Annotated in this window: 42 protein-coding genes (2 of these 42 cut by a window edge); 23 read left to right on the plus strand and 19 right to left on the minus strand. The window is 70.4% G+C overall.

Annotation, left to right across the window (positions count from 1 at the left end):
- Nucleotides 1-628 carry the 5' portion of an NAD(P)H-dependent flavin oxidoreductase gene (locus IU449_RS05225; RefSeq protein WP_195002330.1) on the minus strand. The gene continues 338 nt to the left of window position 1, outside the view, so 628 of the gene's 966 nt are visible here — the first part of the coding sequence; its start codon is at nucleotides 626-628; the stop codon falls past the left edge of the window.
- A gap of 285 nt (nucleotides 629-913) precedes the next feature.
- Here IU449_RS05225 and IU449_RS05230 point away from each other — a divergent pair, with 285 nt between their 5' ends.
- Nucleotides 914-2,446, plus strand: a complete 1,533-nt coding sequence (locus IU449_RS05230; protein WP_195000790.1) for an acyl-CoA synthetase — start codon at nucleotides 914-916, stop codon at nucleotides 2,444-2,446.
- Between the two features lie 122 nt (nucleotides 2,447-2,568).
- Here IU449_RS05230 and IU449_RS05235 read toward each other — a convergent pair whose 3' ends face one another.
- Nucleotides 2,569-3,171, minus strand: a complete 603-nt coding sequence (locus IU449_RS05235; protein ID WP_195000791.1) for an HdeD family acid-resistance protein — start codon at nucleotides 3,169-3,171, stop codon at nucleotides 2,569-2,571.
- Nucleotides 3,172-3,238: 67 nt separating this feature from the next.
- Nucleotides 3,239-3,652 (minus strand): VOC family protein, encoded by a 414-nt coding sequence (locus tag IU449_RS05240; protein ID WP_195000792.1) that lies wholly within the window; start codon nucleotides 3,650-3,652, stop codon nucleotides 3,239-3,241.
- Nucleotides 3,653-3,902: 250 nt separating this feature from the next.
- Between IU449_RS05240 and IU449_RS05245 the strand changes: the two genes are divergently transcribed.
- Nucleotides 3,903-4,892, plus strand: coding sequence for a glycosyltransferase family 9 protein (locus tag IU449_RS05245; RefSeq protein ID WP_195000793.1), 990 nt, complete (start codon nucleotides 3,903-3,905; stop codon nucleotides 4,890-4,892).
- Nucleotides 4,893-4,907: 15 nt separating this feature from the next.
- On the opposite strand, the gene IU449_RS05250 is transcribed toward IU449_RS05245, so the two are convergent.
- Nucleotides 4,908-5,234 carry a metalloregulator ArsR/SmtB family transcription factor gene (locus tag IU449_RS05250; RefSeq protein ID WP_324188100.1) on the minus strand — a complete coding sequence of 109 codons (327 nt, stop codon included), beginning with the start codon at nucleotides 5,232-5,234 and terminating at the stop codon, nucleotides 4,908-4,910.
- 184 nt (nucleotides 5,235-5,418) lie between these two features.
- Here IU449_RS05250 and IU449_RS05255 point away from each other — a divergent pair, with 184 nt between their 5' ends.
- Entirely contained in the window at nucleotides 5,419-6,177 is a 759-nt protein-coding gene (locus IU449_RS05255) for a M23 family metallopeptidase (protein ID WP_195000795.1), read from the plus strand.
- A gap of 25 nt (nucleotides 6,178-6,202) precedes the next feature.
- On the opposite strand, the gene IU449_RS05260 is transcribed toward IU449_RS05255, so the two are convergent.
- A complete protein-coding gene (locus IU449_RS05260; RefSeq protein ID WP_195000796.1) occupies nucleotides 6,203-6,526 on the minus strand; it encodes a hypothetical protein in 324 nt (107 codons plus the stop codon).
- Between the two features lie 245 nt (nucleotides 6,527-6,771).
- Between IU449_RS05260 and IU449_RS05265 the strand changes: the two genes are divergently transcribed.
- Complete coding sequence (locus IU449_RS05265; RefSeq protein WP_195000797.1) at nucleotides 6,772-7,107, plus strand: RNA polymerase-binding protein RbpA; 336 nt, start codon at nucleotides 6,772-6,774, stop codon at nucleotides 7,105-7,107.
- Nucleotides 7,108-7,192: 85 nt separating this feature from the next.
- Here the strand turns inward: IU449_RS05265 and IU449_RS05270 are convergent, their stop codons facing one another.
- From IU449_RS05270 to IU449_RS05300, 6 genes are all read right to left on the minus strand, one after another.
- Nucleotides 7,193-8,008 carry an ABC transporter permease gene (locus tag IU449_RS05270; protein ID WP_416382152.1) on the minus strand — a complete coding sequence of 272 codons (816 nt, stop codon included), beginning with the start codon at nucleotides 8,006-8,008 and terminating at the stop codon, nucleotides 7,193-7,195.
- Between the two features lie 56 nt (nucleotides 8,009-8,064).
- Nucleotides 8,065-9,054: an ATP-binding cassette domain-containing protein gene (locus tag IU449_RS05275; RefSeq protein WP_195000798.1), complete on the minus strand. Its 990-nt coding sequence runs from the start codon at nucleotides 9,052-9,054 to the stop codon at nucleotides 8,065-8,067.
- An 82-nt stretch (nucleotides 9,055-9,136) separates the two neighbouring features.
- Nucleotides 9,137-22,999 carry an amino acid adenylation domain-containing protein gene (locus tag IU449_RS28855; protein WP_228803714.1) on the minus strand — a complete coding sequence of 4,621 codons (13,863 nt, stop codon included), beginning with the start codon at nucleotides 22,997-22,999 and terminating at the stop codon, nucleotides 9,137-9,139.
- Between the two features lie 373 nt (nucleotides 23,000-23,372).
- Nucleotides 23,373-24,971 carry an apolipoprotein N-acyltransferase gene (gene lnt / locus IU449_RS05290; protein WP_195002332.1) on the minus strand — a complete coding sequence of 533 codons (1,599 nt, stop codon included), beginning with the start codon at nucleotides 24,969-24,971 and terminating at the stop codon, nucleotides 23,373-23,375.
- Nucleotides 24,972-25,369: 398 nt separating this feature from the next.
- The gene (locus IU449_RS05295) at nucleotides 25,370-26,962 is read right to left on the minus strand and encodes an amidohydrolase (protein WP_195000799.1); all 1,593 of its coding nucleotides are present in this window, start codon (nucleotides 26,960-26,962) and stop codon (nucleotides 25,370-25,372) included.
- 60 nt (nucleotides 26,963-27,022) lie between these two features.
- The gene (locus tag IU449_RS05300; protein WP_195000800.1) at nucleotides 27,023-27,508 is read right to left on the minus strand and encodes an FxsA family protein; all 486 of its coding nucleotides are present in this window, start codon (nucleotides 27,506-27,508) and stop codon (nucleotides 27,023-27,025) included.
- Between the two features lie 208 nt (nucleotides 27,509-27,716).
- Between IU449_RS05300 and IU449_RS05305 the strand changes: the two genes are divergently transcribed.
- From IU449_RS05305 to IU449_RS05340, 8 genes are all read left to right on the plus strand, one after another.
- Nucleotides 27,717-29,030 (plus strand): lipase family protein, encoded by a 1,314-nt coding sequence (locus IU449_RS05305; RefSeq protein ID WP_195000801.1) that lies wholly within the window; start codon nucleotides 27,717-27,719, stop codon nucleotides 29,028-29,030.
- Between the two features lie 210 nt (nucleotides 29,031-29,240).
- Complete coding sequence (locus tag IU449_RS05310) at nucleotides 29,241-30,764, plus strand: ABC transporter substrate-binding protein (RefSeq protein WP_228803716.1); 1,524 nt, start codon at nucleotides 29,241-29,243, stop codon at nucleotides 30,762-30,764.
- Nucleotides 30,761-31,690, plus strand: coding sequence for an ABC transporter permease (locus IU449_RS05315; protein WP_195000803.1), 930 nt, complete (start codon nucleotides 30,761-30,763; stop codon nucleotides 31,688-31,690). Before IU449_RS05310 ends, IU449_RS05315 begins: the two co-directional genes overlap by 4 nt.
- The gene (locus IU449_RS05320) at nucleotides 31,687-32,511 is read left to right on the plus strand and encodes an ABC transporter permease subunit (RefSeq protein ID WP_195000804.1); all 825 of its coding nucleotides are present in this window, start codon (nucleotides 31,687-31,689) and stop codon (nucleotides 32,509-32,511) included. The genes IU449_RS05315 and IU449_RS05320 overlap by 4 nt, the downstream gene beginning before the upstream one ends.
- Nucleotides 32,508-33,941 carry an ABC transporter ATP-binding protein gene (locus IU449_RS05325; protein ID WP_195000805.1) on the plus strand — a complete coding sequence of 478 codons (1,434 nt, stop codon included), beginning with the start codon at nucleotides 32,508-32,510 and terminating at the stop codon, nucleotides 33,939-33,941. The genes IU449_RS05320 and IU449_RS05325 overlap by 4 nt, the downstream gene beginning before the upstream one ends.
- A 216-nt stretch (nucleotides 33,942-34,157) precedes the next feature.
- A complete protein-coding gene (locus tag IU449_RS05330) occupies nucleotides 34,158-35,834 on the plus strand; it encodes an NAD(P)-binding protein (protein ID WP_195000806.1) in 1,677 nt (558 codons plus the stop codon).
- The gene (gene nifJ / locus IU449_RS05335; protein WP_195000807.1) at nucleotides 35,831-39,403 is read left to right on the plus strand and encodes a pyruvate:ferredoxin (flavodoxin) oxidoreductase; all 3,573 of its coding nucleotides are present in this window, start codon (nucleotides 35,831-35,833) and stop codon (nucleotides 39,401-39,403) included. Before IU449_RS05330 ends, nifJ begins: the two co-directional genes overlap by 4 nt.
- Entirely contained in the window at nucleotides 39,403-40,413 is a 1,011-nt protein-coding gene (locus IU449_RS05340; protein WP_228803718.1) for a dihydroorotate dehydrogenase-like protein, read from the plus strand. The genes nifJ and IU449_RS05340 overlap by 1 nt, the downstream gene beginning before the upstream one ends.
- Before the next feature lie 75 nt (nucleotides 40,414-40,488).
- Here the strand turns inward: IU449_RS05340 and IU449_RS05345 are convergent, their stop codons facing one another.
- Nucleotides 40,489-41,148, minus strand: coding sequence for a response regulator (locus tag IU449_RS05345; protein WP_195000808.1), 660 nt, complete (start codon nucleotides 41,146-41,148; stop codon nucleotides 40,489-40,491).
- Nucleotides 41,149-41,263: 115 nt separating this feature from the next.
- Between IU449_RS05345 and IU449_RS05350 the strand changes: the two genes are divergently transcribed.
- On the plus strand, nucleotides 41,264-41,767 hold the full coding sequence (locus tag IU449_RS05350; RefSeq protein WP_195000809.1) for a hypothetical protein: 504 nt from the start codon (nucleotides 41,264-41,266) through the stop codon (nucleotides 41,765-41,767).
- Between the two features lie 25 nt (nucleotides 41,768-41,792).
- Here IU449_RS05350 and IU449_RS05355 read toward each other — a convergent pair whose 3' ends face one another.
- Nucleotides 41,793-43,121 (minus strand): sensor histidine kinase, encoded by a 1,329-nt coding sequence (locus tag IU449_RS05355; RefSeq protein WP_195000810.1) that lies wholly within the window; start codon nucleotides 43,119-43,121, stop codon nucleotides 41,793-41,795.
- 42 nt (nucleotides 43,122-43,163) lie between these two features.
- Between IU449_RS05355 and IU449_RS05360 the strand changes: the two genes are divergently transcribed.
- From IU449_RS05360 to IU449_RS05370, 3 genes are read left to right on the plus strand one after another with little or no spacing between them, the layout of a single operon-like run.
- Nucleotides 43,164-43,952, plus strand: coding sequence for a TSUP family transporter (locus IU449_RS05360; RefSeq protein WP_228803720.1), 789 nt, complete (start codon nucleotides 43,164-43,166; stop codon nucleotides 43,950-43,952).
- A gap of 56 nt (nucleotides 43,953-44,008) precedes the next feature.
- Nucleotides 44,009-45,553, plus strand: a complete 1,545-nt coding sequence (locus tag IU449_RS05365) for a TldD/PmbA family protein (RefSeq protein ID WP_195000811.1) — start codon at nucleotides 44,009-44,011, stop codon at nucleotides 45,551-45,553.
- Nucleotides 45,550-46,941 (plus strand): metallopeptidase TldD-related protein, encoded by a 1,392-nt coding sequence (locus tag IU449_RS05370; protein WP_195000812.1) that lies wholly within the window; start codon nucleotides 45,550-45,552, stop codon nucleotides 46,939-46,941. The genes IU449_RS05365 and IU449_RS05370 overlap by 4 nt, the downstream gene beginning before the upstream one ends.
- A gap of 18 nt (nucleotides 46,942-46,959) precedes the next feature.
- Here the strand turns inward: IU449_RS05370 and IU449_RS05375 are convergent, their stop codons facing one another.
- From IU449_RS05375 to IU449_RS05385, 3 genes are all read right to left on the minus strand, one after another.
- The gene (locus tag IU449_RS05375) at nucleotides 46,960-47,493 is read right to left on the minus strand and encodes a DUF4333 domain-containing protein (protein WP_195000813.1); all 534 of its coding nucleotides are present in this window, start codon (nucleotides 47,491-47,493) and stop codon (nucleotides 46,960-46,962) included.
- A 166-nt stretch (nucleotides 47,494-47,659) separates the two neighbouring features.
- Complete coding sequence (locus IU449_RS05380; protein WP_195000814.1) at nucleotides 47,660-48,046, minus strand: PPOX class F420-dependent oxidoreductase; 387 nt, start codon at nucleotides 48,044-48,046, stop codon at nucleotides 47,660-47,662.
- A gap of 71 nt (nucleotides 48,047-48,117) precedes the next feature.
- Entirely contained in the window at nucleotides 48,118-48,666 is a 549-nt protein-coding gene (locus tag IU449_RS05385; RefSeq protein ID WP_195000815.1) for a PadR family transcriptional regulator, read from the minus strand.
- A gap of 106 nt (nucleotides 48,667-48,772) precedes the next feature.
- Between IU449_RS05385 and IU449_RS05390 the strand changes: the two genes are divergently transcribed.
- Together IU449_RS05390 and IU449_RS05395 are read left to right on the plus strand one after the other, a co-directional pair.
- Nucleotides 48,773-49,516 (plus strand): glyoxalase, encoded by a 744-nt coding sequence (locus tag IU449_RS05390; RefSeq protein WP_195000816.1) that lies wholly within the window; start codon nucleotides 48,773-48,775, stop codon nucleotides 49,514-49,516.
- 170 nt (nucleotides 49,517-49,686) lie between these two features.
- On the plus strand, nucleotides 49,687-50,403 hold the full coding sequence (locus tag IU449_RS05395) for a class I SAM-dependent methyltransferase (RefSeq protein ID WP_195000817.1): 717 nt from the start codon (nucleotides 49,687-49,689) through the stop codon (nucleotides 50,401-50,403).
- Nucleotides 50,404-50,406: 3 nt separating this feature from the next.
- On the opposite strand, the gene IU449_RS05400 is transcribed toward IU449_RS05395, so the two are convergent.
- Both IU449_RS05400 and map read right to left on the minus strand, forming a co-directional pair.
- The gene (locus IU449_RS05400; RefSeq protein ID WP_195000818.1) at nucleotides 50,407-50,703 is read right to left on the minus strand and encodes a DUF6191 domain-containing protein; all 297 of its coding nucleotides are present in this window, start codon (nucleotides 50,701-50,703) and stop codon (nucleotides 50,407-50,409) included.
- Between the two features lie 53 nt (nucleotides 50,704-50,756).
- Entirely contained in the window at nucleotides 50,757-51,527 is a 771-nt protein-coding gene (gene map, locus IU449_RS05405) for a type I methionyl aminopeptidase (RefSeq protein WP_195000819.1), read from the minus strand.
- Nucleotides 51,528-51,633: 106 nt separating this feature from the next.
- Here map and IU449_RS05410 point away from each other — a divergent pair, with 106 nt between their 5' ends.
- From IU449_RS05410 to IU449_RS05430, 5 genes are all read left to right on the plus strand, one after another.
- Nucleotides 51,634-51,897, plus strand: a complete 264-nt coding sequence (locus IU449_RS05410; RefSeq protein WP_195000820.1) for a helix-turn-helix domain-containing protein — start codon at nucleotides 51,634-51,636, stop codon at nucleotides 51,895-51,897.
- An 89-nt stretch (nucleotides 51,898-51,986) separates the two neighbouring features.
- Complete coding sequence (locus IU449_RS05415) at nucleotides 51,987-52,805, plus strand: thioesterase family protein (RefSeq protein ID WP_195000821.1); 819 nt, start codon at nucleotides 51,987-51,989, stop codon at nucleotides 52,803-52,805.
- Between the two features lie 81 nt (nucleotides 52,806-52,886).
- Complete coding sequence (locus IU449_RS05420) at nucleotides 52,887-53,375, plus strand: FBP domain-containing protein (protein WP_195000822.1); 489 nt, start codon at nucleotides 52,887-52,889, stop codon at nucleotides 53,373-53,375.
- A 90-nt stretch (nucleotides 53,376-53,465) separates the two neighbouring features.
- A complete protein-coding gene (locus IU449_RS05425) occupies nucleotides 53,466-54,107 on the plus strand; it encodes a pentapeptide repeat-containing protein (protein ID WP_195000823.1) in 642 nt (213 codons plus the stop codon).
- A gap of 118 nt (nucleotides 54,108-54,225) precedes the next feature.
- Nucleotides 54,226-56,046, plus strand: coding sequence for a lipase family protein (locus tag IU449_RS05430; protein ID WP_195000824.1), 1,821 nt, complete (start codon nucleotides 54,226-54,228; stop codon nucleotides 56,044-56,046).
- Between the two features lie 57 nt (nucleotides 56,047-56,103).
- Here IU449_RS05430 and cobN read toward each other — a convergent pair whose 3' ends face one another.
- Nucleotides 56,104-57,671, minus strand: the end of a protein-coding gene (gene cobN / locus IU449_RS05435) for a cobaltochelatase subunit CobN (protein WP_195000825.1). Its footprint extends 2,065 nt past the window's final position; only the last 1,568 of its 3,633 coding nucleotides appear in the window; its start codon lies beyond the right edge, outside the window; it ends in the stop codon at nucleotides 56,104-56,106.

The raw sequence follows: 57,671 nt of genomic DNA on the forward strand, positions 1-57,671 counted from the left end.
GACCGGCGGCCGACAGCGAGGATTCGGCGCACGCCGCCAAGGCGGTGCCGATCCACGCGCCGCCCGCGCCCGCGGCGAGCACCGCGGCCAGGCTCGCGGCGGAACCGATCCCGCCCGCGGCCAGCACAGGGGTGTCGACGGCGGCGAGCACCGCGTCCAGCAGCGGCAGGGTGGCCATGTCGACCGCGCCGTGTCCGCCACCTTCGAGTCCACGCGCGACGAGGACGTCGACTCCGGCGTCGGCGGCACGGCGGGCGTGATCGGCGGTGAACACCTGGGTGGCGGTGCGGATGCCGTGCGACCGCACGCCCGCGACCCAGGACAGGTCCGTGCCGAAGGAGATCGCGATCAGCGCGGGGCGGGCGGCGACGGCAACCTCGAGCAACTCCGGGCGGGCGGCGACGACCCAGTCGACGAGGCCGATGCCGAACGAGGCGGTGACCGGCTCGACGTGGGCGAGTTCGCGGCGCAGGGCATCGGCTGTCGCGGCGCTGCCCATACCGATCATGCCGAGTCCACCCGCCGCGCTGACCGCCGCGGCCAGCCGGCCTCCGGCCACCCCGCCCATGGGCGCGTTCACCACCGGAACACGCAGGCCGAGGGCGCGCGACCACGGCGTGGCGAGAATGTGTTCGACGGCGGAGCCTGGCGGGAACTGCGCGGTCTCATCAGCGGGCGGCACAGCTCCATGCCAGCACAGCCGGGATCGGCCGCGGCAAGCGGGTCCCGCCGAAGCGCAGCGGCACCGCGGATCTGTGACAGAACACGAATCCTGGTTCACTTTCGGCTATTGTCCTGTACCAGAGCAACCGCTCGACGGGACATCGACGACGCCGGCCCGGCCGCGTTTCGTCATATCCCGGCCAGGCCAGGCGGTCACCGCAACGGACCGCTCGTTCCCGCGAGGAGCACCATGTACCCCGGCGCACACGTCGACCACTTCCCGGACAAGCCCGCGGTGGTCATGGCCGAATCCGGCGAGACGCTGACCTATCGGGAGCTGGAGGACAACTCGATCCGGCTCGCGCGGTACCTGCGCGAGGCCGGGCTGCGTCGCGGCGACCACATCGCGCTGGTGTCGGGCAACGATCCCAAGATCTACGAGGTCTACTGGGCCGCATTGCGATCCGGGCTTTACATCACCGCCGTCAACTGGCACCTGGCGCCCGCCGAGATCGCCTACATCGTCGACGATTGCGGAGCGAAGGCGCTGATCGTGTCGGCCGATCTGTCCGAGGCCGCGCAGGCGATCGTCGAGCAGACTCCGAAGGTGGAACTGCGCATCGCCTACGGCGGCGAGGTCCCCGGCCACGCGTCCTACGAAGACGCGCTGGCTTCCTCCTCGGCCGAGCCGATGGAAGATCAGCCGCGCGGCACCGACATGTTGTACTCCTCGGGCACCACCGGCAGGCCGAAGGGCATCAAGCAGCCGCTGCCGGAACGCCAGGTCGGCGACGCCCCCGGCGACACCTACACCGCGATCTTCGGCCCGATGTACGGGTTCGACACCGAGACCGTGTATCTGTCCCCGGCGCCGCTGTATCACGCCGCGCCGCTGCGTTTCGGCGGCGTCGTGCACGCCCTGGGCGGCACGCTGGTCGTGATGGAGAAGTTCGACGCCGAGAAGGCGCTGGCAGCCATCGAGAAGTTCTCGGTCACCCACAGCCAGTGGGTGCCGACCATGTTCGTGCGCATGCTCAAGCTCGACGAGTCGGTGCGCAACCGCTACGACGTGTCCAGCCTGAAAGTTGCCGTGCACGCCGCGGCACCGTGTCCGGTCGAGGTCAAGCGCGCGATGATCGACTGGTGGGGCCCGGTGCTGCACGAGTACTACGCCTCCACCGAGGCCAACGGCGTCACCTTCATCGACAGCGAGCAGTGGCTGCGCAAGCAGGGCTCGGTCGGCAAGGCGGGGCTGGGCGTCATCCGCATCTGCGGCGAGGACGGCGCGGAGCTGCCGACCGGCGAGATCGGCACCGTGTACTTCGAGCGCGAGGTGGCGCCGTTCGCCTACCACAACGATCCGGCCAAGACCGCCGAGGCGGCTCACCCCGAGCATCCGACGTGGACCACCACCGGCGATATCGGCTACATCGACGACGAGGGCTACCTGTTCCTCACCGATCGCAAGGCTTTCATGATCATCTCCGGCGGCGTGAACATCTACCCGCAGGAGATCGAGGACGCGCTCGCCCTGCATCCGAAGGTGCTGGACGTGGCCGTGATCGGCGTGCCCGACGAGGAGATGGGCGAGTCGGTGAAGGCGGTCGTACAGGCGGCGCCCGGGGTGCAGACCGGACCGGAGCTGGCGAGCGAACTGCGCGAGTACCTGCGCGAGCGGATCGCCCACTACAAGGTTCCCCGCAGCTTCGACTTCGCCGAGGACCTGCCCCGCACGCCCACCGGCAAGCTGGTCAAGGGCAAGCTGCGCGCCCAGTACGTCTGAGAAGTCCCGAGCCGTTCGGTCATGGCGGGCGGCTCGGAGCAGGACGCGCGGCGGACTGTTCGACGAGACGCAGGACGGTCCGGGCCCCGCGAGGGCCCGGACCGTCCCGGCAGCGACCTCGACTACACGGGATTCGGGGGCACCCGAAGCGCTTCATCGAGCCTTCTGGCATCTCGGCGGACCCCGATCGCGGTGATGATCTCCATCACGCCGAGCACGATCAGCCAGATCCCCGCCACCAAGGTGAGGGTGGCGATCGAGGTGACCGGCCAGATCACCAGGACCACACCGGCGACGACGGTCAGCACGCCGAAGAAGCCCTGCCAGCCGCGTCCGGGCAGGGCGGGCTCGGACACCACGGCCACCAGCAACGCGACGCCGCGGAACAACCAGCCGATGCCGATCCACAGCCCGAGCAGCAGGATCGAGGCCAGTTCGTCGCGGAAGCAGAACACCCCGACCACGATCGACAGCGCGCCGCTGAGAAAATACAGCACCCGCATGCCCGCGGACCTGGTCGCGCCGAATGCCGAGATCAATTGCAGCACACCGGAGACCACCAGGTAGATGCCGAACAGGATGCCTGCCACCAGCAGTGTCTTGCCGGGCCACACCAAGATCACGATGCCGAGCAATATCGAGATAACACCGGTCACGAGAATCGCCTGCCACGCCGATCTGGCGAGTGTCTGGACCGGCCCTTCCACCACGTTTTCCGTTGTCATGGGCAGATGCTATTCCGGGCGAAGGGATTTGCCCCGGATATGCCGCGGCCCGTCACCGAGTCACCGTTCACCGGCCCTCGCCAGCGATGTTCACCATCCAGGCGATGCCGAAGCGGTCGACGCACATGCCGAACTCGTCGCCCCATATCTGCTTCTCCAGCGGCACGGTCACGACACCACCGTCACCGAGTCGTTCCCACCAGCGGCGCAGCCGGTCCGCGTCCTCGCCGCTGAGGCTGATCGAGATGCTGCTGCCCTCCTGGTACTGCATGTCCGGCGGGGTGTCCGCGGCCATCAGCGTGAAACCGTCAGCGGTCTCGAGCTGCCCGTGCATCACCAGCGAGCCGAGGTCTCCTGCCGCGTCTCCGACGTCGCCGAAGGTCTGGATCGACAGGGTTCCGCCGAAGACGTCGCGGTAGAACTCGAGCGCCTGCCTGGCTTCGGTGCGGAAGCTGATGTAGGGGTTGAGCTTGCACGCCATGACCAATACTCCTCGTCGTGGGAATTCGGCTGGGAGATGCGTCCAGCTGGGAGAACACCGCCGAGGCGGCCGGGATCGACGATACTGCCCGCGGCGCGCAGTGGGATCGATTACGCCGTAGCTGATCAACGTTTATCGCCGCCACGCCAGGGGAAGTCCTCATCCAGTGACTCTCGCTGCGTGCGCCGAAGCCGGGCCTCGGGTGAGCGAGTCGGGGACCACGAACCGAAGGCTGCTAGGAGAGACGAAGGTGGCGGAACTACTCGTGCTTCAGGCACGCGGGCTGGGCGCTCTGCTCACCGCGGTCCCGGCACTCCGCGCACTGCGGAGAGCCGAGCCGGGTCACCGCATCGTGCTCGCCGCACCGCAACGGCTCAAGCCGATCGTGGACCTCATCTCCTCGGTCGACACCCTGCTGCCGACCTCCTCCCCCGACACCCTGCGCTGGGACGCCCCCGCCCCCGCACTCGCGGTGAACCTGCACGGACCGGGCCCGGAGAGCATCGCCGCCCTGAACCGGACCGGCGCCGACCGAGTGCTCACCCACCGTCATCAGGCGTATCCCGAGATCGACGGACCGCAATGGCAGCCCGAGGTGCACGACACCGAACGCTGGTGCCATCTGCTCGAATCCCGCGGCATCGTGGCCGACCGCCGCAACCTGGGCCTGGTGCCGCCGGTGGCGACGACCAGCCATCGCGACTGCGTCGTCGTCCACATCGGCGCCGGCGCTCCCGCGCGGCGCTGGCCGGCCGAACGGTTCGCCTCGGTCGTCCGCCATCTACTGGTGCTGGGCCGCGAGGTGGTGCTCACCGGCGACGAGTTCGAACGCGATATCGCCCTCACCGTCGCCGCCCGCGCGGGACTGGGCCGAGACCGGGTGCTGGCGGGCGCGCAGAACCTCATCGAACTGGCCGCGACGATCGCCGAGGCCGCCCTGGTCATCAGCGGCGACACCGGTATCGCGCATCTGGCGACCGCGTTCGGTACCCGCACCGTGCTGCTGTTCGGCCCGACCCCGCCACGCTGCGCCGGACCGCCGCCACACCTGATGGGCAGGCATGCGGTGCTGTGGACGGGACGGTACGGCGACCCCTTCGCCGACGCACCCGACCCCGGCCTGCTCGAAATCGACGTGGCCGATGTGGTAGACGCCGCCGCGCGGCAGCTCACCCGCCGCACCTGGTCGGGCACCGCCCCTGGGGACCGCCGCCCGACCGGCTTTCGCCGGGTCGGCTGACCAGCTGGGGCACACTCACGGGGGTCCACGTTCGGGATCCGCCTCCGCCAGCGCCGCCGCATAGGCCGCCAACGCACTCGGCCAGAACTGTTCGAGGTAGTCACGGGCATCACCGAGCCCCCTCGGATCCAGGCTGTACATCCGGCGATTGCCGAGCGGACGCCGCATCACCAGGCGCGCGGCCCGCAGCACCTTCAGATGCTGGGAAACCGCCGAACTGCTCACCCGGGCGATCGCGGCCAGTTCGTTCACGGAGTGCGGGCCGCGTGCCAGCGTTTCGAACAACGCCCGCCGGGTGGGGTCGGCCAGCGCTTCGAGCGCCCGCACTCCGTTAGTCACCACTTCAATAGTCTGCGCAGCTGTGCGCGATTCTTCAAGATCGCCCCTATAACGCATAAAGCCAGCTTGTCACCGCTGACACGGCATGTCTTGATCACATCGTTATCTGAATCGAGCGTTTTCCCAGGACTGTGAAGGTAGCCACAGGATTGCGGACACCACCGCGCACTGTCGTAACTTCATCGGCATGCCCGTGACCGATTCGTTACCGACTGTTCGTCCGAGCACCGCCGCATCCCGTCGCCGCCGCGCCGCTGGCCGCTCGCTCGCCCTCGCCGCCGCGGTCGGCATCAGCCTCACCACCGTCAACGCATTCGGACCTGAGGAGGCAGGTGCCGCCTCCGCCGCCGAGATCGTCCGCACCCCTCGCGTGCTCATCGACTCGACCACCGACCTGACGAAGTTCACCGCCTTCTCTTCGCGTGAAGTCACGAGCCCGGAACTCCCGCCGCTGCCCGGACTCCCCGAGATCACCGTCGAACAGACCCCGTGGGCGGAGCATCTTCTCGCCCAGCTGGCGCCGCCTCCCCCGCCCCCGCCCGCGCCCCCGCGCCCGACCACCGTCCGGCCTACCGCGGGTGTGCTCACCTCGGGCTTCGGCTACCGCTGGGGCGCCATGCACGCGGGCCTGGACTTCGGCGACCCGCTCGGCGCACCCATCGCGGCCGTCACCGACGGCGTCGTGATCGAAGCCGGGCCGGCCGGCGGATTCGGTCTGTGGGTTCGTGTCCAGCAGGACGACGGCTCCATCGGCGTCTACGGCCACATGAACGACATCCTCGTCTCCGTCGGCCAGCCTGTCCGCGCGGGCGACGTGATCGCCACCGTGGGCAGCCGCGGTTACTCCACCGGCCCGCACCTGCACTACGAGGTGCATCTGCCCGGGGTCGGCCCGATCGACCCGGCAGGTTGGCTGAGCGCGCGCGGCATCGACGTGCACCACTGAGTCGCGCCCACCCGGGGCACCGCCCTCAGCGCAGCCGTTCCGCCTCACGAGCGAGCTTCACCAGCGCGACGCTCAGATCGTGCAGTTCCTCGGCGCTCGCCCCCTCCTCGATCGCCGTCGCGATGTCCTCGGCCGCACAGCGCGCCGCGAACCAACGGTCGGCCAGATCGGCGGCCTCCTGAGCACTGAGGATCACCGAATCCTCCGGGATTCCGGTGCCTTTCACACTGTTGCGGTGCTCGTAGGCACGCTGCCTGCACGATTGACGGCAGTAGCGGCGCCGGCGCCCCGACTCGGACTCCACGATCTCCCGCCCGCACCACAGGCAGGCCAGCAAGCGCCGCGTCATGGGCCAAGAGACTAGTGCGTCACACGCGGATTCGCGCGCGGACCCCGCGACATGCGCCCGCTACCCGGCACATGCCGGCGACGGCCGCGAGCAGCACCGACCGTGCCACCGACTAGAATGGAACGGTTCGCCGATCGCCGGATCGGGAACGAAGACGCGGATTCAGGCGTTGTCCTTTACAGGCGTTGTCCTTACCGGCACTTCGGATACACAGGGACACTCGGACACACAGGGAGAGGCACACCATGGCAGATCGCGTACTCCGGGGCAGTCGGCTCGGAGCGGTGAGCTACGAGACCGACCGCGACCACGACCTCGCTCCGCGCCGCATCGCCAGGTACCGGACCGACAACGGCGAAGAGTTCGACGTTCCCTTCGCCGACGACGCGGAGATCCCGCCCACCTGGCTGTGCCGCAACGGCCAGGAAGGCATCCTGCTCGAAGGCAGCACCCAGGAAGCCAAGAAGGTCAAGCCGCCGCGTACCCACTGGGACATGCTGCTCGAGCGCCGCAGCAAGGAAGAGCTCGAAGAGCTGCTCAAGGAGCGCCTCGATCTGCTCAAGACCCGCCGCCGCGGCTGACTCGTCGCACAGCACCGACAAAGGCCGTTCCCCCACTGCGGAGGGAACGGCCTTTGTCGTGGAGCGGACAGCGGGTGAGCGCGGTCTAACGGCTGGCGACCTTGCGGTAGCGCAGCAGAGCCATCGGCATGGCGATCGCCAGGATCACCACCGAGCAGAGCACGGCGTACTCGACGCAGTGCTCGGCGGGCCAGCCGGTGGGCTGGCGAAAGAACGGCGGCGCACCGTTCTCGAAGAGCTTCCGTCCGGACGCGGCGACCGCGGTGATCGGATTCCACTCCGCGATGACCCGCAGCGGACCGGGCAGCGCGGCGGCGGAGATGAACGCCGAGGAAATGAAGGTCAGCGGGAACAGCCAGATCAGCCCCGCACTCTGGGCCACCTCCACATTGGGTGAGAGCAGACCGGTCAGCGCGCCGACCCAGGACATGGCGAAGGCGAACAGCAGGATGATGCCGAAGGCCAGCGTCGCGTCGGCGATCGAGCCGTTGATGCGCCATCCGACGATGTAGCCACAGCCGACCATGACCGCCAAGCTCAGGACACTGACCACCAGGTCCGACAGCGTGCGGCCCATCAGCACCGCCATCCGCGACATCGGCAGCGCGCGCATCCGGTCGATGATGCCCTTCTGCAGGTCGCCCGCCAGGCCGACGGTGGTGAAGGCCGCGCTGAACGCGACGGTCTGGGTGAAGATGCCCGCCAGCAGGAACTCGCGGTACTGGCTGCCGCCCAGAGAAGCGCCGAAGATGTAGGCGAACAGGAACACGAACATCAGCGGCTGGATGGTGGCGGTGACCAGCAGGGTCGGCACGCGCAGGATGGTCAGTAGATTGCGGTGCGCGACGATGGCACTGTCCCTGACGAACCGAAATCTGGGCGAATACTCCAGCGCCACAATGTTTTTCGTCGGAGGTATGGGCGCGAGTTCTTCCCGCGTCGGTTCGGTGGCGGTGGTCACGACAGGATCTCCTCGGGCACGTCGTCGGTTTCCGGTTCGGCATCGCCGGTGGCGGGGCTGCCGGTGAGGGACAGGAACACGTCGTCGAGGCTGGGCCGGTGCACATTCGCGTCGAGCACCCACACGCCCGCGTCGTCGAGTCTGCGCAGCGCCTCCACCATGGTCCTGGTTCCGTCGCCGACCACCACCGAGATCTCGTCGCCGCCGGATTCGTGCCGGGGTTCGCCCAGTCCGACCTCACCGAGCACGGTCAGCGCGGGCTTCGCATCCTGACCGGCGGCCAGGGTCACGGTGAGCCGGTCACCGCCGATGGCGGACTTGAGTTCCTCCGCGGAACCGCGGGCGATGACCCGGCCGTGGTCGATCACCACGATCCGGTCGGCCAGCATGTCGGCCTCCTCGAGATACTGGGTCGTGAGCAGGACCGTGGTCCCGTCCTCGACCAGTTCGCCGATGACTCGCCACATGTCGAGCCTGCCGCGCGGGTCCAGCCCGGTGGTCGGCTCGTCGAGCACCACCACCGGTGGCCGGGTGACCAGCGCACCCGCCAGATCGAGGCGGCGCGCCATGCCACCGGAGTAGGTGCCCGCCCTGCGATCGGCAGCCTCCTCGAGGCCCAGTTCGCTCAGCAGCGTCCTGGCACGCTGGGCGGACTCCTGCCTGCTCATGCCGTAGAGCCGGGCGACCATGCGCAGATTTTCGAAACCGGTGAGATTGGCGTCGATCGCGGCGTACTGGCCGGACAGTCCGATGCGGGGCCGGGCCGCAGCGGGGTCGCGCAGCACATCGACGCCCGCCACGCGCACCGAGCCCGCACTGGGGCGCAGCAAGGTGGTGACGATCCGGACGGTGGTGGTTTTCCCCGCGCCGTTGGGGCCGAGCAGGCCCATCACCGTGCCTGCCGGGATCTCCAGATCGATACCGTCGAGCACGCGGGTCTTGCCGTAGTTCTTGACCAGTCCGTGCACTTCCACAGCCGTGCTCATCTGCGCCCGCCTTCGTCCCGGCGCACGCCGGTGGCCTCACTCACCAGAGTTCTCCTTCGTCGGATTCACTGCTCGGTCGCCATCACTGCTCGATCGGATCCCGGCCGTCCAGATGGCCGCGCAGCAGCGGGCCGATCCGGTCGAGCACTTCGGGGGTGGTCATCGCCGCGTGCGAGCACGGCACCGCGTGCTCGTGCACCCGGCCGGCGACGAACGGCTGCCAGGCCGCCGCGCACCGATCGGGATCGGCGAGGTTGATCTCGTCGTCGGCCGCGTGGAAGAACACCAGGTCGCCGTCGAACACGCGGGGCCGGAAACCGTGCGCGAGCACCGTGCCGGTGGCGTACTCGCGGAACAGGCCACGCAACTGGTCGTCGGTCAGCGCCGCGAACGGTCCCGGCTGAGCCCGCAGCAGCCGCGCCGCCTGATCGGCGTCGAGTTCGGCGCCCGCCTGGTCGCCGAGGTCGATGCCGAACTCGGCGAGGATCTCGGCCACCGAGGGCACCGCCCGGTCCAGCCAGCGATCGGTGAGCCGGTGGCTGTCGAGCATCGCCAGGGTCGCCACCTCGTCGCCGTCCTCGCGCAGCCGCACCGCGATCTCGTGCGCGATGAGACCGCCCAGCGACCAGCCGGCCAGATGGTAGGGGCCCTGCGGCTGCGTCGCGCGGATGACGCCGACGTAGTGCTCGGCCGCCTCGTCCATCGATGGGAAACCCGCGGTCCCGGTGACGTGCGGGGATTGCAGGCCGAACACCGGCAGGTCCGAGGGCAGGTGGGCCAGCAGTCCGGCGTAACACCAGGACAATCCGACACCGGGGGGCACGCAGAACAGCGCGGGCCGCGCGCCGCCGGAACGCAACGGCAGTACCGGCGCCAGCGCCGCGGAGACCGCGGCCGTGGGATCGGCGTCGGACAGCTTGGCCGCGACCGCCGCGGGAGTGGCGTCGGCGAACATGACCTGTACCGGCATGTCGATGCCCACGGCGCGGAGTTCGGCGACGACCTTGGTGGCCAGCAACGAGTTGCCGCCGAGTTCGAAGAACCCGTCGTCCACGCCTACCCGGTCGACGCCGAGCACCGAGGCGTAGGCCGCGCACAGCGCCGCTTCCACAGCCGTGCCGGGCGCCCGGTACTCGCCCGCTCCGGTGAACACCGGCTCCGGCAGCCGCCCACGGTCCATCTTGCCGGTAGGACCGAGGGGCACCTCGTCGATGAGCATGATCGCCTGCGGGACCATGTAATTGGGCACCAGCGTGGCCGTGTGCGCGGTCAGCTCCCTGGCGGTGATCTCGCTACCCGGGTGCGGCTTCACATACGACACCAGCGCGGTGCTGCCCGCCGCGGTCCTGTGCCCGAAGGTGGTCGACATCGCCACCGCCGGATGCTTGGCCAGCGCGGCGTCGATCTCGCCGAGTTCGATGCGGAAACCGCGGATCTTGACCTGGTGGTCCACCCGACCGACGTACTCGACATCGCCGGGCGAGGCGGGCCGCCAGCGCACCAGATCGCCGGTGCGATACATCCGCTCACCGGGTTTGCCGTAGGGGTCGGCCACGAACCGCTGCGCGGTCAGGCCGGGCTGGTTCAGGTAGCCACGGGCCAGGGCATTGCCGGACAGATGCAGCTCGCCGGTCACGCCGACCGGGCAGGGATGCAATCGCCGGTCCAGGATGCTCGCACCGACACCGCGGATCGGGCCGCCGATGGTGATCGGACCGTGCGGGATCAGCGGTTGCGACATCAGCGTGACGATGGTGGTCTCCGTGGGCCCGTACACGTTGTAGAGGTTGCGACCCACCGACCACCGGTTGGCCATGTCCGGCGGCAGCGCCTCACCACCGACGAGCACGTGTCGCAGGTCGGTGATCTGCTCCGGGTCCACGGTGCCGAGCGCGGAGGTGGTGATGAACGCGTGGGTGATCTCCTCCTCGACGAGGGTGCGGGTCAGCTCCGCCCCACCGACCACACCGGTGGGCGCGATCACCAGGGTGGCCGCGCCACCGAGGGCGAACAGCAGGTCCAGCATCACCGCGTCGAAGCTGGGGGTCGCGAAGTTGAGCACCCGGTCGGCGGGGCGCACGTCGTACCGCTGCGCGCATTCGGCCGCGAAATTGGACAGACCACCGTGGGAGACGACCACGCCCTTGGGCTTGCCGGTCGAACCGGAGGTGTAGATGACGTAGGCCGGGTTGTCCAGGCGCAGCGGAGCGCGCCGGTCGCGCTGGGTGATCGGAGCGGGTGAGGCGGCCAGCACCGCGGCACGGAACTCTGCGTCGTCCAACAGGATCCATCCCCGATCGGCGGGCAGAGCGGCGCTGTTCTCGGCGAGCGTGAGACCGAGCGCGGCGCCCGAGTCGGCCAGCATGTGCGTGATCCGGTCGGGCGGGTACAGCGGGTCGACCGGGACGAACGCCGCACCCGCCTTGGCCACCGCCAGCATCGCCGCGATCGCCTCCACCGATCGGGTGAACCCCAGCGCCACCAGAGTTTCCGGTCCGGCGCCCGCCTCGATCAGCACTCGCGCCAATCGGTTGGTCCACCGATCCAGCGCCTCGTAGGTGACCTCGGTGCCGTCGCTGCACAACGCCACCGCGAGCGGGTCGTGCGCGGCCGCCGCGGCGAACACCTCGGGGAAGGTGATCGGCCGGTCGGCCGCCGCGCCGCGCACCTCCGCCAGGCCCGACCATTCGACCGGGTCGAGCAGTTGCAGATCGCCGACGTGGGTGGCCGGGCCGGTGGCGACGCCCGCGATGAGCCTGCGCAGGCGCTTGCCGAGCGCACGGGCCGTCGACTCGTCGAACAGATCGCCCGCGTAGGTCACCGCGAGGGTGATGCCGTCGGGTTCGCGCAGCGGGGTGTGCGACTCGGTGAGGGTGAACTGCAGGTCGAACTTGGCGACTCCGGTGTCGATGTCCTCGGCCTCGATGCGCAGACCGGGCAGTTCCAGCACCCGCACGGGATGGTCGCGCACCGACAGCATCACCTGGAACAGCGGGTGGTGCGATTGCGAGCGCGCCGGGTTGAGCACCTCCACCAGCCGCTCGAACGGCAGGTCGGCGTGGGCGAAGGCGTCGAGGTCGATCTCGCGGACCTCGCGCAGCAGGTCGGTGAAGCGCGCGTCGGGATCGATCCGGGTGCGCAGTACTAGGGTGTTGACGAACATGCCGATCATCCGGTCCAGCGCCGGATGGCCGCGGCCGGCGATGGCGGTGCCGACGGTGATGTCGTCGGCACCGGTCATCCGGTGCAGCAGCACCGCGAGCGCCGCGTGCAGGATCATGAACATGCTGACGTTGTTGGCCACGGCAACCCGGTGCAGCTCACGGTGGGTGAACGCGTCGATCGCGCATTCGACGGTGCCGCCCCGATAGGACGGAACCGGCGGGCGCGGGCGGTCGGCGGGCACCGACAGCAGCTCCGGGCTGCCGTCGAGGGTACGCGCCCAGTAGTCGAGCTGTCGGCTCAGCGGCGAGGACGGATCGTCCTCGGTGCCGAGCGTGTCCTGTTGCCACAGTGTGTAATCCGCGTACTGCAGCTCCGGCTCGGGCCAGTCGGCCTCGCGTCCGGCGGAAGCCGCGCGATAGGCCGCGGCCACATCGGCGGCCAGCGGTTCCAGCGACCAGCCGTCGATGGCGATGTGGTGCACGACGAGCACCAGCACGTTGTGGGCGGCCGTGGCCGGGGTGGCCACACCGAGTTCCGCCGCGTCGGCCAGGGTGATCAGGGCGGCGCGCAACGGCGGAGCCGCGGCCAGATCGAAGCCGCCCGCCGCGAATCCCCGCACGGTGGCGGCCACCTCGTCCTCGGTGACCGTGGCGGTGTAGAGGGTGACGGCGGCCTCGGCGGGGTCGAGCACCACCTGGACGGGCACACCGTCGACCTCCGGGTACACCGTGCGCAGCGACTCGTGGCGGCGCTGCACCTCGTGCAGCGCCGCGACCAGCGCCGGTAGTTCGAGTTTGCCGTGCAGGCGCAACACGACGGGCACGTTGTAGGCGCCCGCGGTGCTCTCGGCGCCGGGTGCGCCCGCGTTGAACCGGTCGAGGAACCACAGCCTGCGCTGGGCGGCCGAGAGCGGAATACGCTCGGGCCGTTCGCGTTTGACGGGTGCGGGTCGCTCGAACCCCGGTTCCGAGCCAGTGCGGGCGTCGAGAGCGACGGCCAGCCCGGCGACGGTCGGGGCGGCGAAGACACCGCGCACCTCGAGCCTGACGCCGGTGGCCGCGGCCAGCCTCGCGACCAGCTGGGTGGCCAGCAGCGAGGTGCCGCCGATCTCGAAGAAATTGTCGTCGGCGTGGACGCCTTCGGTGCCGAGCAACTCACCCATGACCGCGGCGACCAGGCGTTCGGTGCCGGTCTCGGGTTCGCGACCGGCGCTCGCGGCGAGCAGGACCGGTTCCGGCAGCGCCGCGCGGTCCAATTTGCCCACCGGGGTGAGCGGGATCTCGTCCAGCACTGTGATGCTCGCGGGCACCATGTGGCCGGGTAGATGTTCGGCGACGTGGGCGCGGACCTGCGCCACATCCAGATCGGTGTCGGCGCCCGACGGCTGCACGAACGACACCAGCCGGTCGGCCCCGCTGATCCTGCGGACCTCGGTGTGCGCGAACCGGATCCGAGGATGGGTGGTGAGCGTGGCGTCGATCTCGCCGAGTTCGATGCGGAACCCGCGCATCTTCACCTGGAAATCGCTGCGGCCCAGATAGACCAGCGATCGCTCGGGCGTCCAGCGCACCACATCGCCGGTGCGGTACATGCGGGCGCCGGCCGCGCCGTACGGGTCGGCGACGAATCGGGAGGCGGTGAGCCCGAAACGGTCGAGATAGCCCGCCGCCACGCCGGGCCCGCCGAGATAGAGCTCCCCCGCGACGCCGATCGGCGCCGGTCGAAGTCTCTCGTCCAGCACGACGGCGTGCGCACCGCGGACCAGTGTGCCGATGGTGATCTGTTCCCCGGCCACCAGCGGCGCGGAGATGGTCACCACGATGGTGGTCTCGGTGGGGCCGTAGGCGTTGAACATCCGTCGCCCGTGCGCCCAGCGCTCCACCAGTTCGGGACCGAGTGCCTCGCCGCCGACCATCAGATCGCGCAGGTCCGGCAGTGCCCACCGGTCCCGGTCGATGGTGGCCATGGCGGCGGTGGTGATGAAGGCGTGGGTGATGCGCTCACGCTCGAGCAGTTCGGCCAGTTCGTCGCCGCCGTAGATCTGTGGCGGGCAGATGACCATGGTGGCGGCCGGACCCAGCGCCATCAGCAGGTCGAGCACCGAGGCGTCGAAGCTCGGCGTGGCGAAGTGCAGGACGCGCGAGGTGGCGTCGCTGCCCATCCGGTCGCGCAGTTCGTCGGCGAAGTCCGCCAAGCCGGCCTGGGTGACCGCGACGCCCTTCGGGGTGCCGGTGGACCCGGACGTGTAGACGAGGTAGGCCAGGTCCGCGCCGAGAGTGGTCCGGATCTGCTCGTCCCCGGCGATCGGGTGGCTGGGGTAGCCGTCCAGCTCGGCGCGCGAGCGCGGATCGTCGAGCAGCAGCCAGGCGGTCCGGGCGCAGTCCCGCAGTGCGGCGATGTGTGCGGTGGTGGTGATGCCGAACGTGCTGCCGGAGTCGGTGAGCATGTGGCGCACCCGATCGGCGGGATAGCTCGGGTCCACCGGGACGAACGCCGCACCGGATTTGGCGACGGCCAGCATAGTGAGCACGGAGTCGATCGAGCGGGTCAGCCCGAGTGCGACCCGGTCCCCCGGGCCCAGGCCGCGGGCGATCAGCGCGCGGGCCAGACGGTTGGCGCGTCGATCCACCTCGGCGTAGGTCAGCTCGATCCCGTCGGCGGCCGAGGCGAGCGCGACGCGGGCGCGACCACGGCGAACCGCGTCGGCGAAATACGCCGCCAACGTGCGCGGCTCGCGCGTCACCGCGCCGACCGACGTATCCACGGCGGTGCTCGGCTGTGCCGTCGCGCCCGGGAGCGCGACGGCATCGGCGCCGGAGTTCCCGTCGGCACGGGATCCGGCGGAACCGGCGGTGAGATCACCGAGGTCGGCCTCGGCGCCGAGCGGCCGAGGCTCCGGGACTCCGTCGGTGCGTGGCCCGCGCACCGGGCTGAAGTGGCGGCGCTCGACGTCGGTGCGGACATCGATATCGCGGATCAGCGTCCGCGGATCAGCGCAGACGGCGGCCAGCACTCCGAGCAGGCGGTCGGCCAGGGTGTGGATGGTCGCGGCGTCGAACAGTTCGGCGGCGTAGACGAAGGCGAAGGCCGGATCGGCGTCCGGGCCGGTGGTGACCCGCAGCTCGAGATCGAACTTGGCGGCCGCGATGTCGAGTTCCTCGGCGTGCAGTTCCAGGCCCGGCAGCCGCAGCGCGGGCGCGGGGCCGTCCTGCACGGTCAGGGCGACCTGCACGACCGGGCGCTGCGCGCCGGAGCCCGCGGCCCGGCCGATCTCCTCGACGACCCGTTCGAAGGGCACGTCGGCGTTGGCGATGGCGGCCAGCTCGTTGTCGCGATCCACGCGCACCAGCTCGGCGAAGGGCGCGTCCGGGTTCACCCGCGAACGCAGGATCAGGGTGTTGACGAACATGCCGACCAGATCCTCGAGCGCGGTGTCGGTGCGGCCGGCCACCGGGGTGCCGATCACGATGTCCCGCCCGCCGGTGACCGCGCGCAGCAGCACCGCCAGGGCCGACCGCATCACCATGAACAGGCTCACGCCCTGCTCGCGCGCCATGGCGGTCAGCGCGCGGCGCAGATCCTCCGGCACGGCGAATTCCACGATGCGGGAACGGTAGTGACCGTCTTCCGGTCGCGGGCGGTCGTACGGCAGTGGCAGTTCTTCGGGCAGGTCGGTGAGCGCTTCGCGCCAGTAGGCCAGCTGGGCACCCGCCGCGGTGGTGGGATCGGAGGCGTCGCCGAGGCAGGCGCGCTGCCACAGCCCGAAATCGGCGTACTGCACCGGAAGCGGGGTCCACGCCGGGGCCGCGCCGTCGCGGCGAGCCTGGTAGGCGGTGACCAGGTCGCGGGTCAGCGGCACCAGCGACCAGCCGTCGGCGGCGATGTGGTGCAGCACGATACCGAGCAGGTAGCGGTCGGCTCCGGTGCGCAGCAGCATGATGCGCACCGGGGTGTCGGTGGCCAGGTCGAAGCCGGTGCGGGCGAAGGCGGTCAGGCGTTCGCCCGCGGTGTCGGGATCGACGTCGCAGAACCGGGTCTCGGGCAGGGCCTCGTCGACGGGGAGCACGACCTGGTGAGCACCCGAGCCGTCTTCCGGGTACACCGTGCGCAGCACTTCGTGCCGTTCGATGACGTCGGTGAGCGCGGCGCGCAGGGCGGCGAGGTCGAGCGGTCCGTCGATCCGCAAGGTGAAGGCGATGTTGTAGGCACTGGATTCGGGTGCGTACCGGTTCAGGAACCACAGCCGTTGCTGGGGGGGCGACAGCGGCAGGCGGGCCGGGCGCGGATCGGCGGCGGTCAGCGGGATCCGATGGGTGCGCGGCGCGGTGGCCAGCCGGGTGGCGACGTCCGCGACGGTGGGGGCGTCGAAGATGTCGCGCACCGGCAGTTCCGCACCGAACTCGGCGTGCAGTGCGGCGGTCAGCCGGGTGGCCAGCAGCGAGGTGCCGCCGAGGTCGAAGAAGCTGTCCTCCGCGCCGGGCACCGGACGGCCGAGCACCTTCTCGAAGACCGCCGCGACGCGGCGTTCGGTGTCGGTGTGCGGGGCTCGGGTCGGCCCGGCCGCGGTGAACTCCGGCGCGGGCAGCGCTTTGCGATCCAGTTTGCCCGAGGGGGTCGTCGGTACCTGGTCGAGCACCACGATCGCCGCGGGCACCATGTAGCCGGGCAGCCGGTCGCGCGCGGTGGCCCGGACGTCGGCGGCGTCGAGCGGTTCGCCGCCGGGTTCACCCGTCACATAGGCGGCCAGCCGCGGGTGACCGTGCTCGTCGGTGTGCACCACGGTGAGGGCGAAGGCGACGCCGGGATGGGCGCGCAGCACATGGTCGATCTCGTGCAGTTCGATGCGGAATCCGCGGATCTTGACCTGGTCGTCGGCGCGACCGAGGAAGCGCAGCGTACCCGCGGCGTCGGTGACCACCAGATCGCCGGTGCGGTACATGCGCTCGCCGCGCCTGCCGAGCGGATTGGCCGGGAAGCGTTGCGCCGTCAGACCGTTGCGGCCCAGATAGCAGCGAGCCAGGCCGGGGCCGGACAGGTAGAGCTCACCCGGCGTGCCCGGCGGAACCGGCCGCAGCCGGGTGTCCAGCACGAACAGCCGCATCCCGCGCACCGGCCTGCCCAGCGACACCGGCTGCCCGGCGGGCATCGGGGCCGACGCGGTCGCGGCCACCGTGGCCTCCGACGGGCCGTACATGTTGTGCATGCGGTGACGGGCGGTCCAGGTGGTGACCAGGTCCTGCGAGCACGCCTCACCGCCGACGACGACCGTCGAGAGATCGGGCAGGTCGTCGGCGGGCACCGTGGCCAGCGCGGCCGGCGTGACGAAGGCGTGCGTCACCCGTTCGGCGCGCAGCAACTCGGCCAGTTCCCGCCCGCCGTAGATGCCCGCGGGCGCGATGACCATCGTCGCGCCCGCCGCGAAGGCGAGCAGCAGCTCGAGCACCGAGGCGTCGAAACTCGGTGAGGAGAAGTGCAGGGTGCGCGCCCCCACGCTGATGCCGAACAGATGGACCTGCTCGTGCGCGAGCGAAGCCAGTCCCGCGTGCGTGACGACCACGGCCTTCGGCGTGCCGGTCGATCCGGAGGTGTAGATGAGGTACGCCGGGTGCGCGACCCGCAGCGGGAGCAGCCGATCGGCGTCGGTGAGGGGATTTGCCGGGTGCTGGGCACATTCGGCGGTGAAATCCGCCGAGCCGAGCACCAGCCAGTCCGAGGCGGTCCGCGCGTGCCTGCCACGGGCAGCCGTGGGCCAGGCGGGCAGAGCCGTCACGGATTCCGGCAGGGTCAGGCCGAGCAGCGCACCGGAATCGGCGAGCATGTGGGCGATGCGTTCGGGCGGGTAGCCGGGGTCGACGGGCACATAGGCCGCACCGGTCTTGGCCACGGCCCAGATGGCGGTGATCGCGTCGAGGCCGCGCGGCATGGCGACCGCGACGACCGTCTCCGGCGCGGCACCGCGCGCGATGAGCGCGCGGGCCAAGCGGTTGGAGCGCGCGTCGAGTTCGGCGTAGCTGGTGCCGCGAAATTCCCGGTGTCCGGCCCCCTGCTCGAGATGGCGTACCGCGACGGCGTCGGGCACCCGTTCCGCGGTCTCGGACAGCAGGCGTGCCAGGGTGATCGGCGGGTCCGCCGGGGCCGCGGCCAGCGGCGCGAGGTTGGCGAGCTCCCGCGCGTCGAGCAGTTCGATGTCGCCGACCGGCAGCGCGGGCGCGGCCGAGGCGGTTTCCAGCACGGTGACGAACCGGCGCGCGAACGCCTCGACCGTGTCGTGGTCGAAGACGTCGGTGGCGTAGACGAACTCGGCGTCGAGCGAACCGTCAGGCCGTCCGTCGTGGACCTCGAGATGCAGGTCGAACTTGGCGATGTCGGCGGACACCTCGAGCACCTCGGCGGTGACTCCGGGCAGCTCGATCCGCAGCTCGGGTGTGTGGTCGTAGGACAGCATCACCTGGAACAGCGGATGCCTGCCGGTGGAGCGTTCCGGGTTGACCGCCTCGACGAGCCGCTCGAACGGCACGTCGGCATTGGCGAAGGCGTCGAGATCGGCATCACGCACCACCTCGAGCACCCGCTCGAACCCGGCCGCCTGGTCCACCTCGGTGCGTAGCACGAGGGTGTTGACGAACATGCCCACCAGCTCGTCGAGCGCGGGATCCGAGCGGCCCGCGATCGGTGTGCCGATGGCGATGTCGGTGCTCGCGCACAAGCGCGACAACAGCGTCGCCAGCGCGGCGTGCAGGACCATGAACAGGCTGACCCCGCGGCCGGCGGCGAGATCGTAGGCGGCAGTGCGGACGTGGGGAGCGATGACGAACCGGACGCGGGCGGCCGTGGCCTGCCTGCGCAGCGGACGTGGCCGATCCAGCGGCAGATCCAGCTGGTCGGGCAGGCCGTCGAGCGCGGATCGCCAGTACGCCAGCTGACGATTCAGCCCGCTACCCGCGTCGCCCTCGGCGCCCAGCAGCGCGTGCTGCCAGAGCGTGAAGTCGGCGTACTGCACCGGAAGCGGCGTCCACTGCGGCGCACTGCCCTGGGAACGCGCGGTGACGGCGGCCATCAGGTCGCGGGCGAGCGGGGCGATCGACCAGCCGTCGCCGCTGATGTGGTGCAGCACCATCAGGAAGACGTGCTGACGGGGACCGGTGGACCACAAGGCCACGCGCACCGGCGCCTGGTTGCGCAGATCGAAACCGTATCCGGCGAATTCGGCGGCCAGCGCGGCGACATCGCCACCGGAGGCGTCGATCGGGTCCAGGGTGAGCGGGATGTCCTCGGCCGGGTGGATCAACTGGTAGGGACCGTCGGGTCCCTCCGGGAAGGTCGTGCGCAGGCTCTCGTGCCGGTCGATGACATCGATCAGACCGGCACGCAGCGCGGCCTGGTCGAGCGGTCCGTCCAGACGCAGCGCCAGCGGCATGTTGTAGGCGGCCGCGTGCTCGGCGAACCGGTTCAGGATCCACAGCCGCTGCTGGGCGGCCGAGAGCGGGATGTGCGCGGGGCGGCTGACCGGCGCGAGCCGCAGCGACGTCTCGTCCGGCACGCCGTGGGCGAAGCGCTCGGCCAGTGCGGCCACGGTCGGTGATTCGAACAGGTCGCGGATGGTCAGGCCCAGACCGAGGTCGGCGGTGATCCGGGCGACCGCGCGGGCCGCGCTCAGCGAATTGCCGCCCAGTTCGAAGAACCCGTCCGCCACGCCGACGTCGTCGAGACCGAGCACGGCGGCGAAGATCTCGGCCAGCATCTGCTCGGTCGCCGTCCGGGGCCGGGTCTCGGCGGTGGAACGAACCGGGCGTTGCGGCGGCGCGGGCAGTGCTTTGCGATCGATCTTGCCGTTGGCGTTGAGCGGCAGTTCGGCCAGTCGCACCAGCACGGACGGCACCATGTAGCCGGGTAGGGTGCGGCGCAGGCCCGCGAGGATGTCCTCGATGTCGAGCACGGTGGAGTCCGGTGCGGGGCGGGTGGCGGGGTCTTGGGCTGCGACCACGTAGGCGACGAGTTCGTCGCCGTCGCGGCCGGGACGCGCCACACACACCGCGCGGGCGATCCGCTCGTCATCGAGCAGCACCGCCTCGATTTCGCCCAGTTCCAGGCGCTGGCCACGGATCTTCACCTGGAAGTCGGTACGGCCCAGATAGTCCAGCGCGCCGACAGCGGTGTCCTGCCGCCAACGCGCCAGGTCCCCGGTGCGATACATCCGAGCACCGGGGACGAACGGATCGGCGACGAAACGGTCTGCTGTGAGCACGGGTCTGCCCAGGTAGCCGCGGGCCAGCTGCACGCCGGCCAGGTACAGCTCACCGGTGACGCCGGGCGGGACGGGGCGCAGGTGCGGGTCGAGCACATAGGTGCGGGTGTTCCAGATCGGCGAGCCGATCGGCACGGTGGCGATGCCGGGCGGGCACGGCCATGCGGTCACATCGACGGCGGCCTCGGTCGGCCCGTACAGGTTGTGCAGGTAGGGACCGGTGTCACGACCCGCGCCGAGCGCGGCGTGGAAGGCGGTGACGGTGGCGGCAGGCAGCGCCTCCCCGCTGCAGAACACCCGTCGCAGCACCCGGCAGTCGCGCACGTCGGTGTCGGTGACGAACACCGAGAGCATCGACGGCACGAAATGCGCTGTGGTGACCTGCTTCTCGGCGATGACGCGGGCCAGGTAGGAGGGGTCGCGATGACCGTCGGGCGCGGCCACGACGAGACGGGCGCCGACCTGCAGGGGCCAGAAGAACTCCCATACCGAGACGTCGAAGGTGGCCGGGGTCTTCTGCAGGACGGCGTCGGTCTCGTCGAGCGGGTATTCGTGCTGCATCCAGAGCAGCCGGTTGACGATGGCGGCGTGGCTGATGCCCACGCCCTTGGGTGTGCCGGTGGAGCCGGAGGTGAACAGTACGTAGGCCAGATGCTGTGGGCGCAGCGGCGCCGTCCGCTCCGCGTCGGTGATCGGGGCCGGGTCGTAGCCTGTGGACAGCGCGGCGTCGACCCGTAGGACGGGGGTGTGGGCGGGGGGTGGGAGGTCGTCGTCGGCGACCAGCACGCAGATCGGTTCGGCCTGGTCGAGGATGCCGTCCCGGCGTTCGGCAGGGTGATCCGGGTCCAGTGGCAGGTAGGCCGCGCCGGTCTTGACGATCGCGTACATGCCGACGACGAGGTCGATGCCGCGCGGCAGGCACAGCGCGACCACGGTCTCCGGGCCGGCGCCGCGCTCGATCAGCAGCCGAGCCAGGCGATTGGTCCGCTCGTCGAACTCGGCGTAGGTGAGGGTGCTGTCCTCGAAGTCGAGGGCGATCGCCTCGGGGCAGCGCGCGGCACGATCGGCGAACAGCGACGCCAGGGTCGCCTCCGGGACCGCGACTTCGGTGTCGTTCCAGGCACGCACCACCAGATCGCGTTCGCTCGCGGTGATCGCCTGGAGTCCACGCACCGTCGCGTCGCGCTCGGCGGTCAGGAACCGGGCCAGGTAGTCCAGGAAACGCTCGTGATGCGCGGTGACCTCACGCTCGGCGTAGAGCAGCCGGTTGGCCTCGAAGTCGAGGTGGGTGCCGCCTTCACCGTCGTAGACGTTGACCGACAGGTCCTCGACCGGACCGGTGGACAGCACATGCAGTTCGCCGACCAGGCTGCCGAAGCGCAGTTCGTTGTTGAACAGCATGATGTTGACCATCGGGCCGAAGAATCCGCGGGTGTTGGCGGAGTAGCCGCAGTCGCGGCGGATGTCCTCGTGCCGGTAGCGCTGGTGGCGCAGCGCGCCGGTGATCTCCAGTTCGGCCGCGCGCACGATGTCGCCGACGGTGGTCTCGGCACCGAGATCGAACCGCAGCGGGACCACGTTCGACAGCACGCCCGCCGAACGCCGCAGGGCGACGGTGGTGCGGGCGGCGACCGGGAGACTGAGCACCACGTCCGGATCGCCGGTCACCGCGTGCACATAGCCGGCGAGGGCGGCGACCAGCAGCGTCGAGGTGTTGGACCCGAGATCGGCGGCAGCGTTGCCGAGCGCGGCGGCCAGGTCGTCGTCGAGCACGCCCTGCGCAAGCCGCCTGCCCGGATCCGGCATCGGGCCCGCCGCGACCGTGGACAGGCTGATCGGCTCGCCCGCGCCGCGCATGTGCTCACTCCAGTAGGCGCGGTCACGGTCGTGCCTGCCGCTCCGGTGGTAGGCGCCCTCCTCGGCGTAGATCTCGGCCAGCGGGGTCGCACGCGAGACGCTGGGTTCGGTCTGGTTCTCCAGCGCGGTGTAGATCTCGGCGGTGCGCGCCACGCCGGACATCGCCGCGTAGCCGTCGATCAGGATGTGATGGGCACGGCCGTACCAGAGATACTCGGTGTCGCCGATGCGCAGGATGATGTTCGTGACCAGCGGGTCGTTCTCGATGTCGATGGGCGAGGCGGCGTGTTCGCTCATCCAGCGCATCGCCGCCGCACGGGGATCGGGCCGGTCCCGCAGATCCAGCCGACCCCAGCCGGGCCTGCGGGAGGTGTCGACGACCTGCCGCGGCGTCCCGTCGATCTCGATGACCCGCAGGTAGGCCGACTGATTTTCCGCGCCGCATCGTTCGACCGCGTAGAGCAGACGGCCGACATCGAGATCGCCGTGGATCTCCACGTACTGCGCGATCGTCAACGGCACGTCGGGACGAATGCGCTGGGCGTACCAGAGCGCGGTCTGCGCGGGTGAGAGATCGAACAGCTGGTCGGCGAGGCGTTCGGAGAGATCCCGGGCCGAGAGGTGCCGGGCCAAGCCACTCGGATTGCAGTCGACGCGATCGGTGGCCAACGAACTCATCAATCACTCCATTCTTCCGCGGCTGACTCCGAGGCCCCCGAGCATCGGACGGCCCTCGCACGCACGCGTGGAGGGCCGCAGGACGTGATACACGTCTTGGATTCGGAGCCCGTACGCGGGCGGATTGCCGAGAAGCCCAATTCGTCGGTCGTTCGTACCACTCGAAGCAGGCTGCGACAGCAGTGAATTCACCGGCGGGCCGTCGGCCGATCCCCCGTAAGTCGTTGCGGGGCAGCGACTACCGGCCGGTCATCTCCCACCGGCGGCGATATCGGTCGAGAACGCCGACGGCGAGCAGACGATTGATCCCCCCGAATCAGACACCGCCGGGCAAACCCGGCGGCTACCGGCGCCGAAGGCACCCCCGCTGCGGTCAGACGGATGCAGCGGCCCCGCCGGAGTCGCCGCCCCGGTCCCTGCGACGACGCACGACAGCCAGCAGAACCGCGCCCGAGGTCAAGGCCACGGCGAGCAATTCGGGGATGCCGCCGAGCCGGGTGGCCGGGGTCGTCTCCGAACGCAGCGGCAGAGTGGCGACCAGGGCGGCGGGCACGAACAGCTCACTGCGCTGCACGACCGCGCCGTCGGCGGTGATGACGGCGCTGACTCCGGAGGTGGCGGCGACGACCAGCGCGCGGCTGTGTTCGACCGCCCGTACCCGCGACATGGCGAGCTGCTGGTAGGTCATCTCGCTGTCGCCGAAGGTGGCATTGTTGGTGGGCACGGTGAGCAGTTGCGCACCCGAGGCCAGCGAATCGCGGAACGCCCGATCGAAAGCGACCTCGTAGCAGGTGGCCACGCCGATCTGCGTGCCCGCGGCCTCGACTGTGCCGTCACCGTCGCCCGGTACGAAATACCCGGCGCGATCGGCGTATTCGGAGAACAACCGGAAGAACGACCGCATCGGCAGGTACTCGCCGAAGGGCTGCACGATCTTCTTGTCGTGACGCTCGCGCGGCCCGTTCGCGCCGTCCCACACGATGACCGAGTTGGTCGTGGTGCGATCGCCGTTGATCAGTACGGCACCGACCAGGATGGGCGCGCCGATCCGCTCCGAGGCCCGGGTGATGAGCGCGGCCGCGTCGGCATTGCGCAGCGGGTCGATGTCGGAGGAGTTCTCCGGCCAGATCACCACGTCCGGTCGGCGCGCCTGGCCCGCGTCGACCTGATCGGCCAGTTCCTCGGTGCGACGCACATGGTTGTCGAGGACGGCGCGACGCTGGGCGTTGAAGTCCAGACCCAGTCGAGGCACGCTGCCCTGGATAGCCGCGACCGTGATCGTTTCGTCCCCGTCGGCGGCGCCGGGCAGCGCGGACCGCAGCAGCAGCCCCGCGGCGGGCAGCACGACGACCATGACCGCGGTCAGCGCCACCCGGCGCTGCCACGCCCGATGCCCAGCGGCCGATCCCCGGGCGGCGCCGAACCGGCCGCGCGCCGCAGGTGCGAGGTCTTGCACGAGCACAACCAGTGCGCACCCGACGAACGCGACGACGAACCCGATCAACGGAGCGCCGCCGACCGCGGCCAGGGACAGCAACCACCCGTCTGCCTGCCCGAATGCCAGCCGACCCCAGGGGAATCCGCCGAACGGGAAGCTCGACCGCATCCATTCGACGCTCACCCACGCCAGCGCCGCCCACACCGGCCATCCCGGTAGCCGAGCGAGCAACCGCGTCAGCACTCCGAACACGCCGATATAGACGGCACAGACGGCCGACAGCGCCAGCCACGGGACCGGCCCCACGTAGATCCCGGTCCACGGCAACAGCGGCAGGAAGAAGCCCAAGCCCGCCAGGAACCCGTAACCGAATCCGCCGCGCGGCCGCGTCCCGCTGCGCAGCACCGCGACGAGCACCGCGATTCCGACCGGCGCGAGAAACCAGTACGGGCGCGGGGGGAAACTGCCGAAGATCAGCAGACCGGCCAGGATCGAGGCGATCGATTTCCACAGCACGGGCCATCGCGACAGCATCGCCCACACCGGGTTCCCGTCCACGTCGGCACCGGCCGTACTCCGGCGCTCACCCACCGGTGGCGCGCTCTTACCCGCGACCCTCGACAACGCGGCACTCGACAACGCGGCACTCGTGACGACGCCCGCGTGTGCTCGGCTCTCGTGCGCACTCGCGACTGCCGACCGCGCTCGCGCCTCCGCCGCGTCGTGGCCCGCGCCGCCCCCTGCCTGACGCTCGCCCGCGCCGGCGGCGGTCGTGGCCGCGTCCGCTCGCACATCCGACGAGGTCGTGCGGGCATTCGCCGCGGGCGGGGCGGCACTCTCCTCCGCCGGGCGCGCGGACGCGCCGGGCTCCGCGGCGCCACCCCTCGCCGTGGTTCCGTGAGCGTTCGCTTCCGCGCGCCGGTCGCTCATGGTCAAGCCTCGTAGATGGTCGCGCCCGCGCGAACCGTGCGCAGGCAGCGCGGCAGCGGCGAATCGACGTCCAGTGCGGGTAGACCGGGCACCCGGGAGCGCGGGTCGGTGGACCAGCGCTGTACCGAGGCCGTGGAGGCGGCGACCACCAGTTCGCCGGCCTCCCAGATCGCGTAGTCGGCGGGTGCGCCGGGGACGAGTGTGCCCGCGACGCCGTCCCTGACCCCGCCCGCGCGCCAGGCGCCTCTGGTGGCCGCGGCGAACGCGGCGCGCGGGGAGATGCCGTGTTCGGGGGTGCGATGCAGGGCCGCCGCGCGTACGGCTGCCCACGGATTCATCTCGGTGACCGGGGCGTCGGAGCCGATGGCCAGCGAGATCCCGGCCGAGGCCATCGCGGCGAAGGGGTTGAGCGCTGCGGCACGCCGACCGCCGAGGCGGGCGGCGTACATGCCGTCCGGGCCGCCCCAGGCCGCGTCGAAGGCGGGTTGCACGGAGGCGATCACGCCCCAGCGGGCCAGCTTCTCGATCTGCTCGACATCGATCATTTCGGCGTGTTCGACGCGGTGGCCGCGCGCGGCGACAGCCGGGCCGCCCAACGCCTCGACCGCCTGCTCGAAACCGGCGACGACGGCGTCCATCCCCGCGTCACCGATGACATGGAATCCGGCCTGGATCCCCGCCTCGGTGCAGGCGCGCACGTGCGCGCCGATCGCGTCGGCGTCCAGGTAGCTGTTGCCGTTGCCGGGCGCGTCGGCATAGGGCTCGCGCAGCCACGCGGTGCGCGAGCCGAGGGAGCCGTCGACGAACAGGTCGCCGCCGAGCGCATGCGCCCCGGTGGCGGCGAGCAGCTCGCGGGCCTCGTCCGCGGTGCGCACCGCTTCGCCCCAGTAGGCCCGCACCGCCACGCCGTGCTCGAATTCGAGTAGTTCGCGCAGATCATCCCGACCCGCGATGTCCGGGCCTCCGCATTCGTGCACCGCGACGATGCCGCGCGCGGCCGCCGCGTCGAGGGCGGCGCGGCGGGCACGGTCGCGCTGTGCGCGGTCGAGGCCGGCCAGGGCCGCTGCGCGCGCGAGATGATGCGCTTGCGCGCGCAGCGGCTCACCCGGGGTGTAGCCCGGCGTGGCGGGTGGCACGGCGTCCAGCAGGGCGGTGGAGACGGCGGCGGAATGGGCGTCCACGCGGGACAGGTACACCCGCCTGCCCGCGCCTGTGGCGGCGTCGAGTTCGTCGGCGGAAGGACCGCGGCGTTCGGGCCAGCGGGTCTCGTCCCAGCCCGACCCCAGAACGGTCGCGTCCGGGTGGGCGGCGGCGAATTCGGAAACCGCGCGCAGGCACTCGGCCAGCGAGGCGGCGCCCGACAGGTCGAGTCCGGTCAGGCGCAGTCCCTGAGCGGTGAGGTGGATGTGCGGCTCCACGAAGGCGGGGGCCACGAAGGCGCCGTCCAGATCGATGATCTCCGCGTCCGGATGCAGCGCCCGCCCCGGCTGCTCGGCGCCGAGCCACACCACCGTGCCGTCGGTGACCGCCATGGCGGTCGCGTCCGGGGAACTCGAGCTGTAGAAGCGGCCGCCGATGAGCAACTGGGTTCGCACGGCTGTCCAGTCTGCCGTACGGCCCGCGGCCACCACGTTCCGGTCGGGGTGCCGGGGCCGTCAGGCCGGGTCGATGGCGCGGCGCCCGGTGGAGTGGCCGTCGTCGTACCACTGGCGAACGACGACCCCGTCCACCACATCACCGTCCGCATCGATCACCACGCCCCGGTAGCGTGCCTGTCCGACCAGCCCCCCGACCTTGCGGGCGGCGAGGGCGGTCACCGCGGGGCGCACCAACGCGCGGGTGAACGGGAGCAGCAGGAGCAGACCCGCCACCGAGGTCACCAGGCCGGGGACGAACATGAGCACCGCGCCCAGCGCCACCAGCGCTCCGTCGGCCACCGCGGTGCCCGGCCGCACCTCGCCTCGGCCCGCCCGCCGGAACTGCTCGAACACCCGGCGCCCCTGCGCGCCGACGAGCACCATACCGACGGCGGAGCCCGCGATGAGCAGAAGAATGGTCGCGAACACGCCGATCCACTGGGCGAGCGCCACCAGAGCGGCGATCTCGACGACGACATAGAGCACGAACAACAGGGCGGGCATGGCGTTCCTTCCGTCGATTACCTCAACGCATGTCGGCCTGATCCGGTTCCCGTCACGATCACGGACGCGTCCGCGAGGACATCCTCACCATCCTTGACATTCGGGTGACGATGTCTGCAATGTGTCACGGAACGTCAAAATGTGTTCTGCGCCACCACTGACGCGCGGCCGGAATGACGTCCGCCGACAACGAGGGGAGTCGAACCCGATGCAGAGAAGCGTCCGGGCCTGGTCGGTAGCGCTGGTGACGGCCTGCGGCATCTCGTTCACCGGAATCGGCACCACCCACGTCGCGGCAAGTCCCCCGCAGATGGCGGCGCCGTCCGGCCCGTGGGGATCGTTCTACGATCCGCCCGCGGTCCTGCCGGGCGATGCGGCCGGCGATGTGATCCGCGAGCAGCCCTTCACTCCCGTCCTGTCCGCGCCCTCGGCCGCGGGAACGTTTCCGGGTGCGGCCCGGCGCGTCATGTACCGCAGCGTCGACGACGCCGGGCAAGCGATCGCGGTGACCGGCAGCTACTTCGAGCCCAGCACGCCATGGCCGGGCTCCGGACCGCGGCCCCTGGTGTCGCTGGCATCGGGAACGATCGGCGAAGGACGCCAGTGCGCGCCGTCGATCGCCATGCAGTCGCTGGTGCACTACCGACCGCCGTCGGACCTGTCGATCGCCTACGAGCAGTTGGCTGTCGCCTACCTTCTCGCGCAGGGGATCGCCGTCGTGTTCACCGACTACGTCGGCCTCGGCACGCCCGGCCCGCATCCGTACGGCAACCGGGCCGCCTCCGCGCGGGCGGTCATCGACGCGGCCCGAGCCGCCCAGCGCCTGCCCGGAACCTCGCTCGATCCTTCAGGACCGGTCGGATTCTGGGGCTATTCCCAGGGCGGTCATGCCGCCGCGGCCGCCGCGGAACTGCAGCCGACCTACGCTCCGGAGCTGAACACGAAGGGCACCTATGCCGGAGCTCCGCCCGTGAAGCTCGACGACACCCTGGCGCGTGCCGAGGGGAGCACCCTCATCGGAGCCGTCGGCTATTACCTCAACGGCGCCGTACGCACCGATCCGGAGATCGAATCCGTGCTCGACCGCGTCCTCAACGACGAGGGCCGAGCCATGATCCGGACCACGGCGAACCAATGTATCGCCGAAACCCTGCTGACCTATTCTTTCCAGCGCACCTCGCAGTGGACCGTCACCGGGGAATCGCTGGGCGCGGCGGTCGTCGGCGACCCGACCGGGCGGCGCATCGTCGACGACCAGGCCATCGGAAATCTGACTCCCTCGGCACCGGTCCTGCTCAGCTCCAATGTCAACGACGACGCGGTCCCCTACCACCGCGTCCGAGAGCTCGCCCAGACCTGGTGTGCGCGAGGAGTTCCGGTCACAATGCACACCATCGAACTCCCACCGCTCCTGCCGGGGACCGCTGTCGGTCACGGGATCCCCGAATTCACCAACGTGCCCGCGGCCGCCGCGTGGATGAGCGATCGATTCCGCGGGGTCGCTCCCCCGCCGTGCCGTTAGGCGGTCTCCGCGGTGACGCGGGCCGGTCGGCGGCCCGCGCGCATCGGCAACACCGCAGTGCCGCAACATCTTCGAGCAGAGATCGACCACGCCGTCGAAAAGTGCCGATGGTGCGCGCAGGCATTGCCCGACTCGGGTAGGACAGGCTAACCTCCACAAGTTGTCGGAGGTCGAGCTGTACGACGAGTGGGGTGGGTGCGCGCCGTGGAGATGAACAGGCGTCGACTGCTCGGTGCCGGTGTCGGCCTGAGCGCGATCGTGGCGTTGGCGGCGTGCGCAGATCCCGCCGGCTCGGACCGCTCGCCGGGTGCGCCCCGTGGTGGTGGGACACTGCGGGTCGGTGCGATCGGGAAATCGTCGAAGATCGAGCGGGATCCGCATCGAACGATCAGCAACGACAGTGATTTCCTCATCCTGTCGCTGGTGTTCGACGCGCTGACGGTCCCCGGGGCCGAGCCGAACGTAGCCCCACGCCTCGCCTCGTCGTGGGTACCCGATGCCGAACAGCGGACCTGGACGTTCACCATCGCCGCGGGGGCCACCTTCCACGACGGGCGACCGGTGACCGCCGCAGACGTCGTGTGGTCGCTTCGACGCCTGCGCGAGATCGCCGGCGAGACCAAGGTGCCGGTGCCCTCGGTCGAGGACATCCGTGCGGCCGGACCGAATGCGGTCGCCCTCACCTGCGCGGCGCCCAACAGCCAGTTGCCGTTGCTGCTGCGCCTGATGACCTTCGTCGTCCCCGAAGGCACGACCGACTTCGCCGCGCCCGTCGGCAGTGGGCCGTTCCGGCTCGAGAGCTACTCCGCAGGCAATGCCCGGCTGGTGCGCAACGAGCGGTGGCACGGCGGCGCCGCACTGCTCGACGCCGTCGAGGTCACCCTGTTCGAGAGCCCGGAATCGATGGCCAACGCGGTCTTGTCCGGACAGATCGACCTCGCCTCGAACGTCGGCGCGGTCGCCGGGCGCACGGCCGAAGCGCGCGGCGATCTGCGCGTCGTCCGCCGCCCGGACGACGTCGCGGTCGCGATCGCGATGCGCACCTCCGACGGCCCGTTCGCCGATCCGCGCGTGCGTGAGGCGCTTCGGCTCGCCGTGGACCGCGAAGCGATGGTGGCGCAGGTGCTCTCGGGGTACGGCAGTATCGGCAACGACATCCTGGGAACAGCCGACCCGACCTACGACTCCGGCATCCCGCAGCGCCGCCGTGACGTCGAGCGGGCCCGGCAGTTGTTGTCCGAGGCGGGGTTCGACACCCGGCAGACCTATCGACTGATCACCAAGCAGGAAGCAGTAGGCGAAGTCGAATCGGCGAGGGTCTTCGCGAGCCAGATGAAGGACATCGGCCTCACTGTCGAGGTCGTCGTTCAGGAAGCGAATGCCTTCTACGACCAGACCTGGCTCCAGGCGCCGTTCTACACGGTCAACTGGGGAACCAACGATTCCGTCGTCTTCTTCGCCAGCAAGCTGATGTATTCCGGGACCGCATGGAACGAAACCGGTTTCCGCGACCGCGATTTCGACGCGGCCTACGCGGCGGCTCTCGCCGCACCCGCGGGTGCGAAATACACCGAGGCGAGCACGACCATCCAGCGGATCCAGTTCGACCGCGGTGGATACATCGTGTGGGGCATGGCCGACGGCATCGACATCGCGTCACGATCCGTGCAGGACCTGCCGACCGCGGGCGGCTACGGCCGAGTCCAGCTCGAGCGCGTCTGGTTGTCGAATTGACCGCAGCCGCCCTGCTCGTGACACGGCGCCTGGCGCTGCTGGTCGCCCTGTTGGCGGTGGTGTTCGTGATCGTGGATCTGCTGCCCGGCAGCGCGGCGCAGGCCGTGCTCGACCGGGACGCCACCGCTGAGCAGGTCGAGGTGAAAAGCCGCGAACTCGGACTGGACCGGCCGCTGCCGGTGCGGTTCTGCGACTGGCTCGGCGGCGCCGTCACCGGCGATTTCGGGACGACGGCGCGCGGAATCCCGGTCGCCGACATCCTCGCGGCCAGATTTCCGCCGACCTTGCTGCTGGCTTCACTCGCGATGGCGATCACCGTGGTGGTCTCCGTGCTGTGTGGACTGTGGTGGGCGGCGCGGCCCACCGGGACGGCCGCGCGGCTCCTGCAGCCGGGGTCCGCCTTCGTCATCGCGGTTCCGGAGTTCGTGGTCGCCACCCTGCTGGTGCTGGTCTTCTCGCTGTGGCTGGGCTGGCTGCCCGCGGTGACCATCACCGATCGATCGGGCTATCCGGCGAGCCCGCAGATGCTGGTACTGCCGGTCGTGGCGCTGGCCGTGCCGCAATCGGCGTGGAACGCCCGCGTGGTCCGTGGCGCGCTGCGCGATGCCGCGGCGGAGCCGCATGTCGAGAACGCCGTACTCAACGGTCTCCCCGAACGCAGTGTCCTGCTGCGCCACGTCCTGCCGTTCGCCTTGCCGACCGTCGCGGCATCGTTCGCCACCTCGGTCGGCACCTTGTTCGGCGGGGCGCTGGTCGTCGAGACGATCTTCAACTATCCCGGTGTGGGGTCCACGATCGCCGGGTCGGTCGCCGATCGCGACACCGCGCTCGTCGCGGCGGTGGTTGCGCTGACCGGCGCGACGATCATGGGCGTGCTGTTGACGGCCGACGCCGTCCGCGCGTGGGCGAATCGAGGCCGCGCATGACGGTGCGGGCGAGCGGCTCACGGCTGCGGCGGTGGCCGGTCGTGCTGCCCGCCGTGGTGATTCCGACCGTCGCGGTGGCCGGCCCGTTTCTCGCCCCGCACTCGGTCGATCACCCGGTCGGCATCAGCTTCGCACCACCCGACGGGTCGGCGTGGCTCGGCGGTGACCGGCTCGGCCGCGACGTCGCGAGCCAACTGCTCCACGGTGGGTGGGGACTGCTGCTGCTCGCCGCGATCATCGCGATCCTGGTGACCTTCCTCGCGGCGGTCCTGGGCTCGCTGGCCGGATTGGAGCGTGGGATCGGCAGGTGGATCGAACGCGCTGCCGACCTCGGCGTGCTGCTTCCCCCGGTGCTGGCGATGCTGCTGTTCATGCTGTCGTGGCCCGAATCCGGCGCCGTGGGGCTGGTAGCGGTGGCGGTGATCGCGGGAACGCCGTACACGGCGCGCGTCTTCGCCGCGGCCGCCTCCGGCATCGCGACGGCGGGCTTCGTCGAGGCCGCCCGCGCCCGCGGCGAGCATCTCGGCTATCTCGTCTTTCGCGAACTGCTGCCGAATCTGCGCGAGACTCTGCTCACTCAGCTCGGCTTGCGGTTCGTCGAGGCGATGTATCTGGTGAGCACGGCCGCGTTCCTGCACCTGCCCACCACGCTCGGCGACGCCAACTGGGCGGTCATGGTCAGGGAGAACGCGCCGGGCATCCTGCTCAACCCCGCGGCCGTGCTGGCGCCGAGTCTCGCCATCGGGGTGCTCGCGGTCGGGGTGAACAGCACGGTGGTCGCTTTCGGGCGGGGAAGGCGTGGCCGGTGGACCACAGGGTGAGCGTGTCCGAACTCTCGGTCAGCACCGGCTCCGGTGCGCCGATACTGGCGCCGACCTCGCTGCGGGTGCCCGCGGGCTCGCTGACAGTGCTCATAGGTCCCTCCGGAGCGGGGAAAACCACGCTCATGCGCGCCCTCGTCGGACACCTGTCCGAGGGCACCGTCCGATCCGGCGGTTCGGTCCACGTCTGCGGAGTGGACGTCTTCGCCCTCGATCCCGCTGCGCTACAGTCCTTCCGCCGCACGAACCTGGCCTTCGTGAGCCAGGACCCCGGAGCCGCGCTGAATCCGGCGATGCGCGTCCGCTCACTGCTGCGCGAGGCGGCCCCGCGCGCAGGAGAGCGGTCGTTCGACCACATTCTCGCTCGCGTGGGTCTGCCCGCCGCCTGTCTGCGCCGCCGCCCCCGCGAACTGTCCGGCGGGGAGCAGCGACGTGTCGCGCTCGCACTGGCACTGGTCCGGGATGTCGGGGTGTTGGTCGTGGACGAGCCGCTCGCGGGCCTGCACGGGCGACTGCGCGCCGAGATCGCCGACCTGCTGCGCTCACTGGCCACCGACAGCGGGGTAGCGGTGATCACCTCGGGACACGACACACAGATCATGCGCCGGATCGCCGACGAGGTGGTCGCCCTCGGCACATCACCGAGTGTGCTGCGGCGCTTGACGGTTCGCCTGCCGAGCCCGTCGGCACCGGAGGGCATCGCGCTGCGTGCCCGGGGCATCTCGGCCCGCGCCGGAGCCAGGAAACTGCTCGATTCGGTCGACCTCGACATCGGCTCGGGAGAAAGTGTCGCGCTCGTCGGTCCGTCCGGCGCGGGCAAGACCACCCTGACGCGCGTCCTGGCGGGGATCCACCCGGACGCGACCGGCTCGGTCGAGGTGAACGGCAGGCCGCTCGCGGTCGGGCGCGGACGCCGAACACGCCGGGATCGGCGACGCATCCAACTGATCCCGCAGAACCCGCTGTCCACCCTGAACCCGAAACACACGGTGCTGCAGGCTCTCGCGCGCCCTCTGCGACTGAGCGGCAACGCCGCTCGCGGCGAGGTCCCCGACCACGCCGCCCGGCTGCTCGCCGATGTCGAGATGAGTCCGGGCATGCTGTCGCGCTACCCCGGCGAACTGTCCGGCGGACAACGCCAGCGCGTCGCGATCGCCCGCGCTCTGGCCACCGACCCGGACGTCCTGATCTGCGACGAGATCACCTCCGCACTCGACGCCGACACCGCCGCCTCGATCATGCACCTGGTGGAACGCACCCGGATCGAGCGCGGCATCGGCGTGCTGGTGGTCAGCCACGACATGGCGTTGGTCGCCGGGCACTGCCACCGCATCGTGGTACTGGCCGACGGCGCGGTCGTCGAGCGAGGCGCCACCTCCGCTGTGCTCGCAGCCCCGGGCACACCGGAGACCAGGGCCCTGCTGGTGTGACGGCGCCGGTACGGCCGCCGCCCGGTCATCGATCGCCGGCCGCCTGATCACCGGCGCCGAGGTGCCCTGCCCGGCTGTTCCTGTCGGCCCCGCCCTTGCACCACGCCGCCGTCCGCGCCTCGGCCACCAGGGCACGCGCGTCCGGTTTCGGGCGTGGGGTGAGGACGACACGCCCCATAGCCTGCCGAGGACCTCGCCAGGTCCTATCGTGGGGGCATGACTGCCGAGGCGAGCAGCGCCGGTGGGACCGGAGAGTCTCCGGTTCGGCTCTCGCAGGAACTGACGCCGCTGCCGGATCTGCGGCAGGGCCGCCCTCGTGCCGGGCCGGAGCGGGTGCGGCGCCCGGTGTATGTGGATCTGCTGCCGCCGTGCAACGCACGCTGCCCGGCCGGTGAGAACATCCAGGCATGGTTGGCGCACGCGAAGGCGGGCCGGTTCGAGCAGGCCTGGCGGCAGCTGGTGGACGACAATCCGTTCGCCGCCATCCACGGACGGGTCTGCTATCACCCGTGCGAATCCGTGTGCAACCGCAGCCGTCTGGACGAGGCGGTGTCCATCCACGCGGTCGAACGCTTCCTCGGCGACCAGGCCCGCGAGCACGGCTGGACGTTCGCCGCGCCGCCGGTCCGCAGCGGCCATCGCGTCCTGGTGGTCGGCGCGGGCCCCAGCGGATTGTCCGCCGCCTACCATCTCGCGCGCCGCGGCCACGACGTCGAGATCCGTGACGCGGGAAGCGAACCCGGCGGAATGATGCGGTACGGCATCCCCGCCTACCGGCTGCCCCGGGACGTGCTCGACGCCGAGATCGGCCGTCTCGCCGCTTTGGGGGTGCGCTTCACGCCCGATCACCGCGTCGAAGATCTCGCCACCGAACGCGACGAGGGCGGCTTCGCCGCGGCCTTCGTCGCCGTGGGCGCGCATCTGTCCAAACGCGTCGACATCCCGGACTGCGACGCTGCGACGATGGTCGACGCGGTGGCGTTCCTGCGCCGAGTCGCGTCCGGCGAACGGCCCGACCTGGGCGAGCACGTGGCGGTCTACGGCGGCGGCGACACCGCGATGGACGCGGCCCGAGTCGCCCGCCGTCTCGGCGCGCAGGACACCGTCATCCTCTACCGCCGCACCCGCGAGCAGATGCCCGCCCACGCGGAGGAGGCCGAAGACGCCGAGCGCGAGGGCGTGCGGATCCATTGGTTGCGCACGATCACCGCCTTCGACAGTCCCGAACTGCGGGTGGAGGTCATGGAGCTCGACGAGTCCGGCCGTCCACGGCCGACCGGGCGCCTCGAGACCCTGAGCGCGGACACGGTGATCATGGCGATCGGGCAGCAGACCGAGTCGGCGTTCATGCGGACGCTGCCCGGAGTGGAGTTCGACCGCGACGGCAGCGTGCGGGTGAACGAGTCGCTGATGACCGGATGCCCCGGAGTCTTCGCCGGCGGCGACATGGTTCCCGGCGAACGCACCGTGACCGCGGGGGTCGGGCACGGCAAGACGGCCGCCCACCACATCGACGCCTGGCTGCGTCGCACCGCCGGCGCCCGCCCTGCCAAGCATCCGATCGCCACGTTCGATCAGCTGCACCTGTGGTACTTCGGCGACGCAGGCAGGCGGGCCCAGCCGGAACTGCCCGCCGAGGAACGCACCGCCGGGTTCGACGAGGTGGTCGGGGGGCTGTCGGCGCAGGCCGCGACGTTCGAGGCGGGCCGGTGCCTGTCGTGCGGGAACTGTTTCGAATGCGACGGCTGCCTCGGCGCGTGCCCGGAGGACGCGATCGTCAAGCTGGGCGCGGGCCACGGGTACCGCTACGACTACGACAAATGCACCGGCTGCGCGGAGTGCTTCGAGCAGTGCCCGGTCCATGCCATCGAGATGTTTCCGGAGCCGACATGACACAGGTGACGATCGACGGCAACGAAGCCACCGCCTCGGTGGCCTACCGGCTCAACGAAGTGTGCTGCATCTATCCGATCACCCCCTCGTCGACGATGGCGGAGCTCGCCGACGAGTGGTCCAGCGCCGGACGCCCCAATCTGTGGGGCACGGTGCCGAGCGTGGTGGAGATGCAGAGCGAAGGCGGAGCGGCGGGCGCGTTACACGGCGCCCTGCAGGGCGGGGCACTGGCGACGACGTTCACCGCGTCGCAGGGGCTGTTGTTGATGATCCCGAACATGTACAAGATCGCGGGCGAACTGACCTCGGCGGTCATGCACGTCGCCGCACGATCCCTGGCCACGCAGGGACTGTCGATCTTCGGCGACCACTCCGACGTGATGGCGGTCCGCCAGACCGGGTTCGCCCTGCTCGCTTCGGCCTCGGTACAGGAGGCTCACGATCTGGCGCTGGTCGCACAGGCCGCCTCCCTGCGCACCCGGGTACCGTTCCTGCACTTCTTCGACGGCTTCCGCACCTCGCACGAACTCAACACCATCGAGCCCCTGTCCGACGACGACCTGCGTGCCCTGGTGCCCGAGCAGCTCGTCCGCGACCACCGCGGACGCGCGTTGTCGCCGGAACGCCCGTTCATCCGGGGTACCGCCCAGAACCCGGACACCTATTTCCAGGCGCGTGAGACCGTCAACCCGTTCTACGCCCGAGTTCCCGCGGTGGTCGACGAACTGATGGCCGGGCTCGGGCAGCGCACCGGACGCGACATGCGCATCGTCGACTACACCGGCCATCCCGAGGCGGAACGGGTGCTGGTGCTGATGGGTTCGGGGGCGCAGACCGCCGCCGAAACAGTCCGGGTGCTCGCCGAGGCCGGGGAGAAGGTCGGGTCGGTGCAGGTGCGGCTGTATCGGCCGTTTCCCGCCGAGGCGCTGCTCGCCGCGCTACCCGCGACGGTGCGCACGATCGGAGTGCTCGACCGCACCAAGGAGCCGGGCTCGTTCGGGGAGCCGCTGTATCTCGACGTCGTGGCCACGGTCGCCGAGGCGTACGCCTGCGGGCAGCGGGCGCGGCTACCGCGGGTGTGCGGCGGCCGCTACGGGCTCTCGTCGAAAGAGTTCACCCCCGCCATGGTGGCCGGGGTGCTCACCGAACTCGCCCGCGAGCATCCGCGCAGCCGGTTCACCGTCGGCATCGACGACGACGTGTCGGGCACCAGCATCGCCTACGATCCCGGGTTCGACCTCGAGGCCGACGACACGGTGCGGGCGGTGTTCTTCGGCCTCGGCTCCGACGGCACCGTCGGCGCCAACAAGAACACCATCAAGATCCTCGGCGCGCGGCACGACCTGCACGCCCAGGCGTACTTCGTCTACGACTCCAAGAAGTCCGGCTCGCAGACCGTCTCCCACCTGCGGTTCGGGCCCCGCCCGATCCGGGCGCCGTATCTGATCGGCCGGGCGGATTTCGTGGGCTGTCACCAGTTCCGCTTTCTGGAGAAGGTCGATGTGCTCGGCCGCGCCGCGGAGAATGCCACGCTGCTGCTGAACTGCCGGTATCCGGCCGACAAGGTGTGGGACGCGCTGCCGGGGCCGGTCCAGCGGCAGATCCTGGACAAGCGCCTGACCGTGTACGCGGTCGACGCGGGCCGCATCGCCCGCCAGGTAGGCCTGGCGGGGCGGATCAACGTGGTGCTGCAGACCTGCTTCTTCGCGATCTCGAACGTGCTGCCCCGCGAGGAGGCGATCGCCCGGATCAAGGACGCCGTCGCCACCACCTACGCCGACCACGGTGCCGACGTGGTCCGGCGCGAACTCGAGGCGGTCGATCTGGCGGTGGAATCCCTGCACCGGATCACCGTCCCGGACCGGGTGAGCAATACCGCCGCGCCGGCCCCGCTCGTGCCCGACGACGCGCCCGAGTTCGTACGCACCGTGACCGCGGAGATGATGGCGGGCCGCGGTGACGCGCTGCCCGTCAGTGCCCTGCCGGTCGACGGCAGCTACCCCAGCGGAACCACTGCCTACGAGAAACGCAACATCTCCGAACTCGTCGCCGCCTGGGATCCGGATACCTGCATCCAGTGCGGCAACTGCAGTTTCGTCTGCCCGCACAGCGTGATCCGCACCAAGTTCTACGACGAGGACCACCTCACCGGCGCCCCGCCGGACTTCCCCTCCGCCCCGCTCGGGGCCGTCGGTCTCCCGCAGACCCGCTACAGCCTGCAGGTCTACGTCGAGGACTGCACCGGCTGCGGCCTGTGCGTCGAAGCCTGTCCCGCGCTCACCCCCGGCGTCCCGCCCGCCAAGGCCATCGATCTCGCACCGCGCGAACCCCGGGTGGCCACCGAGCGGGAGAACATCGCGTTCTTCGAAACCCTGCCCGAGGTCAACCGCTCCCGCGTCGACTTCGGCACCGTGCGCGGCACCCAGTTCCTCGAGCCGCTGTTCGAGTTCCCCGGCGCCTGTGCCGGCTGTGGGGAAACCCCGTACCTGAAGCTGCTCTCGCAGCTGTTCGGCGACCGGGCGATGATCGCCAACGCCACGGGCTGCTCGTCCATCTACGGCGCGAATCTGCCCACCACCCCCTGGACGACCGACGCGAACGGGCGCGGCCCCGCATGGTCGAATTCGCTGTTCGAGGACAACGCCGAATTCGGGCTGGGGTTCCGGCTCGCCGCCGACGAACACGCCGACCTCGCTCGGCGGCGTCTGACCGAACTGCGGGAGGTGATCGGGCCCGCTCTCGTCGACGACATCCTGACCGCGCCGCAACTGCGCGAGTCCGAGCTACGCGCCCAACGGGAGCGGGTGGCCGAACTCGACGCCCGGCTCGCGCAGCTCGACCCGGCGCTGACCGCCGACCTGCGCAGTGTGCTCGACCATCTGGTCCGGCGCAGCGTGTGGATCGTCGGGGGCGACGGCTGGGCCTACGACATCGGCGCGGGCGGCCTCGACCACGTACTGGCCGGCGGCCGCAACGTCAACATCCTCGTCCTCGACACCGAGGTGTACTCCAACACCGGCGGGCAGATGTCCAAAGCCACCCCGCTGGGCGCCATCGCGAAGTTCGCCGCCGCGGGAAAGACCGTGCCGATGAAGGACCTTGCGTTGCAGGCCATCGCCTATGGCAACGTCTATGTCGCCCGCGTCGCGATGGGCGCCGATCCCCAGCACACATTGCAGGCGATGCGCGAAGCCGAAGCCTACGAGGGCCCCTCGCTGGTGATCGCCTACAGCCAGTGCATCGCGCACGGCATCGACATGCGTCACGGGATGGACCAGCAGTATCGCGCGGTGGCCAGCGGGCACTGGCCGCTGATCCGCTACGACCCGATGCTGCGGGCGGCCGGCCGCAACCCCTTCCTGCTCGACTCGCACCGCCCTCGCATCCCCCTCGACGACTACCGCAGCCGGGAACTGCGCTACCGCGCATTGGCCAACAGCGACCCGGCCGAATACGACCGGATCCTCGCCCTCGCCGAAGAGGCGATCGCGCAACGCTGGAGCCGCTACGAGCAGATGGCTTCGCAAGGGCCGCAACACTTCACCGCCGACGCTCGGAAGGGCCACTGATGGACCTGTCCACACGGTACCTGGGCCTCACACTGCGCAATCCGCTCATGGCGGCGGCGTCCCCGCTCTCACGGACGGTCGACGGTGTCCGCAGGCTCGCCGACGCAGGCGTCGGCGCGGTGGTGCTCTATTCGCTGTTCGAAGAGCAACTGGTGCGCGAAGCGCAGCGCAACGCGGCACTGACCGAGCGCGGTTCGCAGAGCTACGCCGAGTCGCTGTCGTATTTTCCGCGGCGCGCCACGCAGGATCACGGCCCGCGCCGCTACCTGAGCCTGCTCGAACGCGCCGCGCGGGCCGTGCCGATCCCGGTCATCGGCAGCCTCAACGGCGTCACACCGGGCGGCTGGACCGACCATGCCCGGTCGATGCAGGACGCCGGTGCGGCCGCGATCGAGCTGAACATCTACTTCCTGCCCAGTGATCCGCACGTCAGCGGAAGGGACGTCGAACAACGGCACCTCGACATCCTGGCCCGGGTCCAGGACGCCGTCACCGTCCCGGTGCAGGTCAAGATCTCCCCCCACTTCAGTTCTGTCGGAGAGATGGCGCTGCGCCTCGACGCGGCGGGCGCCGACGGGCTGGTGCTGTTCAACCGGTTCCTGCAGCCCGGCATCGACTGCGAGACCCGCACCGTCGTCCCCGACATCCAGCTGTCCACCGCGGCCGAATCCCGTCTGCCGATGACCTGGATCGCTTTGCTCCGCGGGCGGATCGGTGCCGCGCTCGCCGGGGGTGGAGGTGTCGAGGACGGCGCCGACGTCGTCAGATTTCTGCTGGCCGGGGCTGATGTCGTGCAGACGGCGTCGGCGTTGTTGCGGCACGGTCCCGAGTACGCCGCCGTCCTGCTCGACGAGGTGTGTCGGTGGATGCGCCGCAAGGAGTACGGCAGCGTCGAGGAGTTCCGTGGGTTGCTCGCCGTACCCCCCGGCGCGGACGGCACGAGCCGCGGACGTGGCGACTACGTCAGCGCACTGCGCGAGGCCGACACCGGCGCTTACGACATCCTCTGAGCACCACCCGATACCTGTCGCCGTGCTCGACCGGCGCATCCCTGCCGAAGCGCGGTGTCGCACGGGTGCAGAGCCTCACCCCCCGGGTCGCACCAGTCCGGTCTCGTAGGCGAGGACCACCGCCTGCACCCGGTCGCGCAGGCCGAGCTTGGTGAGCACCCGACCGACATGGGTCTTCACCGTGGCCTCGGACAGGAACAGCTCGGCGGCGATCTCGGCGTTGGAGCGGCCCGCGGCGATCTGCTCGAGCACCTCGCGTTCGCGTGCGGTCAGCGCGTCGAGGATCGAGGGATCGCGCAGGCCGGCGGGGTCGGCGGCCACCATGCGATCCAGCAGGCGCTTGGTCACCTTGGGCGAGACCACCGCGTCCCCCGCCGCGACACTGCGGACGGCCGAGATCAGATCCTCCGGCGGGGTGTCCTTGAGCAGGAACCCGCTCGCCCCCGCGCGCAGCGCGCCGAGGACGTGCTCGTCCAGGTCGAAGGTGGTCATGACCAGCACTTTGCAGGCGGTGTCCGACTCCAGGATGCGGGTGGTCGCGGTGACTCCGTCGACCACCGGCATGCGCACGTCCATCAACACCACGTCGGGGCGCAGTTCCTTGGCGCGGGTCAGCGCCACCGCGCCGTTCTCGGCCTCGCCGACCACCTCGATATCGGGATGCGCGCCGAGCACCATCTTCAAACCCATGCGCATCAGTTCTTGGTCGTCCACGACTAGTACGGTGATCGGCACCGCACCAATCTAGCCGCGCCGAAGACCGGTCGAGAACGGGTCCGTCGAGCGGAGAACGGTGTCGGCGCTCGTCGTTACGCTTTCCGGTTCGATCGATCCAATCGTGGTGGGGCGCATGAACGAAGAACTCCGAATGCTCGACTTCCCCGGCATCCCCGGCGGCACTGCCGGCGGACGACACGCCCCGGCGCGGCCGGGGCCGAGATCCACCGTCCAGTGCGCGGGCCTTCCCGTGCCGCCGTTGGCGCGGCCGGTGTTCCGGCTGACCGACCCCGAACGCCGGGCCACCTCGCTGGCCCGGTTCGCCCGGCGCATGGTGCCGGTTCCGGCGCTGGCGCGATTGCGCCAGGTGGGCTGGCAGCTCGCCCGCCCGGTCGACGGCCTGCACGATCACCTCTACCGGCCCGTCGGCAAGGACCTGCGGGTGCTGCTGCAGCTCGACGACGGCCTACCCGCCGACGCCCCGTGGGCCGAGGACGAACGGGTGGTGGAGGCTGTCGAACTGTCCTCCGCGCCGCCCGCGCCCTGGTGGAGCCGCTGCGGGGACACCCCCTTCGGGGTACTGGATCCGCTGACCGCGAGCGAGGTGCTGCGCGAACTCACCGACGCCCTGGGCTGACCGATGAAACCGGAAGGCTTCGGCGTCAGGGCAGGGCGATCGAACCGGGATGCTCGGCGAGTTCGAGCGGGATGATCGCGCACACCCGCCAGGCACCGTCGGGCTGCGGCCCGACGGTGAGGCTGCCGCCGAGCACGGCCACGCGCTCGCGCATGCCGACCAGGCCCAGGCCGCTCCCCCCGCCCGAACCGCGCGCACCACGGGAACCGCGGGCACCGCGAAAACCGCTCGCACCGCCCGGCGCGGTGGTGGCACCGCTCGGCGAGGCGTCGCTCCCGCCGGTGCGCTCGCCTCGACGCCCGGACAGGCCCGACCCTGTCGTCTCGAGCGGAAAGTCCGCGACCGGCACGCCGCCGGAGTCGGTGACCTCGACCAACACGTCGTGCTCGCGGCGATGCACCCGCACCCACGCCTTGGGATGCGCGCCGGAGTGCCGCAGGGTGTTGGTCAGCGACTCCTGCACGATGCGGTGCACACCGAGGCTGACCTCGGGAGCGACGTCGTCGATCGCGCCGGTCATCTCCAACTCCACCGCGAGCCCCGTGCCGCGCATCATCTCCACCACCTTGGCGATCCCGGCCGTCCCGTGCTGGGGCAGTTCACCCGGCGCGTGCTCGGTGCGCAGCAGTTCCACCGTGCGGCGCAGTTCGCGCAGGGCGTCGCGGCCGGTGGCGGCGATGACGCCGAGAGACTGTTCGGCGGCGTCGGGGTCCCGGCGCAACGCGTAGCGGGCGCCGTCGGCCTGGACGATGATCACCGACACCGCGTGCGCGACGACGTCGTGCAGTTCTCGCGCGATCCGGGTGCGCTCGGCGGCGACGGCTTCGTGGGTGCGTCTGCGCAGTTCGTCGTCGGCCACCGCCAGGCGCGCGGCGACCTCGGCGTCGTAGGCGTGCCGGGCGCCGTTGAATTCGGCCAGCGTCCAGCACAGCGCGTAGTACACCGCCACGAACGCCACCGTGGTGGTGGTCGGCTGATCCAGCAGCGCCATCGCCAGCAGTGAATCGACCGCCAGCGCCACCAGCAGGATCAGTCCCTCCCGCCTGCCCACGTAGGCGACCAGGGTGTAGAGCATCACGCCCAAGCCCAGCAACGCCGGGTGCTGGGCGAAGTCGTCGAGCAGGTATCCCAGCAGGGTCGTGCCGATCGCGAGCGCCACCATGGCCGCCGACATCGACCGCGGATACCGCCGCCGCAGCGCGATCGGCAGCGGGAGCAGACCGGCCAGCACCAGATAGACCGCGGGCTGGACGGCCGCGCCGATGCCGGTCAGGTCGAGCACCAGCAGGCCCAGTGCCAGGATCGAATCCGCCACCAGCGGCTTGCCGCGCAGCCAGAGACTGAACTGTCGCACTGTCCCAGCCTAGGTGTCCGGTCGGCGAGGTGGGTTCATCGGATGTCTGGTTGGCTGGGGCGCGTGGATCTCACGGACTGGCTGGTTCTCCTGACCGCCGCGGGTGCGGCGGGCTGGGTGGACGCCGTGGTCGGCGGCGGCGGGCTCATCATTCTGCCGACGCTGTTCCTGGTGTCGCCGGGCATCGCGCCCGCGACGGCGCTGGGCACCAACAAGTTCGCCGCGGTCGCGGGTACCACCGCCTCGGTGCTGACGTTCGCGCGCAAGGTCCCGATGAACTGGAAGCTGCTGCTACCCGCGGCGGCGATCGCCGCGGGCGCCGCTGCCGTGGGGGCGGCGGCGGTCTCGCTGATCGACCGGGACCTGTTCATCCCGATCGTGATGGTGGTCCTGGTCGCGGTCGCGGTCTTCGTGACCGCGCGGCCGTCGGTCGGCATCACACTGGCGACCGACCCGCCGACTCGCCGCAAGACGATCCTGGTGGTCCTGGTGGCGGCCGGTCTGATCGGCGCCTACGACGGCCTGCTCGGACCGGGGACCGGAACATTCCTGATCATCACCTTCGCCACGCTGCTGGGCACCGAGTTCGTGCGCGCCGCGGCGATGGCCAAGGTGATCAACTGCGGCTCCAATGTCGGCGCTCTGGTCTTCTTCGGCCTGACCGGGCACATCCTGTTCGCACTCGGCGCGGGGATGGCGGCGGCCAATGTGCTCGGCGCGATCGCGGGCTCGCGGATGGCGCTGCGCAAGGGCGCGGAGTTCGTTCGGATCGTGCTGCTGGTCGTGGTGGTCGTGATGGTGGTCCGGCTGGGCTGGCAGCAGTTCGGTTGAGTTCGGCCGGGTTCCGTTCGTGCGGTCGCGGGTGCGCAACCGGTAGCGTGGCCGGGGTGAGCACCGCGACTTCCGGCGGCCGGGCAGGCCGGGCCGTCGACGCCGAATTCCGCGCGCTACCACTCGGTGCGCTCGCCGAGGCCGCGCTCACCGCGGCCACGGCGGCGGGCGCCGAACACGCCGACCTGCGCGTGCACCGGTTGCGCACCCAATCCATCCGACTGCGCGACGGGCGCGTCGAGGCGGTCACCGACAGCACCGACCTCGGTTTCGCGGTACGCGTGATCGTCGACGGCACCTGGGGTTTCGCCTCACACGCCGCACTGACCCCGCGGAACGCCGTCGCGGTGGCCCGGCAGGCCGTCGCGGTCGCGACAGCCCTGCGCGAACTCAATCGCGACCGGGTGGAGCTGGCGGCCGAACCCCGCTACGCCGACGTCGAATGGGTGTCCGGCTACGACATCGACCCGTTCGAGGTGCCCACCGCGCAGAAGGTCGAGCTGCTGCAGGACTATTCGGGACGCCTGGCCGCCGCCGACGGGGTCGATCACGTCACCGCGGGTGTGCTGCAGGTCAAGGAACAGACCTACTACGCCGACACCGCCGGGACGATCCTCACCCAGCAGCGGGTGCGTGTGCACCCCGAACTCGAGGCGACCACCGTCGATTCGGCCGCCGGTGTCTTCGAGACCATGCGCACACTCGCCGCGCCCGCGGGCCGCGGCTGGGAGTACGTGACCGGTGCGGACGGCGTCTGGGACTGGGACGACGAACTCGCCCACATCCCCGGCTGGCTCGCCGAGAAGGTGAAGGCGCCCACGGTCCTGGCCGGTCCGACCGATCTCGTCATCGACCCGACGAATCTGTGGCTGACCATCCACGAATCCATCGGTCACGCCACCGAGTACGACCGCGCCATCGGCTACGAATCCGCCTACGCGGGAACTTCTTTCGCGACCCCGGACAAGCTCGGCACACTGCGTTACGGCAGCCCCGTCATGCAGGTCACCGGCGACCGCACCGAGCCGTTCGGCCTGGCCACCGTCGGCTACGACGACGAGGGCGTGGCCGGGCAGCGCTGGGATCTGGTGCGCGACGGCGTCCTCGTCGGTTACCAACTCGACCGCGCTTTCGCCCCGCGCCTGGGACTCGATCGCTCCAACGGCTGCTCCTACGCCGATTCCGCGCATCACGTGCCGATCCAGCGGATGGCCAATGTGTCGCTGGCCGCCGATCCCGAGCGCGACACCAGCACCGAGGAGCTGATCTCGCGGGTCGAGGACGGCCTCTACATCGTCGGCGACAAGTCCTGGTCGATCGACATGCAACGCTACAACTTCCAGTTCACCGGTCAGCGGTTCTTCCGCATCCGCCACGGCGAACTGGCCGGTCAGGTACGCGATGTCGCCTACCAGGCCACCACCACCGATTTCTGGGGCGCGATGGAAGCCGTCGGCGGACCGTCGACCTGGCGGCTCGGCGGCGCCTTCAACTGCGGTAAGGCCCAGCCCGGTCAGGTCGCCGCGGTCAGTCACGGCTGCCCGTCGATCCTGGTGCGCGGCATCGATGTTCTCAACACCCGGACGGAGGCTGGTCGGTGAGCGCACTGGGAGTGCCCGCGGGCGAGGTGGTCGAGCGGGCGCTGGCCGCGTCCCGCGCCGACGAGGCGATCGTGCTGGTCACCGACGCCCACGAGGCGTCGTTGCGCTGGGCGGGCAATTCCATGACCACCAACGGCGTTTCGGCGTCGCGGCAGTGGGCGGTGGTGTCGATCTTCCGTGACGGCCCGGCCGTCGCTCGGGTCGGCAGTGTCAGCTCCACCAGCGTCGATCCCGCCGATATCGAGACCGTGGTGCGCGCCGCCGAAGAGGCCGCGCGCACCGCCGAGCCCGCGAAGGACGCCGCGCCGCTGCTCGAGGTCGACGGCCCCGCGCCGGACTGGGCGGACGAGCCGGGCAGCACCGGCATCGACGTGTTCGCCGAACCGGCGCGCGGACTGGCGGGGGGATTCGACGGCGCCGACCGGCTCTACGGTTTCGCCCATCATCGGGTCCACACCACCTGGCTGGGCACCTCCACCGGGTTGCGGAGGCGGTTCGTCCAGCCCACCGGATCGCTGGAGATCAACGGAAAACGCGGTCCCGAAGCCGATCCGGCCAGCGCGTGGGTCGGGGTGAGCACGCCCGATTTCACCGATGTGGACATCGCCGGAATGCTCGGGGAACTGTCGCGGCGGCTGGACTGGGCGGCGAAGAAAGTCGACCTGCCCGCCGGACGCTACGAGACAATCCTGCCGCCCTCGGCGGTGGCCGATCTGATGATCTCGCTGATGTGGTCGATGGAGGCCCGCGGCGCCTACGAGGGACACAATGCCTTCGCCACGCCGGGCGGCGGCACCAGGATCGGCGAGCGGCTCACCGATCTGCCGCTCACCCTCTACTCCGACCCGACCGCCGAGCATCTGCGGCACCGGCCGTTCGTCGCGACCGCCGCCTCCTCGGACACGCTGTCGGTCTTCGACAACGGCCTGATCGCCGATCGGGTGGACTGGGTGCGCGAGGGCGTGATCAACGCGCTGGCCCAATCCCGTGCCACCGCTGCCGAATTCGGCTCCGTCACCACGGTTCCCGGGGAGAATCTGCTACTCACCGGTGGTTCGACGGCCGGCATCGACGATCTGGTCGCGGGCACCGAACGGGGTCTGCTGCTCACCACCCTGTGGTACATCCGCGAGGTGGATCCGGCCACGCTGTTGCTGACCGGGCTCACCCGCGACGGCGTCTATCTGGTGGAAGACGGGCGTGTCACCGCCGAGGTCAACAACTTCCGGTTCAACGAGAGCCCACTGGATCTGCTGCGCCGGGCGAGCGAGGCGGGCGCTACCGAGTTGACGCTGCCGCGCGAGTGGTCCGACTGGTTCACCCGCACGGCCATGCCGCCGCTGCGGATTCCCGACTTCCACATGTCCTCGGTGAGCCGGGCCACCTGAGCCCGTCGCCGTCGGAGCTCAGAAGGGCCTGCTCACCTCGTACACGCCGTCGGTGCTGGTGATCGTCACCGACACCGACATCGGCTCGCCGTCGATCGTCACCGAGCAGGCGAACTGCGCGCCGACGACGATCGCCTGACCGGCGGGGCACGTCGCCGCACCGACGCCGGTGAGACCGTAGGAGCCGCTCAGGACCGTCACCACGCCGCTCTGCACGGCGGCCTGATCGAGGGTGCCGGTCTCGGGGGCGACAGTGGTGAGCGCGGGTGCCTCGGTGGCGACGGTGATCTCGAGCGGTGCGGGAATCTGCCCGGCGGGCGCGGCGGCCACCGGCGAGGACGTGACCGTGGTCCGCGGTGTGTCGCCCATCGCGCTCTCCCGCAGATTCACCACCACCAGTCCGGCGATCACCCCGGCCACCGCGATGGCGACCGCCGCCACGATGGCTGCCACCAGCACGGACGCCCAACCGCCGTCGGTGTGCTCGGGTTCGGGCGCTTCGGCGACCGGGTAGGGCTGGGACGCCCTCGGTGGCCGCGTCGGTGCTGTCATGAACGATCCCTCCCGCCGGGGCAGGGACGCGACATCATGTCCGCCTGGGGACCACCCCGGTTATGCCCGTCGAAGGATAGCCGACACCTCGGTGAACGGCGGCTCCTGGGCCGGAATCTCCCTGCCCGGCTTGCCGATTCCCTCCGCCCGGGATCCGGGACCGGCTTCAGACGGCGGGGGTGATCTCGATGCCCACCGTTCCGGCCTTGCCGCGACGGATAGTGCTTCCCATCAGCACCACCCAGGCGAGCAGTTTGTACTTGCGCTTCAACAGAGTTCGGACGTTTTCGGTGCCTTCGGCGTCGAGTACCCGGCCGGTCCCCTCGATCACCGGGCCGCTCAGCTTCTTGCCCCGCCCGTCGCACGCCTGCACCGTGACCGCCGGATCACGCCGCAGCCGCTTGACCTTCCAACTGTCGGTGACCGTCCACACGTAGAGCTTTCCCTGGTCGGCCACCGCCCACACCGGCGTGCCGACCGGCGTGCCGTCCTTGCGGAAGGTCGTCAGCATCACGTAGTCGGCGGTTCCGGCTTCCCCGAACGCATTCGTCATGCCCGCAGCCTAGGTCGTCGCGGCGAGCCCGGCCACGCTCCGGGTTGTCCGCTTGTCCCCGACGCGCCGCTTCAGTCGCCCAGTGCGTACTCGCCGGCCTCGAGCCGGGCCAGTAGACCGCCGGTCCAGCCGGCGAGGTTGTCGAACACGCCGCTCCACAGTTCGAGCAGGTCGGTGGCGTGCGGTGTTTCGTAGCGGCCGGGGAATTCCGGGATCATGGCGAGAAGTTCCGCCCGCACCGCCGCGGCATTGCGCTGTTGCTCGCGCAGACGGTCGATCACGTGCGCACGGGGCAGCGCGTCCATGAACGCGATGCCCGCGCCCAGTTCTTCCATATCGATGCTCACCAGCGCCTGATCCATGAGTCGCCGGAACTCGGCCTCGCCGTCGGGGGTGAGTTCGTACAGCGTCCGCGCCGGGCCTTCGTCACTGCGCTCGCTGCCCGCCTCGCGAAGTCTGCCTTCGGCGCTCAACTGCTTGAGAGCGTGATAGATCGAGCCGGGTTTGGCGTTGGTCCACGTCTCGGCCCGCCACGACAACAGTTCCCGCCGCACGGCGTATCCGTGCGCGGGCCCCTGGCTGCGCAGGACTCCGAGGACGAGCAGGCGTACCACGGACACGACGGCTCCCTTCTTGTGGTGCTCGATGCTAGTCGAACTTGACTTCCGCGGGTCCGCGCGTAGCTTAGTAATCAAATTTGACTACCAGGCGAAAGGTGTCAGTCTGATGGCCGACTCCCCTGTCCCCATTCTCTGGTCCTCGAACCCGCGCGCCACGCTCGACTTCTACCGTGCGCTCGGCTACACGATCACCCATGAGCAGACCAAGCCCTACGTCTACCTGGGCGTGCAACTGGCGGGCTGCGACCTGCATTTCAGTCCACCCCCGAAAGGCACGGTCACACCGACGGAATCGGTCTACTGCCTGGTCATGGTCGACGACGTCGCCGCGCGGCACCGCGCCTTCAGCGAGGCCATGCGAGGCGTTCACGGCAAGGTGCTGACGAAGGGTTACCCGCGAATCACCCGATTCCGACCCGGCCAGTCCCGGTTCAGCCTCATCGATCCCGACGGCAACACGCTCATGTTCATCCAGCGCGACGAACCGATGGACGTCGAATACGGCGGCGCCGCCGACCTCACCGGCTTGGCCAAGGTGATCGACAACGCGCGCATCCTGCGGGATTTCAAGGTCGACGACAAGGCCGCCGGGCGGGTACTCGAGGTCGGGCTCGGCCGCTTCCGCGAGATCGCACCCGCTGTGGACCGAGCCAAAGCCCTGGTGATGCTGGCCGAGATCGCGATCGCGGCAGGCGATTCCGCGCGCGCCGAGCGGTTCCGCGCCGAGGCCACGGCGCTGCCGCTGTCCGGCGGGGAGCGCGCCGCCGTGGCCGAAGAACTGCGTGCGGGCGCGGAACTCGAGCACTGGCTCGGCGACAAAGGTGAGTCCTTCACCGGACACGCCGAGTGACATTGACATCCCCTGGTGCCCATCCACTAGCGTCGCGGCTGGACACGGACTCTGCGATCCATTCGGAGACCACGGCGATTCCGGTGACCGGCGTCGCCGACGAGCGTAGCGGCATCCAGCATGCCGTCGGGGAGAGGCACCGTACCGGCGGCCGACGAAGGGGACAACCCGTGGGCAGCAGCGATTTCGCGTATACCGGGTGCGACAACCTGGAGGCGATGACCAAGGCGGTCAACTACAACACTTTCCTGGTCGACACGGTCGACAAGCATCTCGGCTTCCCCGGCATCTCGGCGGATACACGGGTACTGGATTTCGGCGCGGGCTCGGGCACGTACGCCGACATGCTCTCCGAGCGGGGGATCAGCCCCGAATGTCTCGAACCGGACGAGGAATTGCAGCACGTCCTGCGGTCGAAGGGCTACAAGGTCGTCGATTACGACCAGGCGCAACCCAGCGAGACCGAACAGTACAGCCTCATCTACACCTTCAACGTCCTCGAGCACATCAAGAACGATCAGGCCGCCGCCGAGCAACTGGCGGCGCTGCTGCGGCCGGGCGGCAAGCTGGTCGTCTATGTGCCCGCGATGGAGATGCTGTACACCGCCATGGACGCCAAGGTGGGGCACTACCGCCGCTATCGCCGCACCCAGCTGAACCGGATCCTGCGCAACGCCGGCCTCGAGATCGCGGAGTCGCGATACTGCGACCCCCTCGGCTTCCTCGCGACGCTGGCCTACAAGATCCTCGGTTCCGCCGACGGCACCCTCGACCCCCGATCCGTCGAACTCTACGATCGCGCGATCTTCCCGCTCAGCAAAGCGCTGCAGATGCTGACGGGCACGTTCGTCGGCAAGAACGTCCTGGTCGTCGCTACCAAATCCTGACCGCTAGGGCGCACGACGGACCAGGCAGGCCGCCCCCGCGGCGAGGTCGATCTCGTCGCGCGGCGGCGCCCCGTCCGAGGGCGTCTCGCGGTGCATGAGCGTCGTCATCCGTTGCTCGAACTCGATGTGCTTGGAGCCCTGGAACGCCGCGGTCACCTCCTCGAAGCCGGCTCCCGCGCGGGGCCGGGTCCAGGGCAGGAAACGCGAGCCGGTGAGCCGGTTCCAGACGACTTCGGCGACGGCGAGCGCGATCAACAGCAGAGCGAGACCGGGAATGGTCATCGCGACGAGCAGGCCCATGCCCGAATGCTACGCATCGATTCCGGCGGCATCCACCGAGCGCCCCGGCCGCGTCAGGCCCGGCGAGTGAGAACGACCGGCCCCTCCTCGGTGATCGCCACGGTGTGCTCGGAATGGGCCGTCCTGGAACCGTCGGCCGAACGCACCGTCCACCCGTCCGCGTCGTCGATGTAGACGCGGCCGGTGGTGCGAGCGAACCACGGTTCCAACGCCAGCGTCAGGCCGGGACGCAACCGGAGCCCCCGGCCCGCGCGGCCGGTGTTGGACACGTGCGGATCCTCGTGCATGGTGCGACCGATCCCGTGCCCGCCGAACTCGGTGTTGACCGGATACCCGTAGGCGGCGGCCACCGCGGCGATGGCCGCGGAGATGTCGCCGAGCCGGTTCCCGGGCACCGCCGCCTCGATCCCCGCCGCCAGCGCCTCCTCGGTCGCCCGCACGAGCCTGCGATCCTCCTCGGCGGCGGTGCCGACGATCGTCGTGATCGCGGCATCGGCGACCCAGCCGTCGATGGACACGGCCAGATCCATCGTCAGCACGTCGCCGTCGGCCAGCGGATAGTCGAAGGGCATCCCGTGCAGCACGGCGTCGTTCACCGCCAGGCACACGGTATAGCCGAACGGCCCACGGCCGAACGACGGCGCGTAGTCGACGTAGCACGAAACCGCCCCACGATCCCGGATCCGTTCGCGGACATGGGCTTCCAGGTCGAGCAGGTTCACCCCGACGCGCGCCCGCTCGCGCAGGTCGGCGAGTACGTCGGCGACGAACGCGCCAGTCACCGCCATCGACTCGATCTCTCTCGGAGTCTTCAACTCGAGCATGCCACGGCCTCCATTTCGGTATTTTAATACCACCGTAGCCGCATCGGTATTTTAATACCAATCGAACGATTGCGACCGCCGCACGCCGCCGCCTACCCTGGTCGGCATGGTCCGTCTCCCCTTGACACCCGCTCAGATCGAGGCCGGTCGCCGCCTCGGCGGCAGGCTGCGGGCCGCCCGCGCCGACCGCGACCTCACCGATGTCGCCACCGCCGCGGGCATCTCCCCGGAGACCTTGCGCAAGATCGAGACCGGTCGCCTGCCCTCCCCCGCCTTCGGCACCGTGGTCGCCCTCAGCCAGGCACTCGACCTCCCCCTCGACGAACTCGCCGACGTGTGGCGCTCGGCCGGGCTCGCCGAGTCGGCCTAGCGATCCACCCGCGCCGGGCTGGGTGAACTCGGCCACAAAGACGACCACCCAACCGAGCGGTCGGAAACCGGCTCCCTAGTTTGGGACGTATGTCCGACAAGAGCGAGATCGCTGCCTACTTCCGGCGCGTCGGTCCCCGGCGCTTCCTCCCCACCGCGCACGCGACCGGTGCGTGGACCGCCGACGAGCAGCATTTCGCCCCGGTTGCCGGATTACTCGTCCACGAGATCCAGCGCATGCGAACCGACGAGCAGCGGCCCGTGATGGCACCGAGCCGGATCACCTTCGACATCCTCGGTCGGGTGCCGGTCGGCGAATTCGACGTCGAGGTCCGGGTCGTACGGCCGGGCCGGACGATCGAGCTGGTCGAGGCCACCGCCGTCGCCGCCGGCCGCGCCGCCGTCACGGCACGCGCGTGGCTGATGAGCAGCGGTGATACCGCGAGTGTGGCGGGCGGAGCGCCCGACCCACTCCCCGCGCCCGAGTCCCTGCCGCGCTGGGCGATGGACTCGTTGTGGCCGGGCGGGTTCATCGCCTCTCTCGACGTCCGCACGGTCGGCGAATACCGCCCCGGCCGCGCCGCCGCCTGGGTTTCCACGGAGCTGGATCTGGTCGAGGGCGAGCCATCGGACCCGGTCACCTCGTTTCTCGCCCTCGTCGACACGGCCAACGGCATCGCCGCCAGGGAGAAGCCGTCGGAGTGGATGTTCCCGAATCTCGATCTGAGCATCCACCTGCACCGGCAGCCCGAAGGCCGCTGGGTCGGCCTGGACACCGCCGTCGTCTTCGGCGGCACGGGCCAGGGGCTCACCACCACGATCCTGCACGACCTTGCCGGTCCCGTCGGTTACGCCCAGCAGATCCTCACGGTGCGACCGCAGCAAGCCGATTGGCCGCCGACGCGCTGAGCTGCGCGGTGAAAATCCGTTGCCCCGGAGCTGCCGGGCACGTAGCGTCCTGAGGCGTTTCCGACCGGAAGGACGTGTCCCGTGCAGCCGATTTCCGAACGCGACATCAGGTCGTCGTTCGTCAATTGTTCCAAGGGCGAGGCCAAGCGTCTGCCGGTGCCGCGCGATCTCGCCGACCGGCCGTGGGACGACCTGGACTTCTTCGGCTGGAGTGATCCCTCCATGCCGGGACGCTGCTACCTCGTGGCGCCGCGCGAGGAGGGCTTGGCCGGCGTCGCCATGCGCTACGAGACCGGCGGCACGGGCCGCGCGCAGATGTGCTCGATCTGCCTGACCACGCACAGCGGCGGCGGCGTATCGCTGCTCACCGCCCATAAAGCGGGCGAATCCGGGCGGCGCGGCAATTCCATCGGCATCTACATGTGCACCGATCTCGCCTGTTCGCTGTACGCGCGCGGCACCAAGCGGCCCGCCGCGGGCAGCCGGTATCGCGAAGACCTCTCCGTGGAGGAGAAGATCGTGCGGGTGCACGCGAACATCGCGACATTCCTGGACCGCCTCAGCGCCTGACCTGCGAACACCCGCCCCACGACCGCGCTCGAGCGGGTCCTGACCGCCAGAATGATCACCGCCCTCACGAGCTGAAGAGAGACGCCTGTCATGCGCGAACTGCACGAACTGCCGTACGCCGCCTACCTCGGCCCGCTCGGCGAGGACCCGCTCCCCGAGGCCGATTACGACTGCGTCCGGCTCGAGAGCGCTGAATACAAGGAGATCGACCTCCGTAATGCGCGGTTCTCCGAGTCGGCTCTGGCCGATCTCGTCTTCGCCGGGGGCAATCTCGCGCACACCAGGTTCACCGATGTCTGGCTGAACCACGTCGACATGACCGCGACCTCGCTGGCGGAGACGACATGGCTGGACGCCGAGATCGGCGGCAGCGCGTGGATCGGGGTGGACGCGGGCGGCGCCGAACTGCGGAGAGTGGAGTTCGCGGGCTGCAAATTCGACGGGGTGAACTTCCGGAACGTGCGGCTGCACGAGGTGACGTTCCGTGAGTGCCTCCTGCGCGAGCCCGATTTCGCCGGGGCGCGGCTGACCTCGGTGACCTTCCCCGGCAGCCGGATCGACGGGCTCACCCTGAACAAGACGACGATGACGAAGGTCGACTTCCGCGGCACGCAGGCGCTGAGTGTCGCCCAGGGAATCGAGTCCTTGCGCGGCGCGACGGTCGATCACGGGCAGCTGATGGAACTGGCGCCCTCGTTCGCGGCGGCGCTGGGACTCACGGTGACCGACTGACCGACTCCTCGCGTTCGGAGTCGGGTTACCGCGATGTCGCGTCGGCTCGTGCGAGCATGGGAGGCAACTGTGGGTTCGCCGGCGGGTGACCCCGTGGATCGAGTATCGAGGAGCCCGCATGGCTGCCCGTGATCTTCGTGCCCTGATACCGCGCGCGGACGTGATCGCCGAGCGATTGCCACGAGCGTCGACCGTGGTCGCCGGGCTGCTGGCAGTGGTCGTCGGACTGCTGCTCGTGGTCCGCCCGCTGACCGCGCTGACCGCGCTGGCGCTCCTGATCGCGGCGGCCTGCGTGGTGACCGGTGTGGGCGAGCTGGTCTCGCATCGCCGTGCGGGTCGGCTCGCCACGGCGCTCGGCCTGGGCTGGGTGCTGGCAGGTGTGCTGGTGGTGGTTCAGATGGGGCCCGCGATCGACCTGCTCCCGCGATTCGTCGCGGCGGCACTGGTGATCGGCGGTGCGATCCGAGCGACAGGTGTCCGCGCCGGGACGCTCGACGACCGGCTGAGCGCCGGAATGCTCGCCGCCGCCGAGATCGTGCTCGGCGTGGTGGCCTGGCTCTGGCCGGATGTGACGTTGCTCGTGGTGGCGGTGCTGTTCGGTATCCGCACGGTGGCGCTCGGTGCGGGACTGCTGTGGGCTACCAGGCCGGGTGAGCGGGCGATTCCCGCGACTCCGGCAGCTCCGGCGTCTCCAGGGGCTCCGACAGCTCCGGCGGCGGCTCCGGCCACGCTCACGCGGGTCGGCCGGGTGGTGGCGGCGGGGCTGGCGCTGGTGCTGGCGATCGCTGTGGCCGGGGTGAGCGCGCATCTGCGGGCCTCGTCGCCGCGGACGGAGAATTTCTACTCCGCGCCCGACGGCGTGCCCGCCGACCCCGGTGTGTTGCTGCGCGCCGAGCCGTTCGCCCGCGGCGACATCCCTGCCGAGGCGCGCGCGTGGCGCATCCTCTATTCGACAGTGGACGCCCACGGATCGCCCGCCCTGTCCAGCGGTCTGGTGCTGGTGCCGCGCGAGGCCCCGGCCGGTCCGCTGCCGGTGGTCGCCTGGGCGCACGGCACCACCGGATTTGCCACCGGATGCGCCCCGACGCTGCTGCCCGAACCGCTGGCCGCGGGCGCGCTGCCCGCTCTGCCCCAGCTGCTGGCCGAGGGATGGGCGCTGGTCGCCACCGACTACACCGGCCTGGGCACCGCCGGACCACACCCCTACCTGATCGGTCACGGCGAGGGGACCTCGGTGCTCGACGCCGTGCGCGCCGCCAGGCAACTACCCGATATCGACCTCGACGACCGGACCGTCGTGTGGGGGCATTCCCAGGGCGGACACGCCGCACTGTGGACCGGCGTCCTCGCCCCCGGTTACGCCCCCGATGCGAACGTCGTCGGCGTCGCGGCCATGGCGCCGGCCGCCGACGGTCCCGGCCTGGTCCGGCATCTGCCGAACGTCGCGGGCGGCACGGTCTTCGGCTCCTACGTGATCGCCGCCTACACCGCCCTCTACCCCGACGTCCGTGTCGAGCACTACATCATCCCCGCCGCCCGCACCCTGGTCCGCGACATGAGCAGCCGCTGCCTGGCCGAACCCGGCGTCCTCGTCTCGGTACTCAGCGCCATGTCCATCGACCGCGATCGTCCGATCTTCGCCAGAGACCCACTCGACGGACCGCTCGGCGACCGCCTGCGCGAGAACGTCCCGGCGGGCGAACTCACCGTTCCGCTGCTACTCGCCCAGGGCGGCACCGATTCACTCATCACCCCGGATGTTCAGCGGGCCTACGCGAGCGACCGCTGCGCCGCGGGCTGGAACGTCGACTACCGCGTCTATCACGGCCGCGACCATCTCGGCGTCGTGGCCGCGGACTCCCCGCTCGTCCCCGAACTCATCACCTGGACCCGCGCCCGCTTCGCCGACAGTCGGCAGACACCGAATTGCCCCGGCTGACAGCACGGCTCACCCGCTCGCCGACGCGGTGAGATGCGGACCGTCGGGCGGCCGGGCCTACTCCAGCTCCCCCTCGGTCTCCAGGTACACCTGCCGCAGCCGGTCCAGCGTCTCCTGCTCCGGCGCCGCCCACATGCCGCGCTCGGCCGCCTCGAGCAGACGTTCGGCGATGCCGTGCAACGCCCACGGATTCGACTGCTCCATGAACTTGCGATTGGTCTCGTCGAAGACGTAGCTCTCGCTGAGCTTCTCGTACATCCAGTCGGCGACCACGTCGGTGGTGGCGTCGTAGCCGAACAGGTAGTCGACGGTGGCGGCCATCTCGAAGGCGCCCTTGTAGCCGTGGCGGCGCATCGCCTCGAGCCAGCGGGGGTTGACCACGCGAGCGCGGAAGACGCGGGTGGTCTCCTCCGACAGGGTGCGGGTGCGCACCGCGTCGGGGCGGGTGCTGTCGCCGATGTATGCCTCGGGGTTCTTGCCGGTCAGCGCGCGGACGGTGGCGACCATGCCGCCGTGGTACTGGAAGTAGTCGTCGGAGTCGGCGATGTCGTGTTCGCGGGTGTCGGTGTTCTTGGCCGCCACCGCGATCCGGCGGTAGGCGGTGCGCATGTCGTCGGCGGCGGGGGCGCCGTCGAGGTCGCGACCGTAGGCGTAGCCACCCCAGGCCGTGTAGACCTGCGCGAGATCCTCGTCGCCGCGCCAGCTCTTGGAGTCGATGAGCTGGAGCAGGCCCGCGCCGTAGGTGCCCGGTTTGGAGCCGAAGATGCGCGTGGTGGCGCGCCGTTCGTCACCGTGCTCGGAGAGGTCCGAAAGGGTGTGCGCGCGTACGTAGTTCGATTCGGCGGGCTCGTCGAGGCCCGCGACGAGGCGGACCGCGTCGTCGAGCAGGGCGAGCACGTGCGGGAAAGCGTCGCGGAAGAAGCCGCTGATGCGGACGGTGACGTCGATGCGCGGGCGGCCCAGTTCCTCGAGCGAGATCACCTCGAGGGTGGTGACGCGGCGGCTGGCCTCGTCCCACACCGGCCGCACACCCAGCAACGCGAGCACTTCGGCGATGTCGTCACCGGAGGTCCGCATGGCCGAGGTCCCCCATACGGACAGACCCACCGAGCGCGGGTATTCGCCCTGGTCGTCGAGGTAGCGGCGCAGCAGCGAATCGGCCATCGCCTGTCCGGTCTCCCACGCCAGCCGGGACGGAACGGCCTTCGGGTCGACGGAGTAGAAGTTTCGGCCGGTGGGCAGCACGTTGATCAGGCCACGCAACGGCGAGCCGCTGGGTCCGGCGGGCACGAAGCCGCCGTTCAACGCGTGCAGTACCCGCTCGATCTCGATGTCCGTGCCCCGCAGGCGGGGCACGACCTCGGTGGCGGCGAAACGCAGGACCGCGCCCACGGATTCGCGGTCCCCGCCTTGATCGCCGAACAGCTGCCCGGAGAAGCGTTCGACCAGCCCGTCCACCGCATCGGGCGACCAGTCGACAGCCTGCAGCGCGATCAGCAGTTCCCGCGCCCGCGCCTCCACGACGTCGACGCGCTCGCGCGACTCGGACCCGGATTCGTTCAGGCCCAATGCTTCTCGCAGACCGGGGACGGATTGCTCGCCGCCCCAGAGTTGGCGCGCGCGCA

The organism is Nocardia higoensis (genome assembly GCF_015477835.1).
GTDB lineage: Bacteria > Actinomycetota > Actinomycetes > Mycobacteriales > Mycobacteriaceae > Nocardia > Nocardia higoensis_A.

Bases quoted from the DNA above. Each gene is read 5' to 3' on its own strand.
- IU449_RS05230 (WP_195000790.1), top strand. From the start codon at position 914: ATGTACCCCGGCGCACACGTCGACCACTTCCCGGACAAGCCCGCGGTG.
- IU449_RS05235 (WP_195000791.1), bottom strand. From the start codon at position 3,171: ATGACAACGGAAAACGTGGTGGAAGGGCCGGTCCAGACACTCGCCAGA.
- IU449_RS05240 (WP_195000792.1), bottom strand. From the start codon at position 3,652: ATGGCGTGCAAGCTCAACCCCTACATCAGCTTCCGCACCGAAGCCAGG.
- IU449_RS05255 (WP_195000795.1), top strand. From the start codon at position 5,419: ATGCCCGTGACCGATTCGTTACCGACTGTTCGTCCGAGCACCGCCGCA.
- IU449_RS05260 (WP_195000796.1), bottom strand. From the start codon at position 6,526: ATGACGCGGCGCTTGCTGGCCTGCCTGTGGTGCGGGCGGGAGATCGTG.
- IU449_RS05265 (WP_195000797.1), top strand. From the start codon at position 6,772: ATGGCAGATCGCGTACTCCGGGGCAGTCGGCTCGGAGCGGTGAGCTAC.
- IU449_RS05275 (WP_195000798.1), bottom strand. From the start codon at position 9,054: ATGAGCACGGCTGTGGAAGTGCACGGACTGGTCAAGAACTACGGCAAG.
- IU449_RS28855 (WP_228803714.1), bottom strand. From the start codon at position 22,999: ATGAGTTCGTTGGCCACCGATCGCGTCGACTGCAATCCGAGTGGCTTG.
- lnt (WP_195002332.1), bottom strand. From the start codon at position 24,971: ATGCTGTCGCGATGGCCCGTGCTGTGGAAATCGATCGCCTCGATCCTG.
- IU449_RS05300 (WP_195000800.1), bottom strand. From the start codon at position 27,508: ATGCCCGCCCTGTTGTTCGTGCTCTATGTCGTCGTCGAGATCGCCGCT.
- IU449_RS05305 (WP_195000801.1), top strand. From the start codon at position 27,717: ATGCAGAGAAGCGTCCGGGCCTGGTCGGTAGCGCTGGTGACGGCCTGC.
- IU449_RS05310 (WP_228803716.1), top strand. From the start codon at position 29,241: ATGAACAGGCGTCGACTGCTCGGTGCCGGTGTCGGCCTGAGCGCGATC.
- IU449_RS05320 (WP_195000804.1), top strand. From the start codon at position 31,687: ATGACGGTGCGGGCGAGCGGCTCACGGCTGCGGCGGTGGCCGGTCGTG.
- IU449_RS05330 (WP_195000806.1), top strand. From the start codon at position 34,158: ATGACTGCCGAGGCGAGCAGCGCCGGTGGGACCGGAGAGTCTCCGGTT.
- nifJ (WP_195000807.1), top strand. From the start codon at position 35,831: ATGACACAGGTGACGATCGACGGCAACGAAGCCACCGCCTCGGTGGCC.
- IU449_RS05340 (WP_228803718.1), top strand. From the start codon at position 39,403: ATGGACCTGTCCACACGGTACCTGGGCCTCACACTGCGCAATCCGCTC.
- IU449_RS05350 (WP_195000809.1), top strand. From the start codon at position 41,264: ATGAACGAAGAACTCCGAATGCTCGACTTCCCCGGCATCCCCGGCGGC.
- IU449_RS05360 (WP_228803720.1), top strand. From the start codon at position 43,164: ATGTCTGGTTGGCTGGGGCGCGTGGATCTCACGGACTGGCTGGTTCTC.
- IU449_RS05375 (WP_195000813.1), bottom strand. From the start codon at position 47,493: ATGACAGCACCGACGCGGCCACCGAGGGCGTCCCAGCCCTACCCGGTC.
- IU449_RS05380 (WP_195000814.1), bottom strand. From the start codon at position 48,046: ATGACGAATGCGTTCGGGGAAGCCGGAACCGCCGACTACGTGATGCTG.
- IU449_RS05390 (WP_195000816.1), top strand. From the start codon at position 48,773: ATGGCCGACTCCCCTGTCCCCATTCTCTGGTCCTCGAACCCGCGCGCC.
- IU449_RS05400 (WP_195000818.1), bottom strand. From the start codon at position 50,703: ATGGGCCTGCTCGTCGCGATGACCATTCCCGGTCTCGCTCTGCTGTTG.
- map (WP_195000819.1), bottom strand. From the start codon at position 51,527: ATGCTCGAGTTGAAGACTCCGAGAGAGATCGAGTCGATGGCGGTGACT.
- IU449_RS05410 (WP_195000820.1), top strand. From the start codon at position 51,634: ATGGTCCGTCTCCCCTTGACACCCGCTCAGATCGAGGCCGGTCGCCGC.
- IU449_RS05415 (WP_195000821.1), top strand. From the start codon at position 51,987: ATGTCCGACAAGAGCGAGATCGCTGCCTACTTCCGGCGCGTCGGTCCC.
- IU449_RS05425 (WP_195000823.1), top strand. From the start codon at position 53,466: ATGCGCGAACTGCACGAACTGCCGTACGCCGCCTACCTCGGCCCGCTC.
- IU449_RS05430 (WP_195000824.1), top strand. From the start codon at position 54,226: ATGGCTGCCCGTGATCTTCGTGCCCTGATACCGCGCGCGGACGTGATC.